General features: G+C 47.0%; 29 protein-coding genes. 7 read left to right on the forward strand and 22 right to left on the reverse strand.

Annotated features, from left to right (window positions below):
• Positions 1 to 15: 15 nt before the first annotated feature.
• The 4 genes from QUA80_RS08205 to QUA80_RS08220 all read right to left on the reverse strand — a co-directional run bounded on the left by QUA80_RS08205 (position 16) and on the right by QUA80_RS08220 (position 1,316).
• A complete protein-coding gene (locus tag QUA80_RS08205) occupies positions 16 to 270 on the reverse strand; it encodes an ester cyclase (protein ID WP_333423089.1) in 255 nt (84 codons plus the stop codon).
• The gene (locus QUA80_RS08210; RefSeq protein WP_333423091.1) at positions 263 to 472 is read right to left on the reverse strand and encodes a hypothetical protein; all 210 of its coding nucleotides are present in this window, start codon (positions 470 to 472) and stop codon (positions 263 to 265) included. Before QUA80_RS08210 ends, QUA80_RS08205 begins: the two co-directional genes overlap by 8 nt.
• 115 nt (positions 473 to 587) lie before the next feature.
• Entirely contained in the window at positions 588 to 947 is a 360-nt protein-coding gene (locus tag QUA80_RS08215) for a group 1 truncated hemoglobin (protein ID WP_333423093.1), read from the reverse strand.
• Positions 948 to 1,181: 234 nt separating this feature from the next.
• Positions 1,182 to 1,316 (reverse strand): hypothetical protein, encoded by a 135-nt coding sequence (locus QUA80_RS08220; RefSeq protein ID WP_333423095.1) that lies wholly within the window; start codon positions 1,314 to 1,316, stop codon positions 1,182 to 1,184.
• 271 nt (positions 1,317 to 1,587) lie between these two features.
• Here QUA80_RS08220 and QUA80_RS08225 point away from each other — a divergent pair, with 271 nt between their 5' ends.
• A complete protein-coding gene (locus tag QUA80_RS08225) occupies positions 1,588 to 2,199 on the forward strand; it encodes a 2OG-Fe(II) oxygenase (protein ID WP_333423097.1) in 612 nt (203 codons plus the stop codon).
• An 800-nt stretch (positions 2,200 to 2,999) separates the two neighbouring features.
• On the opposite strand, the gene QUA80_RS08230 is transcribed toward QUA80_RS08225, so the two are convergent.
• Positions 3,000 to 3,401, reverse strand: a complete 402-nt coding sequence (locus QUA80_RS08230; protein WP_333423099.1) for a biopolymer transporter ExbD — start codon at positions 3,399 to 3,401, stop codon at positions 3,000 to 3,002.
• The gene (locus tag QUA80_RS08235; RefSeq protein WP_333423100.1) at positions 3,385 to 4,044 is read right to left on the reverse strand and encodes a MotA/TolQ/ExbB proton channel family protein; all 660 of its coding nucleotides are present in this window, start codon (positions 4,042 to 4,044) and stop codon (positions 3,385 to 3,387) included. Before QUA80_RS08235 ends, QUA80_RS08230 begins: the two co-directional genes overlap by 17 nt.
• 750 nt (positions 4,045 to 4,794) lie before the next feature.
• Here QUA80_RS08235 and QUA80_RS08240 point away from each other — a divergent pair.
• Together QUA80_RS08240 and QUA80_RS08245 are read left to right on the forward strand one after the other, a co-directional pair.
• On the forward strand, positions 4,795 to 6,423 hold the full coding sequence (locus tag QUA80_RS08240) for a TonB family protein (protein ID WP_333423102.1): 1,629 nt from the start codon (positions 4,795 to 4,797) through the stop codon (positions 6,421 to 6,423).
• A 168-nt stretch (positions 6,424 to 6,591) separates the two neighbouring features.
• Complete coding sequence (locus QUA80_RS08245; protein ID WP_333423105.1) at positions 6,592 to 7,596, forward strand: hypothetical protein; 1,005 nt, start codon at positions 6,592 to 6,594, stop codon at positions 7,594 to 7,596.
• 532 nt (positions 7,597 to 8,128) lie between these two features.
• Here QUA80_RS08245 and QUA80_RS08250 read toward each other — a convergent pair.
• The 16 genes from QUA80_RS08250 to QUA80_RS08325 form a co-directional block, all read right to left on the reverse strand.
• Positions 8,129 to 9,271, reverse strand: coding sequence for an aldo/keto reductase (locus QUA80_RS08250; protein WP_333423107.1), 1,143 nt, complete (start codon positions 9,269 to 9,271; stop codon positions 8,129 to 8,131).
• A gap of 73 nt (positions 9,272 to 9,344) precedes the next feature.
• Entirely contained in the window at positions 9,345 to 13,751 is a 4,407-nt protein-coding gene (locus QUA80_RS08255; RefSeq protein WP_333423109.1) for an amino acid adenylation domain-containing protein, read from the reverse strand.
• A gap of 129 nt (positions 13,752 to 13,880) precedes the next feature.
• Positions 13,881 to 19,508, reverse strand: coding sequence for an amino acid adenylation domain-containing protein (locus QUA80_RS08260; RefSeq protein ID WP_333423110.1), 5,628 nt, complete (start codon positions 19,506 to 19,508; stop codon positions 13,881 to 13,883).
• Positions 19,508 to 25,546 carry an SDR family oxidoreductase gene (locus tag QUA80_RS08265; protein WP_333423112.1) on the reverse strand — a complete coding sequence of 2,013 codons (6,039 nt, stop codon included), beginning with the start codon at positions 25,544 to 25,546 and terminating at the stop codon, positions 19,508 to 19,510. Before QUA80_RS08265 ends, QUA80_RS08260 begins: the two co-directional genes overlap by 1 nt.
• 21 nt (positions 25,547 to 25,567) lie before the next feature.
• Positions 25,568 to 28,819, reverse strand: a complete 3,252-nt coding sequence (locus QUA80_RS08270; RefSeq protein ID WP_333423114.1) for an amino acid adenylation domain-containing protein — start codon at positions 28,817 to 28,819, stop codon at positions 25,568 to 25,570.
• Positions 28,820 to 28,848: 29 nt separating this feature from the next.
• Positions 28,849 to 29,892: a TauD/TfdA family dioxygenase gene (locus QUA80_RS08275; protein ID WP_333423116.1), complete on the reverse strand. Its 1,044-nt coding sequence runs from the start codon at positions 29,890 to 29,892 to the stop codon at positions 28,849 to 28,851.
• 11 nt (positions 29,893 to 29,903) lie between these two features.
• Complete coding sequence (locus QUA80_RS08280; RefSeq protein ID WP_333423118.1) at positions 29,904 to 31,481, reverse strand: condensation domain-containing protein; 1,578 nt, start codon at positions 31,479 to 31,481, stop codon at positions 29,904 to 29,906.
• 60 nt (positions 31,482 to 31,541) lie between these two features.
• On the reverse strand, positions 31,542 to 32,612 hold the full coding sequence (locus QUA80_RS08285; RefSeq protein ID WP_333423120.1) for an HAD-IIIC family phosphatase: 1,071 nt from the start codon (positions 32,610 to 32,612) through the stop codon (positions 31,542 to 31,544).
• 4 nt (positions 32,613 to 32,616) lie between these two features.
• Complete coding sequence (locus QUA80_RS08290; RefSeq protein WP_333423122.1) at positions 32,617 to 33,801, reverse strand: acyl-CoA dehydrogenase family protein; 1,185 nt, start codon at positions 33,799 to 33,801, stop codon at positions 32,617 to 32,619.
• Positions 33,802 to 33,814: 13 nt separating this feature from the next.
• Complete coding sequence (locus QUA80_RS08295) at positions 33,815 to 34,066, reverse strand: acyl carrier protein (RefSeq protein WP_333423124.1); 252 nt, start codon at positions 34,064 to 34,066, stop codon at positions 33,815 to 33,817.
• A gap of 10 nt (positions 34,067 to 34,076) precedes the next feature.
• On the reverse strand, positions 34,077 to 34,931 hold the full coding sequence (locus QUA80_RS08300) for a 3-hydroxyacyl-CoA dehydrogenase NAD-binding domain-containing protein (protein ID WP_333423126.1): 855 nt from the start codon (positions 34,929 to 34,931) through the stop codon (positions 34,077 to 34,079).
• A 36-nt stretch (positions 34,932 to 34,967) separates the two neighbouring features.
• Entirely contained in the window at positions 34,968 to 38,123 is a 3,156-nt protein-coding gene (locus QUA80_RS08305) for a beta-ketoacyl synthase N-terminal-like domain-containing protein (RefSeq protein WP_333423128.1), read from the reverse strand.
• A gap of 14 nt (positions 38,124 to 38,137) precedes the next feature.
• Positions 38,138 to 39,442 (reverse strand): class I SAM-dependent methyltransferase, encoded by a 1,305-nt coding sequence (locus QUA80_RS08310; protein WP_333423130.1) that lies wholly within the window; start codon positions 39,440 to 39,442, stop codon positions 38,138 to 38,140.
• A gap of 155 nt (positions 39,443 to 39,597) precedes the next feature.
• Complete coding sequence (locus tag QUA80_RS08315) at positions 39,598 to 42,834, reverse strand: amino acid adenylation domain-containing protein (RefSeq protein ID WP_333423132.1); 3,237 nt, start codon at positions 42,832 to 42,834, stop codon at positions 39,598 to 39,600.
• A 300-nt stretch (positions 42,835 to 43,134) separates the two neighbouring features.
• Positions 43,135 to 44,238 (reverse strand): TauD/TfdA family dioxygenase, encoded by a 1,104-nt coding sequence (locus QUA80_RS08320; RefSeq protein ID WP_333423134.1) that lies wholly within the window; start codon positions 44,236 to 44,238, stop codon positions 43,135 to 43,137.
• Entirely contained in the window at positions 44,235 to 47,756 is a 3,522-nt protein-coding gene (locus tag QUA80_RS08325) for a condensation domain-containing protein (RefSeq protein ID WP_333423136.1), read from the reverse strand. The genes QUA80_RS08320 and QUA80_RS08325 overlap by 4 nt, the downstream gene beginning before the upstream one ends.
• A gap of 671 nt (positions 47,757 to 48,427) precedes the next feature.
• Here QUA80_RS08325 and QUA80_RS08330 point away from each other — a divergent pair.
• From QUA80_RS08330 to QUA80_RS08345, 4 genes are all read left to right on the forward strand, one after another.
• Complete coding sequence (locus QUA80_RS08330) at positions 48,428 to 51,382, forward strand: TonB-dependent receptor domain-containing protein (RefSeq protein WP_333423138.1); 2,955 nt, start codon at positions 48,428 to 48,430, stop codon at positions 51,380 to 51,382.
• A gap of 93 nt (positions 51,383 to 51,475) precedes the next feature.
• Positions 51,476 to 53,761, forward strand: coding sequence for an acylase (locus QUA80_RS08335; RefSeq protein ID WP_333423140.1), 2,286 nt, complete (start codon positions 51,476 to 51,478; stop codon positions 53,759 to 53,761).
• Positions 53,762 to 53,768: 7 nt separating this feature from the next.
• Positions 53,769 to 54,932 (forward strand): PepSY-associated TM helix domain-containing protein, encoded by a 1,164-nt coding sequence (locus tag QUA80_RS08340; protein ID WP_333423142.1) that lies wholly within the window; start codon positions 53,769 to 53,771, stop codon positions 54,930 to 54,932.
• A gap of 291 nt (positions 54,933 to 55,223) precedes the next feature.
• Positions 55,224 to 56,549, forward strand: coding sequence for an MFS transporter (locus QUA80_RS08345; protein ID WP_333423144.1), 1,326 nt, complete (start codon positions 55,224 to 55,226; stop codon positions 56,547 to 56,549).
• Positions 56,550 to 56,852: the final 303 nt, after the last annotated feature.

Consider the following 56,852-nt stretch of genomic DNA (forward strand, 5'->3'; position numbering starts at 1 on the left):
GTTTTGACAGCGCCTTCAAGAATTACCTTTTGGTAGTTTCTTTAGAATCCCTGCTGCTTCAGCACAGGGAGTGTCAACTACAACGTGGAAGAACCCGCACCCACGCAGAGTATAACTCTTGCCAGTCGGAGTAACACCAGCAAATTCGCCGACAAATGTACCGGTGCCACTCCACTCCAAAATCGCCCAGTCACCGTCTTCAAACAGATTCTCAATATGGGTGCAGTTGTCTGGAAATGCCTGAAAGAATGAGATAAAACTCTCAAGCATCAATTCGCGCCCATGAAGCGGATGGATCGCCAAGTGCTACCTGGATGTTCGTCGCATCTTCGTGGTAGAGGGCGGCTAGGATATATGGATCTGGTGCATTGTATGCTGCTACCCACTCTGTCAGAACTTGTTTGGGTGTTTTCATGAGAAATTGATGTTCAACAACGATGCAGCAGCATTCACTAGATAAAAACTTACGCATCAATACCTTCACCAACTTAGTTTTTTAAGGCGATTAAAAATCATTAATTTTTATGCAGTATTTTCGGAAAAAAAACTCGGTTATGAAGGTATCCATGCGTCCGGGACTCTAGATATTACTTGTACAAAACAGCCTCTTTCAAAGTAGCTATCTTACCTAGCGCTGCTTCGAGATCCTCTTGGGACGCGCCGTGGGCAATGATGGCATCGGTCAAATGCTTCACAATTGCATCAAAGTGTTCAGGCTGTAAATTCAAACCTGCGTGTGCCTTCTCCATTGAACGACCTGAGTATTGCTTGGGGCCGCCGAGGGCATAAGAGATAAAAGCAGTTTGATGGCGGCGCTGCTTTTCCATATCTGTATGCTCGAAGAAGTGGCTCACTGTCTCGTCCGCCAAAACATCGCGGTAAAAATCATCCACCATCTCTTTAATGGCTGACTCTCCGCCCATTTTCTCGTACAATGTTGTTTCCATATCGTTTGAGCGACTTGATTTTTTGCACTTACGATTTAATTATAGCTGGCAGCTTTGCTTTTTTAGACTCGGGAAAATATTAATTTAATCTAAAATAATTACTTAGCAACTGTTGCAACTGCGGGTATTTTTTAGACTACCCTCTATTTGTAAACTTTATTAACGTTCTATCGCCAGTTAGAGATTGCCGATCGCCCTCCCAGCATTTTGACCTAATGCACGGATTGCTTTTTTTTAGCAAGATGTTTCGGACACAGCCCCAACACGCATCTGTTTTCCAGCTAGCAAACTCAAGAAATCGGTGAAAAAATAGCGACCGGATGCGATCGCAATTTCCGCGATCGCCCCTGCAATTGGACAAGTTAACATAAATGGGCGATCGGCTGCCCAGCGGCATCATCATGTATAATCGAATTGCAAATACAATCTTCTCACCACAACGATCGCCTGTATAGTAATATTTGGCAGTTGCTAGTCGATTGCAACACTTCCGCGCGATCGCCCGCAGTTAAAAAAAAACCTTTAACTTAAGTACGCAGACACAAATAAACATTATTATCTCATTGCGCGGAACGAAGCAATCGCAAGTCTGAGCGATTGGTGCATTCCTATCTGCTGTTTCCTTAAACTTTGACGATCTTTGAGTGCCTTGAAATACTACAGCCAACATCCTAACGCTTTCTCGATAGACTACCTCAACGACTTGCGAGGAGCAATTTTAGCCTCCCCTTATCTAGCAATCAACAACCTCAACCGCGATTTCATTGGCACAAAAGGGTTTTCCGTGGTGTTTCAACGTGCGGAAATCGCCGAAGTAGAACGGCGGTTTCCTTTGTTTAAACCCTATCTAGACCAAGCATTACAGCATGAATGCAATGCTTTTTACCTCAACCCTTTGTTGCTGGGTGAAGGTTCCCGCGTCGATCCGCACATCGATCGATCTTTGCGATCGTACTGCAAAACGGTTGAACCTCCCGCAGCCGTCAGCGTTTTGTACGTACAAGTGCCGCCGAACTTGCAAGGGGGAGAGTTGATACTGCGGCGCAACAAACAGCAAGTCGGGCAGATTAAGCCGCAAGCGAACTCGCTGGTTTATTTTCAAGGAGATTTGACTCACTCTGTCAACGCTGTTAAAAGTACCGGAACTCGTTTGAGTTTGGTGTGCGAACAGTACAGTTTGAGCGAAACAGAATTGCAAGATATTCCAGGATTCACAGTGGAATCTAGGGCCGTGAAATCCAAAAATAAGTAAGGTATTTCCGATAAAAAGAATACCCTTATTTCAAGGTCAATATAGTAGTAAAAAATACAGATGTTTGCCAAACATATAATTGATTAATTGTGTAGATATCAACCGGGCTATAACCAATTCAGGGTAAGAAATTACCGAATTTAGGCTGCACTATTAGGACGGTAACAGCAAGCAATAACACGTTACTCATCAAATCAAATATGTGAGTCATATCCTTTCCGGTTCCACTAATTATGATATATAGGACACAGCAGATCCGTGTCTTTACCGCGATGAATTGTAGGGACACTCTTGCTCTCGCGGTGTCGAAAGCTGTGGGTAATATTAATTCGGACGCTACCGGATTTGATATCAATTGTAAACACCTCCCTTTTTCCAGTCCTGGACGCAAAAACCCGGTTTCTTCACGTAATAACGAGAAACCGGGTTTTTTGGTTAGCGTGCGTCCAGAACTGATAATCTGAAATTAAGCTGTTCTACATTTAAATTGTCTGTTAAAAAACAATTCCCCGTCTTGTGGGGTGTAGGGGTTGGGCGTCCCGCCCGCCCTGAATATACAATAGACCTCTTGCAAAAATAGGTTGGAACGGGCCGGAGAGCCCGTTCCAACATTTGACTAAAAGGACTTTTGCAAGATATCTAATTTAAATGCGCGACAGCTTACAGAGGTACAAAAATCCGGGTAGTAAAGCCTGTATTGATTTTTGAATCAGGCTTACAGGATTTTTTAGTACCTCTGCACGAGGTAATTTCAGTTTAAAGGTATGAGGGAATTAAACATGAGTAATTATAGGCGATCTCTACTTGGTGGTAGCAATCCCTAACTTAGCTCCCTTAATTCGGCGTAATCTATCCATAACTTCCACAACATTTCCGTGATTGACGCTTGTATCAGCATTCAACACAATTAATGAGGTCTGACTTGAACCCATCACCTGTCGCACCGTACTCTCAATCTGCTCTAAGTTGACTAACTTTTTATCAACCATTAACTTTCCATTAGCATCAATGGTGACGGTAATTTTAGCAGGCGAGTCCTGAACTTGAGACGTTGATGCTTTCGGTAAATTTACGGGCAGACCCTCGGATTTGGATAAAGACAAAGAGGAAACAATTAGAAATGTCAATATGGCGAAGACTACATCAATCATTGGCACGATGTTGATCTGGGGAATATTATCAGGTTCATCGGGTAGGCGCATAATTAGATTCTCTTAGTAGTTGTTCGTAGCGGTGACGGTACAGTAACTCTAGCTGACCGGATGCTTCCTGAATAAAAGCTATCTGCTGTAAGTAAAACCCGCGAAACATATTGGCAAAGAAAAGCGTAAAAATTGCCACCACTAACCCTATTGCGGTAGAGACGAGGGCTTCGCTAATCCCAGCGGTAACGCCTGCGGCATTGGTGCCCGTGGCATCCCCCAGTTTGAGGGAACCAAAGGTAGTAATTAATCCTAAAACTGTTCCGAGCAAACCAAATAACGGGGAAAGGCTGATAATGCTGTCAAATATTGTATTGAATCGCTTCAGGATGGGGATTTCTGCCTGAGCCCCACTCTCTAGGGCCAAACGAAATTCTTCGATGTTGGGCGAGTCTAATTCTAAAGCTTCTAAAAAAATCCGGGCTAGGGGCAAATCGCCGTTTACTTGTAACTTTTTGATGGCTGAATCGGGGTTTTGACTGTATACCTGTAGCACTTCTCGCACGACTCGCCGCTGCCGCCGATTTACCTTAAACCAAAAGGCAAGACGCTCTATGATCAGCGCTACTGCTGCGATTGACGAGGCAAAGAGCGGCCAAGCAACAATGCCTGCGGCGCGAAAAATGTAAATGAGACTATCCATTGGTTTGTACTCTCGCTAGCTCTGTTGAATGATCGCAAGCTGCCTAATGCTGCAATTAGCCCGATAGAAAGCTGGTAGAGTTTCTGCGTCAAGTCGGCATAAGTGATTCAGACTGCGAATTGTTTCACTCAAGCGCGATCGCGATCGCACAAACGCACTACCTGTATGTGACTATCTTCGTCTGTACCCAAAATGCTGCTACTGTTATCCCGACCGATTTTTCTGCCAGTGCTTCCTTGCTAACTATTGGCGTTAGGACTTGAAAATAATCTTCAATAATTTAAAAGATTCTCAACTAGGTTTCCACAAAATTCCATCCTTGTCAAGCCATGACCCGCAATTTTTAATAAAAAAGAGTGATTGTTTAACAAAATTAAATCAAAAAATGTTATTAAATTATTCTCGAAAAAGCTTGAGAATGTTGAAATTTGTTGGTAAATTACGGGCTAGAATATAGCATTTAAGGCATTTTGGAAGCTTGCCCTGCCAGAATCAGAACATTGACAGCGCCCATGAGAGCAACGTCGGCCCACCCAAAGGAAATGCTGCATGGTGGCGTCTACTCGCTCTATCAAAATTAAATAAATGAAAATTAATAGCAAGAGTCTTGAACAGGTGACAGTCTTCTTATAGGATGGGTAGGTTCATCATTGATAGCAAGCTCAACCCGCAGTTGGTCAGTTGTTTCGGGTTATGTGGGGGAGCCAGCAAGGATGTTGCCAACCCATCCATAAAGGAGTTTCATAAGGCATGAGTTTTTCAAATGTTTCGGCGACGCAAAGACAACAACAAGAAGAAGCTCTCAAAAAAGTTTTGGCGATCAGTCTATTAGCCTCAACCTTACTGCACGGCGTCGCGCTGCCGTTGAGCCTCAAGTTGGTCAAACCTGCTGAATTTGCAGAGGACCCCATTGAAGTTGTTGTGCTTGATGAGCCCAAAGTAGAGGAAACCCAGCCAGAGCCGGTTGTTCCAGAAAAGGCATCTCCCCCACCTGAGACATTCAAACCAGAACCGCCACCAGAGCCCACTCCCCCAGAGGAGTCACCTGCAGCGGTAACTCCCCCGCCGATTCCAGAGGAGTCACCCGTAGCCGCAACGCCCCCGCCGATTCCAGAGGAGCCACCCGCAGCGGTAACACCACCACCGATTCCAGAGGAGCCACCCGCAGCGGTAACACCCCCGCCGATTCCAGAGGAGCCACCCGTAGCAGTAACGCCACCACCGATTCCCAAGGAGCCACCCGCAGCGGCAGAGCCCCCACCAGAGATTAAGAAAGAGTTGCCCTTAACAGAAACTCCGCCACCAACTCCAGTGGAGCCTTCCCCCCTACCTAAACAGGATTTAAATCCCCCAGAAACTCCTAAAACCCCGATCGCCAACGAACCCAAAAACCCCTTGCCCGCTCCAAAAATTGATAGCCCCAGCACAACGGCGAGCCAGGAATCGCCTCAGAGCGAACCACCCGTTACCGCCTCCCGCCCCAAAAGCGCTGGGAGTTCGGCAGACTTGACAAAAGATGCTGGAAATCCCAATTCCTCTGACAGCCCTGAAAAAAATAACCCGCTCTCGCCATCTGCTTCGGCGGGTAGCGGGGAACCTTCCTCAGAGCCATTAAATCCTTCTTCCGGGCCTATCCAGCGATCGCCCGGGGCTGGGTCGCCAGTCACAGCTACTAGGCCAGGAGGCGGCGGCAATTCTGGAAATGCGATCGGGGATCTCACAAACCCCTCCTCCTCTGATAGCCCCGGAGCAAGTGCGTCGAACTCACCATCCGCTGCCAGCGAAAATGGCGACATACCTTCCTCAGAGCCATTTGCGGCTGGCTCGGGGCGATCGCCCCGAACACCTGCGGCTGGGTCGCCAGTCACGGCCACCAGGCCAGGAGGCGGTGGCAATTCTGGAAATGGGAGCGGAGGTTTAGGAAACCTCGCCTCCTCTGGTAGCCCTGGAGGTGGAGGCCCTGGAGGCGGAAGCCCTGGAGGAAGTGCGTCGAACTCATCACCCGGTGGAAGTGGAAATGGCGGCGGGGGTTCGTCAGGGCCATTTGGCAGCGGTTCGGGCTCGGTGCCAAAACCGACAAATAGAGGAGGAGGGGGAGGTTCTTCGCGCCCTTCGGGCCCGCCTCCAGGTACTTGCATTAGCTGCGGTAAACCTGATTATCCGAGCGCAGCCAGACAAGAAGGGCGGCAAGGCCAAGTGCAAGTCAAGTTTGACGTTGACCCCAACGGTAAGGCATTCAACATCGCAATCTTGGTTTCTAGCAACTACGATGACTTCGATCGCGCAGCGATTAAAACAGTAGAAAAATGGAAATTTGCCTCATCAGAAACTGGCATTCAAGGAAAAACAGCATCCATTACCTTCCGGCTCAATGATTAGGGAATTGCTGGAAACATCAGTAATTTGCCGGGTAATTCAGTACCGGGAACCGAAGTGCAAACTTAAAAATTTAATTTTTTGTGAATTATGAATTTGGGAATATCGTCAGCCAAATTAAGTAAACTTCAGCGACTTGGACTCGCTTTATTACTTGGTTGCAACTTGGGAATGATTCACTTATTTGCCAACCCTCACAGCGCAATGGCAGGAGTGATTACTTTACCCGATGGCGGACGTTGCGAGGGAGAATTGAGTGACGGAAAACTCAGCGGCCCCGCCACCTGTCAATATGCCAACGGCGATCGCTACGAAGGTCAATTTCTCAACGGCCAACCTCACGGTCGAGGCGTCTATACCTTTAAAGAAGAAGGTCGATACCAAGGAGAATTTGCCTCTGGTGAATTCAACGGTCAAGGTGTCCGCGAATTTGCTAACGGCAACCGCTACGAAGGGAGTTTTAAAAACGGTGAGTTCGACGGTACAGGAACTTTTACCTCAACTAACGGCATTCGTTATGAAGGCACTTTTACGAGTGGTTCTCCCAGCGGTAGAGGGGCTTTTACGTTCAGTAATGGCACTCGTTGCGAAGGAGATATTAAAGAAGGAAAAATTAACGGCAAAGGCGTTTGTCAATATGCTAATAAGAACCGCTATGAAGGAGAGTTGCTCAATAACGCGCCTCACGGGCAGGGAATCTATACCTTTGCAGAAGAAGGCCGTTACGAGGGGCAATTTAGTGAAGGACAATTTCACGGTAAAGGGGTTCGCGAATATCAGAACGGGAACCGCTATGAAGGAGAGTTTGTGAAGGGCAACCTTCAAGGTCAGGGGTTGTTTACTTTTAAAGAAGGGGGACGTTATCAAGGGCCGTTTGAAAATGGAGAATTTAGCGGTGAAGGTGTCCGTGAGTTCGCCAATGGAAATATCTATAAAGGCACTTTTGTCAATGGTAAGATGAGCGGGAAAGGAGTTTACGTTTTTGCGAATGGCGATCGCTGCGAAGGCGAATTTAGGGAGGGTCAGTTTAACGGGAAAGGTACCTGCATTTACGCCAATGGCGATCGCTATCAAGGTGAATTCCTCAACGGCAAGAAACACGGTCAAGGTTCCTACATTTATCAAGATGGAACTAAGCTAGAAGGAAATTGGCAACAAGGTCAACTTCAAAAATAATCGTTTTTCCTTTTCCGCGCCTTCTAAAAAAGCAGCCAACAAATTTTAACACAATTGGGCTGGGTTTTTATGCAATTTGGGTCTCAGGCGGAGTTAGATACTCCGCTATTCCTTGGACTGAGATTCAACGAAGTTCTGATACCAACTGCGGTAGCATCAGAATTAATATTACCCACAGTCAGGACACGGCGCCGTGCCGTCTCCCTACCCCGATTAATTGCAGTCCAAGGGCAGTGCCGTGTCCTCGGTATCATTCCGATGCAACCGGAAACGATATGATATCATGTCCGGTCGATTACCCTGATTCCTGTAGGGGCGGGTTCACCAATAATATTTGCCAAAAACAGACAATCTCACAAACCCGCCCCGGCAATTGTATTATGGGCGATCGATCGGACATGATATGATACCAAATTGGTGATAAAACCCCGATATAAAGTTACGGTGCGTGACTCAAAAAGCCTTCAACCAAAGCCAAAATCTATTCACAGTCACGCACCCTACTACATCGCTAAATTTGATGAGGTGTACTTCAGTTTCGCTTTAACTCTTTCGCAATTAAATGAGTAAGTTTATGAAAGTTTGCCTTTTCAAGCTGCGGGATAGCAGCAATAGCTAGATTTTCTCTAATATGTTTTGGTGTTTTCATCCCGACTAGAGCACTCAGAAGGCCAGGGGCGCTGCGGGTATATTGGAGAGCCCGCTGGCAGTCTGTCTGCAGGCGATCGTCCGCAAATGCAGAAGCAATGTTTTCTGGGATCTTACCAGCAACCTGTGCTTGACAGATCGACTTGCTGGCGATCGCAGCAATGCCTAAGCGATCGGCTGCTTCCACCGTCGAAATTTGTTCTCCTTCAAGCGTCTGAGTAGGAGACAGCAGCGCTTCTGGCATCGCCATATTCAAAGGAAACTGAATGAACCGGAAGCGATCGTCTCTATTGCCAGCCACTTCACGGGCAATCGATTTCGCCCGCGACAGATCGATACGGTCACTTTGAGTCGGAGGTACGCGAAAAGCATTCCAAGTTGCTAAACCGTAATTGGCAATTTTTCCAGCTAAAACGGCGTCTTCCATTACCTCAAAAATTGTTCGCAACTGCTTGTAAAAAATATCAGGCTCGACTTTGGCAAGTTGCTTTTCTGGATTGTGAATATAGTAAACATCGATTGTTTGAATACCGAGATTAGCGAGGCTTTTGTTAAGCTGATCTTGAATGTATTCTGGGTGGATGCAGTAACGTTCCTCAGCCAAATCATCCATGCTGATACTAGAGTTATTTGGCTCGACATAATGCCGATAGAACCAGTCTGCCGGGTTCGGATTTGGGCAAGGCAGAACCCCTCCTTTCGTACAGATAATTAATTCATCTCTTGAAACATCTCCCGATGCCACGAGTTGCCGAATAGCCTTTCCTACACTTATCTCTCCATGCTGATATCGATAGTTGATTGCTGAGTCGATTAGGTTTGCACCCTGCTGAACGGATTCAATTACCGCTGCCGTGACCAGGGTGTCAGTACACTCATCCGGTTCGCCAAGATAAGTGCCAATTCCAATAGAACTGGCTACAAGTGAATTTGCTTCACGAAAATAATCGGCTGCACAGTTTTGATGGTGCCTTTGCTTGTAACGCTGTGTTCCTTCTGCGGTAGCTCTACCTGCGATCGCGATCATCGTACTTTACCTATATCAAAATATGCTGGTTTTTTCTCAATTCAATTTCTGGTTTCCCCGACTAACGACCGATCTAACTCGATTCCAAAGCATCTAGAAAACCACTCCGAATCAAATACGAGAAATAGGTACTAAACAATTGCCTATCTACAGGCGGACAAGCGATCGAAGTTCCTGCGAGTCCAGTCAGCGTGTTTTGGCAGTCAAAATGTTGCGCGGCTAAGTTAGATATGGGTTTTGGCGATTCAGTTTGATTGGCGCTAGTAGATGCCTGTTGAGTAAAAATTGGCACAAGTGGGGTCAATGCGTTTTCTTGCGATCGCCCAGCAGCATCAAGGAGTTTTGCTCGCCAAATATCGTAGGGAACTGGTTCTAGCGGGTAGCCAAATGAGTGAATCCAGGTGATAATTTCACTCCAATGAGCCGGGTGCGAATTAACTAAGTGAAACACCTTTCCTAGAGATTCTTTTTGCCTGGATAAATGAACGATCGCTTGGCTAGTATAGTCCACAGGGATGAGATTCACCATCGAGTTGCGATCGGGAACGCTTTTGAGTTGGATACAGCCTCGAATCGTTCTGAATGTATGGTCGTCTGGGTTGCAAACTCCCGTCTTACTGTCTCCTGATATGCGTCCCGGCCTGTAAATAGCGATCGGAAAACCGCGATCGCGAGCAATTGTTACTAGCTTTTCGGCAACCCATTTACTCTGAGTATAGCCACTGGAGAGTTGGTCGGCGCGAGGCAGGCTATCCTGTTCTTTAATGATTTTAACTTCAGAACCATCCACAGATTCGATAACGCCAGTCGTCGATCCGACAACACCAATTGTGGAAATGAAATGTATCGGCTTTAGTTTTATTTGACTGGCCAACCTCAAGACTTCTTGAGTGCCCAAAACGTTAGCTGCCTTGAGGGCAGCGTATGGATAAGTAAAGTTAACCAGTGCACCATTGTGATAAATAGTGTCAATCTTACTAGCAAGCGATCCAAACTCTTCCTCAGAAAGCCCTAAAAGAGGCATTGACAAATCTCCTAAAACCGGAATAATCCTAGCGGTAAAAGATTCATTCCACAGTAAATAAGCTTCAAGAGTATTTTGCAGCTTCTTTTTGCCTAGTTCAATATTTGGCGATCGCACTAAGCAGTAAATATCAGCAGCAGTTTTTTGCAAGAGTTCATCAAGTAAAAAAGCTCCTAAAAATCCAGTTGCTCCCGTCAACAAAATAGCATTTTCTGCAACCGGGAAATTACAAGTAACAGCATTAGGGGTAATTTCTGGATCTAAGACAGCTTCAGCATTTAGATCGAAAGTTTCTACGCCAGTTTTTACAGAAGAAATTTTGGTTCCCAAAGCAGTCTCAATGGTTTCAGCTAAGCCGGCGACAGTGGGCATTTCAAATAAGCTCCGCAAAGGTAAATCCACCTCAAAAGCACTTCGCACTAAGGCAAGAAGCTGAGTTACGAGCAAGGAATGACCGCCCAATTCAAAAAAGTTGTCATGAATGCCTACCTGTTCAATATCAAGGACTTTTCTCCAAATCTCAGCCAGTTTTTCCTCTATCGGGGTACGCGCTGCTACATAGACAGCTTCGAGTTCCGGGCGAGATTGATCGGGGGCTGGTAGTGACTGGCGATCGACCTTTCCATTGGGAGTTAGAGGCAGAGATTTCAAGATCGTAAAAGCTGAAGGAATCATATATTCAGGCAGCTTTTCTTTCAAGAAAATTCGGAGTTCATTGGAGTTGAGTGCTAGTTTGTTGTTGGGAACAACATAGGCGACTAAGCGTTTGTTTCCTGGCTCATTTTCCCAAGCTGAAACCGCAGACTGCCACACTCCCGGATGTTGATTTAGTAATGCTTCAATTTCTCCCAGTTCAATGCGAAAACCTCTAATTTTTACCTGATTGTCGGTGCGTCCTAAAAACTCAAGGTTTCCATCCGGTAAATAGCAGGCTAAATCCCCGGTTTTGTACAGCATTGTTCCGGGAATAAAAGGGTTGTTAATAAAACGCTCTCTTTGTTCTTCGGGTCGGTTTAAATAGCCCCTAGTTAACCCCGCTCCGCCGATATATAATTCCCCTGGTATATTTATTGGTACTGGTTGCAGTTGTTCATCTAGTACGTATATTTGCGTATTAGGTAGAGGTAGTCCGAGGGGTACAGTTTTGGAAACAGAGGCTAACTTTTTAATTGGATAAGTGAGTACACCTACAGTTGTTTCTGTCGGACCGTAATGATTGAAAATCTGGCACTTAGGTACTTGCTGGTGGATAGTTTCAATTAAGTCCCAGGTAGCAGCTTCACCACCAAGGATGAGGTGAGTCTGGGGCAAGATAAACTGAGTTGGGGAAGATGCTAAAAGAGCGGCGAGGTGAGAGGGAACAATCTTGAGACAGTCAATAGGATGGCGGCTAAAGTAGTTTGCTAATGCCACTGGATCGGATGCCCGCTCCTGAGATATTATATGCAAGCATCCCCCTGTACATAAAGCTGGGAAAATTACAGTGTTTCCCAAGTCAGCAGCGAAGGTAGAAACGGTAGCGAAACTGTTAGCAATATGCAAGTCTAATCTGTCTAAAATACCGTACAAATAATTGAGGAGTTGTCGGTGTTCAACCGCTACACCTTTTGGTTTGCCTGTAGATCCAGAGGTGAACAGTAAATAGACTAAGTTTTCGCATTTTACCTCGCTAGCTGGAGTGGCGTTGCTTTCTCGATCGATTACGTGCCAATCTGTATCTAAGCAGATTACTTGGGCGGGGCAATTGGGTAGAGTCTGAACAAGCGAATGCTGTGTTAAGAGTATCGAGGCACGGGCATCTTGCAACCGACTTGCTAAACTTTCTGCTGGTAATGCTGCATCTAGAGGCAGATAAGATCCACCTGATTTTAGAATACCGAGTAAGGCGACGATCGTATCGAGCGATCGCTCTGCATATATCCCCACTGGCATATCTGGGACAACACCTAATTTTTGTAGGTAATTAGCTAATTGATTGGCGCGTGCATTGAGTTCAGCATAAGTCAACTGTTTGTCTTCAAACACGACAGCAATCTTGTCTGGTGTTTGTTGTACTTGTTCCTCAAAAAGCTGGTGGATGCACTTATCTTGCGGGTAATCGGCCTGAGTATTGTTAAACTCGACAAGTAGTTGATGGCGATCGCGATCGCTCAAAATCTCTAATTCGCTGACTTTAGCTTCTGGGTTACTCACAGCACTTTCTACCAAAGTCTGAAAGTGTCCTGCTAAACGTTTGATATCTGCTATCGAGAATAAGTTGGCATCGTAGTGAAATTCTGCGATCGTAAATTGTTCTCTTTGCAAGCAGGTTAGCTTAACTTTGAATGGCTCAAAGCAGGCATACTGTTTATCAATAGAAAACACAATACCGCCAGCCTCATATTTATTTGTGCATTCTTCAAATTCAAAACTAATCGGGAAGTTAACACCACTGATAGTTGTTTCTTGCTCTTCTTCCCCCACGAAATATTCTTCCCATTTGCGGTTATTGGCGAGAGTTTCGGTAATTTGCCCCAAAATTTTAGTGAATTTAAAGTCTCGCTCAAAAGAACAGCGCACAGGCAGGAATTTCGCAAGCAATCCCAGCATCTCATGCAGTTCATCATATTTTCTGCCATTAGAGATAGTGCTAACGATAATGTCTGACTGTTTTGTAAATCGCCATATTAAAGTCTGCCAACAAGCGAACAAAAATTCAGCAACAGTGGCATGATGTAAAGCTGCGATCGCTTTCATATTTGCCACTACATCTGGCTCAATATTCAAAGCAAAAACATTAGGCTCAAAGATAATCTGATCCTTTAGCTTTGCCTCACAAGGAAGAGTCAGCGGTGGAAAATTGCAGACAGCTTGCTGACTCCAATAAGCTTTTCCCTGCTCTGTATCCTCTCCCTCTAGCAATTCATTCTGCCATTCTGAAAACTGCACATACTGTATCGGTTCCTCAGAGAACTCTTTGCCTTCCAAGCAAGCAGCATAGGCATTACCGATTTTGTAAAATAAATTCTTGAGCGTCCAACTATCTGCACAGAGTGATGGCAGAGTCACTAGCAAAATGTGCTTGTTAGCTGACAAATAAATTAGGGTTAAACGTAACAGCGGCCCCGTCTCAAACTTGAAAACAAAATGCCTTTCTTCCTGAAACAATTCTTCTATTCTGATTGATTGTTCATTTGGGGATAAATGGGTGAGATTAACCTCATGCCAGGAAAGGTTACTGCGCTCGGTTACTACTTGAAGAGGAATTTTGATTCCCGGTCGTCTGTAAAAAATCGTGCGGAATATTTCGTGCAAACTAACAACTCTTTGTAAAGCTGTTTTTAGGATTGCGATATTCAGCGAACCCTCAAGCAGGATAGCAGACTGGGCGCGATAAGCACAACTTTCTTTCTGCCACAGCCAAAGACGTTTTTGTTGGGGTGAAATCCGAAATCCTTCGACAATTGTGTTTTGCATTGTTGCTGGTTGAATTTTATAGAATGAACTAGATTATTGAAGAGAAAAAACCAGGTTACAGGCTAGCGATATCCCTAAATTTCCCTGGAAAAAAGGACTTATAGAGTTTCTAGTTTTTTCCATTTGATATTAGATGTTTTGGGTGCCAATCATTTCTCCCATTGCTACTAAAATTTTGCGATCGCCCGCGTAAGGATTCCGACCGTGTGCTGCTAGCATATTGTCCAGCATCAGCACATCTCCTTGCTGCCAAGGAAAACTGATTTTAGCTTTCTCATAAACGGCTCCAACTTCTTCCATGACAGAATCTTCAATCGGAGAACCGTCTCCGTAATAAACATTTCGCGGCAGATTTTGCTCGCCAAATACTGACAGCATTGATTTGCGGATATCTAAGTCTAGACACGAGATGTGGTGTAACTGAAGCTGATTAAAAAATACCCACTCTCCGGTTTTAGGATGCTTAGCGATCGCTGCTCGCAATTTGCGAGTTTTTAAGCTATTATCTTCCCGCCACTCAAAGTCAATGTCTGCTTGCCGACAATAATCTTCAACCTCTTTTTTATCATTGGTACGAAAGAACTCTTGCCAACTGACATCTAAACCTTCTGTGTAGTTGCGGACATACATTAATTGCTTTTGCTCAAATCTTTCTCGCAACTTTGGATCGAGAAGTTGGTACATTTGCCGACAGTCAACAATTGGTGTTTCTCCGCCTTCTTGAGCAGGTTGTACACAGAAAAACCAAATTTTTAGCGGCCATCGGTGTAAGTGGGAACTCTCGTTATGAAACAAAATTGCGCGATCGGACGGATAAGGAGTAGAACCGTAAACTTTACCGCTAGCAACTTGCCGGGGTAAATCGCCATACTCGCTAAACAACTCCGGGCAAATTGCTAAAGCAAGGTTTTCAAAGTCCGCTACTGACTTAATATGAAATCCTCGAAACAGAATTGCTCCGTGTTTTAACAAGTTTGTTTCGATAATTTCCCGCTCGTTTTTTGCCCAGTCAGCTAAGTCCAGTTCAGGGACATCAGGTTGAATGACTAAGGGAAATGTTTGCCCGGGATTGAGGTAATCTGTTTTGATTAATTGTCCTTGGGGCAAACTTGTAGCCTTGGGTTTAGCCTGAAGAAATTTTTTGAACTTACTCTCCTCGCGTTTAACTGTTTCCGCAAGTTGTTTTTCCTTTTCAGCGTTCATAGGTAGTTCCAGCGTATCAATTTTGGCGTCAGGCTGCCCGACAATGCTATTAAGCAGCGCTTCTAAATTGTTTGACAAGTGAGCGATCGCTTGAGAGGAAAAAATCTCGGGATTATACTTCCATTTAGCGACAACTCCTTGCTTTGTTTCCTCCATAAATAAAACCAAATCAAACTTTGCCTTTCCGGTGTCAAACTCTAAGGGAGTCAAGGTTAGGTCGGAAAATTCCCAAGCCGGCATCGGGGTATTTTGGAGGACAAATAATACTTGAAATAGCGGCGTTGTGCTCGCACTGCGATCGGGTCGCACAGCTTCTACTAACTTGGCGAAGGGTAAGTCTTGATGAGCATAAGCATCTAAAGCAACTTGGCGCACCCGTCGCAACAATTCCCGAAAACTAGGGTTGCCAGACAAGCTGGTACGCAAAACTAAGAGGTTGACAAAAAAGCCGATTAGCGGTTCAGTTTCAGCTCGGTTGCGATTAGCAACATCCGTGCCAACTACAATATCATCTTGATTTGTGTAGCGGTACAATAGCGTCTGAAAAGCAGCTAACAGGGTCATAAATAAAGTGACTTCCTCTTGTCTGCTCAAGGTCTTGAGTTTTTCAGATAAGTGGGGGGTAAGTACGAAGGAATCGCCTGTATTTTTTTCGGGCAAAATCGCCAATTTTGTGGCTATCTTTTTGAGGTTCAAAACAGGAGGAGCGCCAGCTAACTGTTGCTGCCAATAAGACAACTGAGTTTGCAATACTTCTCCCTGCAGCCATCGGTGCTGCCAGTCGGCAAAGTCGGCGTACTGGATCGGAAGTTCCGGTAACGGCGAAGGTTTATTGTTAGAAAAGGCTTCATAAAGCGCCGCTATTTCTCGGAGGAGTACGCCCGCAGACCAACCATCGGAAATAATGTGGTGCATTGCGAACAGTACCACATATTCGGCTGCGCTTAATTTCAGCAACGTTGCTCGCAATAGTGGCCCTTGGGCTAAGTCAAAAGGCTGCTGAGCTTCAACTTCTGCTAGTCGCAAAACTTCAGCATTTCGCTGTGTTTCCGGGAGATGTTGCAAGTCGAGTACAGGTAACTTTAAGGTCAAAGTTGGGGCAATAATTGCGATGGGTTTGCCATCTATGGCTGTAAAGGTAGTTCGCAAGATTTCGTGACGCTGCACGATTTCGTTGAGAGATTGTAAGAGTACCGCCACGCTGAGGTTGCCGGCGATCCGCACCGCCGCAGGAATGTTGTAAGCGGCGCTGTTTGGTTCCAATCGATCCAAGAACCACAGCCGTTGTTGAGCAAAGGAGAGGGGTAGAGGACGATCGCGCTTCACCGGTTCAATCGGCAGGATTTTCAAGCCAGCTTTTGCTTTGAGTGCCGCCTCAATCCGATCGCCCAACGAAGCAACGGTCGGCGACTCAAACAGCCACCGCATCGCCACATCCACCTGAAAAGCCGATCGCAGGCGCGAGATCACCTGAGTAGCCAGCAGCGAATGGCCGCCCAACTCAAAAAAGCTATCGTATATGCCAAGTTGGTCTAACCCTAAAATGTCCAGCCAGATAGCCGCTAACACTTCTTCTACAGGGGTGCGAGGCGCAACAAAAGCTTTTTCTAAATCAGGTCTAGCTGTATCGGGCGCTGGTAGAGCACGGCGGTCAACTTTACCGTTGGGTGTCAGGGGTAAGGCAGACAGCATTACGAAAGCCGAGGGTATCGTGTATTCTGGCAGTTTCTGTTTGAGAAAGTTCCGCAGTTCGGTAACAGTAGGCGGACGTTTGCAGTCAGGGACAAAGTAAGCAACTAAGCGCTTGTTGCCGGCTTCGTCTTCTCTCGCTAAAACTGCGATCGCACTTACTCCCGGATGTTGGTTTAAAACTGCTTCAATTTCTGCCAACTCAATGCGGAAGCCTCGGATTTTCACCTGATGGTCAAGTCGGCCGAGATATTCAATGTTGCCGTCGGGTCTGTAGCGAACGAGATCGCCTGTTTTGTAGAGAAAGTTTTGAGTTGCAGCTTCTTTTAATTCAGAATTCAAAGGTGAGAATTCATAACTTTCAGTAAAGGGGTGAGGAATGAATTTTTCAGCAGTTAAATCGGGACGGTTGAGGTAGCCGCGCGCTAGTCCGTCACCACCGATATGCAGTTCGCCAGCAACACCGATGGGGACGGGTTGGAGATGGCGATCGAGAATATAAACTTGGGTATTGGCGATCGGGCGCCCAATAGAAATCGGTTTATCCTCAGAGTCAACCGGTTGAATCATCGACCAAATTGTGGTTTCTGTAGGGCCGTACAAATTCCACACAGCAGAGCCTTTTTGGTACAATTGATCGGCCAATTTCTGAGATAGAGCTTCACCGCCACAGAGGATTTTTAATTGTTTGTTACCTTGCCATCCAGCGTCATGCAACATCTGCCAAGTCGCCGGCGTTGCTTGCATAAATGTAGCGCCAGATTTAACCAGTTGTTCTGCTAAAAGAGTTCCTGAAGCAGCGACTTCCCGGCTGGCTACAACGGTGCAAGCGCCTGTAATAATTGGTAAGAAAAGTTCTAAGGCTGCAATGTCAAAAGACAAAGTAGTGACGGATAGAAGAATATCTCGCTCCGTAACTGCCAAAGAATGGCGCATCGAAGTGAGAAAGTTGACGACTGCGCGGTGCCGAATTTGAACGCCTTTGGGCTTCCCAGTCGAGCCGGAAGTGTAGATTGTATAAGCAAGGTGAGAAGAAGTCGTCTCGCTAAAAGAGTTGCAATCGTTCTCACAAGCGATAGTTTCCCAGTCAGCGTCCAGATAGACGATCGCCAAATGTGAGATTTCAGTCAAATTAGTCAATTCGGCTAACTGCTTCTGAGTCAGCAACACCTTAAGTTGAGCGTCTTCTAGCATGAAAGCCAGGCGTTCTTGGGGATAGGCGGGATCTAAGGGAACGTAAGCACCGCCGGCTTTGAGAACGCCCAGCACTGCTACTAACATTGAGAGCGATCGCTCCACGCAGATGCCGACAAGTACATCGGGGCCAACACCCAATTTTCGCAAGCGGTGCGCTAACTGATTCGATCGCCGATTTAGTTCTTGGTAACTGAGGTGCGTATCCTCAAAGATGACCGCAGTTGCATCGGGCGATTTCTCCACCTGTTCCTCAAACAGTTGGTGGATGCACTGATCTTTCGGGTAATCTTTGCGAGTGTTATTCCATTCCACCAGTTGTTGGTGCAATTCTGCTGCTGTCAACAGCGGAATCTCCGCTAAGCGCTGATTTTGATTGGCCGCCATACCTTCGAGCAAAGTCTGAAAATGCCCTAGCATCCGAGCGATCGCAGCAGCATCAAAACGGCGGGTATCGTAGGCAATCTCCAGCTTTAACTGCGAACCTGGCTCTACCAAAACCGTCAGCGGATAGTTCGTTTTTTCATAAGTTCGATAATTGCTAGCCCCAATGCTGGCGCTCAATTGCCATTTTGAAGCATCCATTGGATAGTTATTAAAGACCAGAATGCTCTCAAATAAAGGCTGACCGCTAGGAATCTCACTCACTTGATGGATTTGTACCAGCGTACTGTATTCGTACTGTCGCGCCTCGACTTGTTGAGATTGAAGTTGCTTCAGCCAAGGCACAACAGAAAGATCGGGAAGCACTTGCACTCGCAGCGGTAGCGCATTCAGAAATAACCCCACCATAGATTCTACCCCCGCCAGTTCCGCCGGCCGGCCAGAGGTAGCCACTCCAAAAACAACATCTTCCTCACCGCTGCAGCGGCTCAAAAGCAGCGCCCAAGCACCCTGGACGACGGCGTTTAAGGTAAGCTGATGCTGTCGCGCGAGGGATTGTAAGGCGGCTGTCGCTGTTGCCGACAGGGAGATCCGCTGTTTATCATCATCTTCGCCCGCATTTGGCAAGCTGCCAGAAGCTCGATCGGCTATCAGCGGCGTGGGTGCAGCGAATCCTTTGAGCTTTTGGCGCCAGAATATCTCAGTTTTAGAGAAGTCTTGCTCCTGCAACCAAGCAATATACTCTCTATAAGGTCGGGGTTGTTCCAAGTTTAAATCCCGATTTTGAGAGAAAGCCTGATAGAAAGCGTGAACTTCTTTCCAAAGCAAAGACCAAGACCAGCCATCAAGCAGGATGTGATGGTGGCTGCGGACAAATTGATAGGTATCGTCAGCCAGCCGGATTAAGGCTAAACGCATTAGCGGTGCTTGGGAAAGTTCAAAACCCCGATCGCGATCGCTTTGCAAGAAAACTTCTAACCGCTGTTGTTGCTCGATCGCCGATTGTTCCCGCCAGTCTTCCTGGGCGATCGGCAAATCAACTTGTCGGTACACTACTTGATACGGGCGATCGAGATCCTGCCAATAAAAAGCAGTCCGCAAAATCGGATGTCTTTCTACAACTTTCTGCCAAGCTCTTTTAAAGGCTGCGACATCAAGATTGCCCTGCAAAGTACAGCTTAGCTGCTCGAAATACACCCCCGAATTTGGGGCAGCCAGCGTGTGGAAAAGCAGGCCGTGCTGCATCGGTGAAAGTTCGTAAATATCTTCAATGTTTTCGCCGTTCATTAATAATTCCTCCGATCGACTTGAGTGACTTGAGCGAGTAACTTACTAAAATCTTTTTGGCTGATTCTGGCTGCGGGAAAATCTGAAGGAGTGTAGCCACCGACATCTTTTGACTGGCAGCCGGCGATGAGTTCCCGTGCAGCTTCCAGAAAAGCCTCAGCCAAGTCCAGGACTGTATCGCGCCGGTGTACGTTCTCGCTGTACGTCCACTCCAGGCGCATTTGACCGCCAGTAACAAAGGCGGATATCTGTAGCAGGTGGGGGCGAGTACCGCGCGGACTGCGATCGCCAACCTTAAACTCGCGGTTAAGCTTAAACAGAGAAGATTGAGGCAAACTATCTTCAAATTGACCGAGATAAAGGAAAACTACTTCCGCTTGGGGAAGCGCTGCCAATTTTGAGGTAATTGCCGAATCCCCGCTTAAGTAGCGCAGCGCCCCGCAGCCAATGCCCTCATTGGGAATCCGCCGCAGTTCCTCCTTAACCGCCTTCAGCGTCTCTCCCGGACTGTCAGATTCCCGTAACTCCAAAACTACCGGAGAAATAGTAGTAAACCAACCCACAGTCCGCGATAAATCAACGCCTTCAAAAATTACCTCCCGCCCGCGCCCTTCCAAATCGAGCAGCAGCGACGGTACGCCTGTCCATCGGGCAAAAGCCTTTACCACAGCAGCAAGCAGCACATCTTGAACCTGAGCGCGGTAAACTGTCGGCACCTCCTGCAAAAGTGCCTGAGTCTCTGCGGTGCCCAGTACAGCCGAAACGGTTTGAGCCGACGCTACAGTATTCGCGCCACCGGCACAGTCCACCGGCAAAGGTAATACCTGAGCGCGGTCTGCCAGCCAGTAGTCCAACTCTCCTTGTAATTTTTCTGACTCAACCCAGTTTTTTAATTGTTGGGCCCATTGTTTGAAGGCAGTTGTCTTAAGTGGAAGCTGAACCGCTTTACCTTGCGCGAGTTGGTGATAAGCCGTCTGGAAGTCTTCGAGCAAAATCCGCCAAGATGCAGCATCCACGGCTAGGTGGTGGATAACTATTAGCAGGAGATGAGGCCGATTCATACCTCGATCGAACAAACCAACCTGCACCAGCGGCCCGGCTGTCAAATTTAAGCTGGCTTGCAATTCTGCTGCCGCTGCCTCCACAGCTAACTTTTGGTCAATTTCTGATAGCGCCGACAGATCCCGCCGCGTCAATTTCACAACTAAATCATCAGCGCCACTGATTTGCTGCCAACCTGATTCAGAGCGAGTAAATCTCAGGCGCAGGGCATCGTGGTGCATCGCCAATTGCTGGAAAGTCTGCTCTAACAAGCTGGGATCGAGAGGTTGCATCACCTCCAACAAAACTGACTGATTCCAGTGATGCGGATCGGGCTGATTTTGTCCGAAGAACCAGTGCTGAATCGGTGTCAGAGGCAGCGATCCAGTCACTAAACCTTGTTCGGCTTGACTGATATTTGTGCCGGCGACTGCTGCTAACTCCGCGATCGTTTGGCGCTCAAAAATTAGTTTGCTGCTCAGTTGAATACCAGCTTTACTCGCTCTAGCAATCAACTGAATGCTGAGAACTGAATCCCCGCCCAACTCAAAAAAGTTATCGTCGATGCCCACTTCTTCAATCCCGAGCAATTGTTGCCAGATTTCCGCAAGTGTTTGCTCAATTTGATTTCTGGGAGCCACATAACTGTTGCTCAGTTGAGGTCGCGGGTGCGTTGGCTGAGAGCGGCGAGAATTCTCTACTTTTTCGAGGAAACTAGATACTGTAGATGCAGCATTTTCGTACTCAATTCGTGCGTGAAAGTCTTCCGGCGATACTATTACTTGAGGCAGAGAGTTGCCAAGTATGCGACTGAAAGCATCAACACCTTCTGTCGATAACATTCCTTCTTTTAATGCTGTTTCTGGTTGAAGATTGAGTCGGCGCAATGTGTCTACTGACATCCCCACTTCTCGCCAAGTCCCCCAGTTAATCGATACGGTGAACGTACCATTTCTGGAATTATTTTTGTGAGCGACAGCATCCAGAAAAGCATTTGCCGCGCAATAGTCTACTCGTCCAGGGCCGCCTAAAAGCGATCGGCACGACGAACAGAGCACAAAAAAATCTAGCTGGCTTTCTTTGAAGATTGCCTCTAGCACTTGCGTTCCTTTGATTTTGGATGCAAAACTATTTGCTACCATTTCTGGTGTTTGGCGTTGAATTAATCCGCCGCCGGCAATTCCTGCTGCATGAATTACACCGTGAATATTGCCAAAATGCTCGATCGCTTGTGCGACCTGTGCCCGCATTTCTCCTTCATTAGCTATATCGGCGCTGCTAACTAAAACTTCGGCACCTAATTCTTCTAATGCCTGAACTTTGCGGATTTTGCAGCTAATCTTATCCTCATCGCTGTGAGCAATCAGCCATTGCTCCCACTCTTCTCGATCGGGAATAGTAGAACGCCCTATCAAGATTAGTTTGGCCCGTACCGCCTCAGCGAGATATTCTGCCAGCGCTCCGCCAATCCCTCCAAGTCCGCCCAATATTAGATAAACTCCTCCTTCCCTCAACCGCGTTTTCCCAACATTTGCTCCCTCTAAGCGGACTGCTTCAAATGTCTGCAGCCAGCGATGTTTGCCCCGGTAAGCAATACATAAATCAGGCGATTTTGCAAGAGATTCCGCGAAAATTTGGTCGATTAGTTTCTCTTCTGGCGCAGTTTTGGGAGTAGGAGGAATAACAATATCAACGGTGCGGCAAGTGATATTAGGATATTCTTGGGGAATAACTTTACACGGCCCTAAAACAGTAACTTGTTCGGGAAATAATTCCTCATCTCCGGTCACGTCGTGTATGTTACTTGTGACGACTAAGAGATCCACAGGATTGCTAATCTCGTGTTTTTCTAAAGCTTGTGCTAGGAATAGCAGGCTGTAAAAACCTATATTTTGATTGGCTTCCGTTCGCGTTTGTTCGTAAGCCGCGATGCTCCAAAAATGGGCAATATGCCAAGAGTGGGCGATCGCATTTGGCATCTGATGCTGCGCCTGGATTTCTGCAACTAAAATGTCGTAGTCATCCCGCTGTTGGGGATTAATGGCGTAGGCGCGATCGCCCAAAATAGCAAACTCTTTGCCAGCAGTTACAGTAATGACATTTTTGCCCTGAAGTTGCAAGCGTTTCACCACTCCGGCCGCGATCGCCCAAACATCAATAAAAACTAGCCAGCATGACTCTTGTTCTGCTTCCGACGCCATAGATAGCCCCTTTTCAGGGAGAGGAGAACGCTTCCAAGAAGGCAGATAAAACCAATCTGCAACATCCGGTTTTTTCTCTAACTTACTTTGAATATCGCTGACATTTCCGCCTTTCAAATGAGGTTCGATCCAGTAACGCTGACGCTCAAATGGATAAGTCGGTAGGGGGATGCGGAAGCGCTGTTCGCGGGTATAGAAACTCGGCCAGTCGATCTCAACTCCTGCTAGCCACAGCCGCCCAAGCGCCTTCAGCAAGAATGCGATATCTGATTGTTGCTCATTCGGGTGGCGCATTGAAGTCACGATCGTGCGATCGCCCTCCGGGCCGTCCGCAGGGCGATCGCGAACCTGATGCCGTTTAGCAAAGGTACTCAAAACCCGCCCCGGGCCGACTTCCAGCAGAATCCGCTCTGACTCTTGCAGCAGTTCGGCAATGCCATCACTAAAGCGCACTGTTTGCCGCAGATGTTTCACCCAGTAATTCGGATCGGTGGCTTCTGCATCTGCGATCCAAGTGCCGGTGACGTTGGAAATAAAAGGAATCTGGGGCGGTGTCAGTTTGACTTTTTTTATTTCCCCTGCAAACAGTTCCAAAATGGGATCGGTCATCTGGGAATGAAAGGCGTGAGAGGTATGCAAGCGCCGATAGTCTAAACCTCGCTCTGCTAAACGATTTTCTAGGGCATTTACAGCGCTGAACGAACCCGACACCACGCAGGAAGACGGTGCATTGCTGGCAGCCAGAGATAGTTCTTCATTGAGTAGCGATCGCACTTCTGCTTCTGGAAGCAAAATGGAGACCATCGCACCAGCGGGTAGCTGCTGCATCAGCCGGCCTCGAATTGCTACCAGTTCCAGTGCTGCTTCCAGGGAAAAAACACCGGCAAGACAGGCCGCTACATACTCGCCGATGCTGTGACCGATCGCAGCCACCGGCCGCACGCCCCACGCCATCCACAATTGAGCCAAGGCGTATTCAATGACAAACAAAGCCGGCTGAGCAAGATAAGTTTGTTTAAGCTGTTCCGCAGCCGTTGCCGCTTCTGCTTCGCTGGGATACAGCAGCGATCGCAAATCGAAATTGAGGTGAGGTTTGAGCAGTTGCGAACACCGATCGACTTGCTCGCGAAATATCGGTTCGGTTTGATACAGTTCCCGACCCATGTTGATATACTGAGATCCTTGACCGGGAAACATAAACGCGATCGCGGGGTTGCACGGTTCTTGGCAGTGCGTCAAAACTTGTTGCGGTTCCAGGGTTTCCAGCGTTTTCACTGCACCGCTGAGGTTCTGGCAAATAGCGATTCGGCGGTGGTTAAAAGTTCGCCTGCCAATTTGTAGGGTGTAAGCGACATCAGCGAGAGCGCGATCGGGCTTTTGTTTGAGGTACAAAGTGAGATTGGCTGTAGCCGCATCCAGTGCCGATTCAGTTTTGGCAGAAAGTACCAACAACTGCCAAGGGCGGGAAACTTCCGACACTTCGACTGTTGGCGCTTCTTTGAGAATAACGTGAGCATTTGTGCCGCCAATGCCGAAGGAACTGACACCGGCGAGGCGCGATCGATCGGCTTTCCACTCGGACAGGGAACTGTTGACGTAGAAGGGGCTGTTGGCGAAATCAATTTCGGGATTGGGCTGCTCGAAATGCAAGCTGGGCGGTATCAGCTTGTGTTTGAGAGCTAGGACTGTTTTAATTAAGCCGGCAACGCCTGCTGCTGCGCCTAGATGCCCGATATTGGTTTTGACTGAACCGATCGCGCAAAAGCCTGTTTTGTTGGTACGAAGTGAGAACGCTTGGGTGAGAGCGGCGATTTCCACCGGATCGCCTAAAGCGGTGCCGGTACCGTGAGCTTCTATGTAACTAATTGTTTCAGGATCGATGCCTGCGATGGCTTGAGCTTCTGCGATCGCTTTCGCTTGACCCTCAACGCTGGGTGCTGTATAACCAATTTTTAAAGAGCCGTCATTATTGATGGCAGAACCGATGATGGTTGCATGAATGCGATCGCCATCTTCTAAGGCATCTTTTAATCGCTTTAAAACTACAATTCCCACACCGCTACCGCCAACAGTTCCCCTAGCTTTAGCATCAAAAGCTCGGCAATGTCCGTCCGGAGATAAAATTCCCCCTTCTTGATATAAATACCCTGCTTTCTGCGGCACCGAAACGGAAACACCGCCGGCCAATACCATATCGCATTCGCCAAACAGCAAGCTTTGACAAGCTAAGTGCACTGCAACTAATGAAGTGGAACAAGCGGTTTGAATGGTGATGCCGGAGCCTTGGAGGTTAAGTTTATAGGCGGCTCGCGTAGTCAGCAAATCTTGATGGTTGCCGAATTTTATTTGGTCGAGTCCGACTGTTGCTAACAAGTCAGGGTTAGCAAAAAGATTGAATAATAAGTAGGTGTTAACGCTTGCACCGGCGTAAATACCAATCCGACCTTGATAAGTGTCAGTATTGTAGCCGGCATTTTCCAGAGCTTCCCAAGCAGACTCTAGGAAAATGCGGGATTGCGGGTCCATAATTTCGGCTTCTCTGGGAGAGTAGCCGAAGAATGAAGCATCAAAGGATTCAATGTCTTCGAGTACGGCTGTTGCTTTAACGTAATTGGGATTGTTCAGCAGATTTTTGTCGATATTTTGCAGTTCTGCATCTGAAAAAAATGAGATCGACTCAACGCCGTTTTGCAGATTTTGCCAATATTCATCGAGATTTTTGGCTTGGGGGAAACGGCCGGCCATGCCAACAATGGCTATTTCATTAATATTGTCAATTGCTTCTAGGTTAGTCATTATTTTTGTTTTAATCGCAGATTAACGCAGGTGTTTTCTAGATTGCATTTGTTGTTTGATTAATTGTCTTCGCAAATCGGCTCGGTCTTGGCTTTGTTCGTCGAAAGCAGGCTGTAAATTTTGGTTTTGATTGAGATATTTAGCTAGAGAGTCGATGGTGGGATATTTGAAAATGTCGGTGATTGAAATAGTGCGGTTAAATACTCCTTGCAATTTGCTGTAAAGTTGGACGATGAGTAATGAATGACCGCCGAGATCGAAGAAGTTGTCGTGGATGCCAACGCGATCGAGGTGAAGCATTTCTTGCCAGATCGTCGCGATCGCGCGTTCTATTTCTGTCTGGGGTGCGACGTAAGCGGCTGCTAGTTCTGGGCGCAGACAATCGGGAACCGGGAGCGATCGCCGATCGATTTTGCCGTTAGCTGTTAGCGGTAAACTTTTCAACAGCACGAAGGCTGATGGCATCATATATTCGGGCAACCGCTGCCGCAGAAAGCTTTGCAGGTCATTCGCAGCGAGGGATGCAGAGCGATCGCTATCGGGGACGGCGTAAGCGACCAGGCGCTGGTTGCCCGGTTCATCCTCTCTAAGTGAGACGATCGCCTGTCTCACTTGTGGATGTTCGCTCAGCACTGTCTCAATTTCTCCTAATTCGATGCGGAAGCCGCGAATTTTGACTTGGTGGTCAACCCGCCCCAAGAATTCTAGATTGCCGTCGGGTAAGTAGCAGGCTAAGTCGCCGGTTTTATACAACCGCTCTCCGCTGACAAAGGGGTTGGCAATGAACCGTTCTGCTTGTTCTGCTGGCCGGTTCAGATAGCCCCGCGCTAACCCGGCCCCGCCGATGTATAACTCACCCGGTATACCGATCGGTACGGGTTGGTGGTGCCGATCTAGCACGTAGGTGTAGCAGTTGGGCAGCGCGCGTCCCAGGGGAACCGTCTGGGAAGTCGGTCGATTCTGGACTGTAAAGGTTGTTGTGCCTACGGTGGCTTCTGTCGGCCCGTAGTGATTGAGGATGCGACAGTTGGGCGCGTGCTGCTGGATCTGCGAAATCAATTCCCAACTGGCTGCCTCACCGCCGAGAACTAAGCACTGGCGGGGCAGAATTTGCTCGGGAGGCGCAGCGGCAAGAAGGGCGGCGAGGTGGGAAGGCACAATTTTGAGGCAGTCGATCGCATGGCGGTTAAAGTATTCTGCGAGGGCGGCGGGGTTAGTTGTGCGATCGGAGGATATTATGTGCAAGCATCCTCCGGTACATAGGGAGGGAAAGATTGCGGTGTTGCCCAAGTCGGCGGCGAAGGTGGAAACAGTGGCGAAACTAGCGTCTGTTGGCAGTTCTAGTTTTTCCCAGATGCCGTTGAGGTAGTTGAGGAGTTGCCGGTGTTCGACGGCTACGCCTTTGGGTTTGCCGGTAGACCCGGAGGTGAACAGCACATATACTAAGTTACTTGTTGTTACCTCGCTGTTGGGATTTTCATGGGGAAGCTTGGCGATCGCATCCCAGTCTGCGTCAAGACAGATTACTTGTGGCGGGCGATCGCTCAAGTTGGCCGCTAGGTGCGTTTGGGTCAGCAGCACTGGCGATCGCGCATCTTGCCACCGGAAAGCTAAGCTGGCGGCTGGTAATGCCGGGTCTAGAGGTAAGTAGGCGCCACCGGCTTTGAGGATGGCCAGCAAGCCGACGATCGCATCTAGGGATCGATCGGTGTACAGCGCTACCACAACTTCTGGCCCTACGCCCAGCTTTTGCAGGTAATGGGCTAAACTATTAGCTTTTTTGTTTAACTCTTGGTAAGTTAGCTGCTGATTTTCAAAGACAATAGCAATGCGATCGGGTGTTTGTTCTGCCTGTTTTTCAAATAGTTGGTGGATGCACGAGTCCTGTGGGAATTTAGGATTGCAGATTGAGGATTGGTTAAACTCGACTAGAAGTTGGTGGCGATCGCGATCGCTCAAAATTGCTAACTCGCCAATGGCAGTTTCTGGTTCTCTAACCGTGCTTTCTAATAAAGTCTGAAATTGTCCTGCCAAGCGCGAAATATCTTCGATACCAAACAAGTTTGAATCGTAGTGGAACTCTGCGGTTAGCGAGTCATTTTGGTGAAGGCAAGACAGTTTCACTTTGAACGGCTCCAAACAAATGTATCGCTTATCAATAGAAAAAGATAAGTTTGCCTCAGTAAAATCTGCCTGCTGTTCCTCAAAATCAAAACAAACTGGAAAGAAGCATCCCCGATTTTTATCGGTTAATTCTGTTACTTGTTCCCAAGTAAAAGACTCTTGCCATTTGAAAGCTTCGCGTACCGACTCGCTAACCTGCTTCAGGTTCTCAGAGAATTTAAGTTTTTCTTCAAAATGACTGTAAACAGGTAAGTATTTGGCAAACAGACCTAAACCTGACTCCAACTGTTCATAATTCCGACCATCGCAATATGTGCCAACAACAATATCTGAGTTGCCAGTAAGCCGCCACAGTAGAACTAGCCAGCAAGTCAGAATAAATACAGAAGTAGAAGTGTTATATTTTTGAGCGATACTTTCAATTTTACCTACAACTTGAGTGTCGAATTTTACTGCAACCAAGTCTGGTTTAAATTCTAAATTTACCTCATTTTTTTTCTCAGATGGCAATGATATATCTACAAAATTTAAAATGTTATTTTTGCGCCAATACTCTTTACCTATTTCAGCATCTGCTCCTTCAAAAAGTTCATTTTGCCATTCTGCAATATCTGCATACTGCAAGGGTTGGTCAGATAATTCTTTGTCCTGCAAATTGGAGGCATAAAAACGGCCGATTTCATGCACAAAATTCTTGACAGTAACCCGATCTGCAACCAAAGCAGGCATCCCAACCAGTAAGAAGTGCAAGTCTTGGGAAATAGCAACCAGACAAATATCTAAAACGTGACCGTATTCTAAGTCAAAAACCAGACTGCTTACTTCAGCAAAAAGTGTCTCAATTTGAACTGTTTGTGCGTCAGAATCTCTACCGCTTAAGTTGTGGTAAACCATCGCCGGCCCGCTGCGATCGTTAATGATTTGCAGCGGCAGCGCCATTCCCTGTAAACATTGAAAGTTTGTGCGAAGAATTTCATAGTTTCTGACCAGGTTTTGCAAAGCTGTTTCTAAGACTTTTAGATTTAGATTACCTGCAATTTTAACAGCGAAAGTAGCGCGATAAGGTTGGTTGGATGCAGATTGTTGCAGCATCCAAAGGCGCTTCTGCTGAGGTGAAATGCGAAATCCTTCTAAAGACTGTTCTTGCATATCTTTTACTCCATCGATCTGGTTTTATTTTATTGATTTATAAAAGGTTCTGCCATGCCAACTACAACCTTCCGCAAGCCGGAAAAGGGCATCCGCCCGTGGGCAGTCAGCATATTATCTAGCATTAATACATCTCCCTCTTGCCAAGGAAAGATAACTGCTTCCTGCTGATACAATTCCCGAATTTCATCTAACACAGACTTTTCAATCTCAGACCCATCACCGTAATACGCATTGCGCGGCAAATATTCCTCTGGAAGGGCTGAAAGCAGTATTTGACTTGTTTCCTGTTCTAAACTCGACACGTGAAATAAATGAGCTTGGTTAAACCACACTTTTTCACCTGTTTTAGGATGTGTAGCAACAGCTTGACAGACTTGGCGAGTTCTTAAATAATTGTTATCTTTCCACTCAAATTCAATGCCAGCTTTTCGGCAATAATTTTCTACTTCTAATTTGTTGTCTGTCTGAAAAACATTTTGCCATGTTAAGTCGAGTTGAGTGTCATAGTTTCGGACATACATAACCTGCTTTTGTATGAATTTTTCTTTGATTTTTGGATTGAGGCGCTGAAAAATTTTCCTGCTGTCGGCAATAGGCGTTTCTCCACCTGTTTCTGCTGACTTAACGCTGAAAAATCCTATCTTCATCGGCCAACTGCGAGAGTAGGCCATTTCGTTGTGCAAAGGAATAGATTGATCTGCTGGATATTCAGTTGAGGTATAGATTTTGCCACTCACTTGACTGCGTGGCGTTGAACGATAGGAATAGTCTAGTAAGTCGCCAGAAATTGCCCTGACTAACTGCTCAAATTCGGTTATTTCTCTGATGTCGAAATTCCGAAACAAAATACCGCCGTTCTGACACAGCCATTTCTCGATTTGTTCTCGATTATTGGTCGCCCAATCGACTAATTTTATACCTTCTACGGCGGGTTGAACTACTAACGGTAGTGGCTGTTCTGCTTGAAGTAAATCAGTTTTTACTAGCTTGGTATCCGATAGCTTGACTGCTTTCCGTCTAATAGTTGTTAGCTGGTTGCTATTTGTTAGTTTTGACTCTACATTGCTCATGTTTTTGCTGTTTAACTGATTTCTTGAATAGAGTTTGTAACTGCCTTGCGCTGGATATTGCCGAGCTTTTGGCGGCGTGCTTCCTGAAACTCTTTTTCTTTAGACAACTGCTGTTGTTTTTCGGCGATCGCCAATGTTTCTGCTAGTACATTTAACGGAATTCCTGGCTGTTCAACAACTCGATTGAGTAGAATTTGAAAGAGCTCTGCCATGCGGGCGATCGTCGCTGCTTCAAACAAGTCTGTTTTGTATTCAAAAAATCCTTTAATTCCCTCCGGTGTTTCCGTTAAATCAAGCTTTAAATCGTTGCGCGCTTCCCCAATATCGAGTTCTGAGAGAGTCAAAGTCACGCCCGGAAGTTTGAGGGCTGGAACGGGTGAATTTTGGAGAACAAACCAGACTGGAAATAAGAGAGGATGACCGAGATTTCGCTCTGGCTGCATTTCTTGCACTAGCTTTTCAAAGGGCAAATCTTGGTGGGCGTAAGCGCCTAAACACAACTCTCGCACCCGCTGCAAAATTTCCCGAAAAGTCGGATTACCTGATAAATTAGTCCGCAAAACCAGCGTATTCACTAAAAATCCAATTAAACCTTCTGTTTCAGCTCGATTCCGATTGGCAATGGGCGAACCGACTACAATATCTTGTTGACCTTTATAGCGAAAAAGCAGGGCTTTAAAAGCCGCTAATAAAGTCATAAACAGCGTGACACCTTCTTGCTGCGAGAGTGTTTTAAGTGCCTCAGTTAAAGCTGGAGATAGTGCTAATAATTGTTTGGCACTGCGTGTTGTTTGGTTAGCAGAACGCGGTCGATCTGTCGGTAATTCTAGAATGGGGGGAGTGCTGCCTAATTGCTGCTTCCAGTAAGCTAGTTGTGTTTCTAAAATTTCTCCTTGCAACCACTGTCGCTGCCAAATTGCAAAATCGGCATATTGGATGGGAAGTTCTGGCAGGGGGGACGGTTGATTTTGAGAAAAAGCATTGTAAAGTGTGGCAATTTCTCGGATCAATACTCCGGCAGACCAACCATCAGAAATAATGTGATGAATCACAAATAGTAGCAGGTGTTCTCGGTCGCCTAATTGTAGCAGCTTCGATCGCATTAAGGGGCCAGCAGCTAAGTCAAAAAGCTGTTGACACTCCTCAGTTACTAAGCGCTGAACTTCGCGATCGCGCGCTGTTTCTGGCAACTTGCCCAGGTTCACTACAGGTAGCGTCATTGCTAGCGCTGGGGCGATGTCTTGAACTGGTTGCCCGTCCACTATTTTGAAAGTAGTACGCAGGATTTCGTGACGGCGCACGATCTCGTTGAATGTTTGCTCGAGGGCTGCTGCATCGATCGCACCTGTGAGGCGCACAGATACGGGTATGTTGTAACAAACGCTGTCGGGATCTAACTGGTGAAGAAACCACAGCCGCTGCTGGGCAAAGGATACTGGTGCTGGGCCGGTGCTGGAACGGCGAGGAATACTTTGCAATGAGTGCGTTTCTATTTTAAATTTACCGCTCAACCGCTGTTGGAGAAGGGCTTTTTTTGCGGGTGAAAGCTGAGACTGTCGATGCAAAATTTCTTCTTTTTTACTATTCATGATGCCGTTTTCTAGTGATGGTTATATGAAAGAAAAGCTGCGATAAAAAAATGTTGTTTTTCAGTCAATTACCTGTACTTTCATATAGTCAGGTGGGGGTTGAATCCGCATGAGATTATTTTCCAAAATCACCAAATCGCCTCTCTTCTCAATTTCCTTAAAACCCGCAAACTTATAAGTGATATACATCATGCGATTTCTTTCAGTTGAAACAAAGTCAGCCAACAAGCGCACGTTACGATCTTTAGCAAGGCTCGTAATATAATTAAGCAAGACTGCACCTACACCTCTGGACATTACACGACAAGACATTAGCAATAGTTTTAGCGTCCACACACTCTCATCGCATTCCACAAGTGCTAACCCGATTTTTCCATAACTTCCATATTTATCATCCAAGCCTGCAATTAGCAGTTTATGCTGGTTGGAGAGCCGAAATTGATTGAGTTCGCTGTAAGAGTAAGTGTAACCAGTGGCATTCAGTTGATTTGTCCGTACTGTTAATTCTTCGGCTCGCTGCAAATCCTCTTCTTTTGCATAGGAAATAGTCAAAGTCATGTTGAGTGTGACCAAAAAATCTTCTTGAGCTCCGACAAATTCTTTCTCGGCATTTTGGCGTTCTATATCGTTGATATACATTAGCCTTCTCAGTTGTGAATCTTCTGTAATAAAACGGGGATTCATTTCCGGCATATCTAGCAAGTCGTCTAACTTTGCTGCATCAATACATAACACTTCTGGCAGTGAAAAGTTGACTTCTTCTAGCTCAAATTGCTGATCGTCAATAAAGGCGATCGCGTCGAGACTGATATTGATCGATTTAGCGATTTCCTTAATTGAAGCCGCCTTGGAGTTCCAGTTGATTTGGGGATACAAAAAATACTCGTCTAATCCCATCTCTCGCAGTTTTGCCATTGCTAAACTGCGTTCATTCTTGCTAGCAATAGATTGTAAAATGCCTCGACTGTCTAAGGTGGTGATGATGCGGGCTGCATGGCTGTGGAGGGAAATTTGGTCATTTTCTAAGAGTATGCCATTCCACAGGGTATTATCCAGATCCCAAACTACACATTTGATAGTTTTTTGCTCTTGTTCTTGGCTCTTTATTCGTTCGGATGTTAGGTCGATCATAGCTTTATGTTCTTACCGCTAAGTTTTGCTGCATAACGTTGCGTTCTGGTAATACTCCGTACTCTTGATAACCAGATTCAGCGATGGTAATTTGTTGAATTTGGGTACTGCCTTCGATAATTTCCATAATTTTTGCGTCTCGGAAATACCGTTCCACAGGGTAGTCGCTACTGCAACCGTTCCCCCCGTGAATCTGTACGGCATCGCTTGCTACTTTAACTGCCATTGTGGATGCAAAGTATTTAGCAATTGAGGTTTCTGAAATCGATCGCGGATCGCCAATTTCTTGGAGATAGCCGGCTTGATAGCATAGCAATCTGGCTGCTTTCACGTTAGCGATCGCTTCTGAAATCATTTGTCTAATTATCTGGTGTTCTTTCAGATAAACGCCAAATTGCTGGCGTTGGCTGGTGTACTGAAGGCAAGCTTCTAAGCAAGCTTGACCGATGCCTACACAGCCCCACGCTACGCTGTACCTGCCGCGATCTAAGGCCGAGGAAGCGACGTGAGAGAAACCAAAACCCTGCCGGCAAACGAGATTTTCCTGGGGAATTTGGCAGTCATCTAGGTGAAGTTCTGCTAGCATGGAAGCTCTCGTTCCCAAGATTCCCACAATGGGTTTGATGGAGAGTCCAGGTCTATTTTTTTCAACCAAAAAAGCAGTAGCTTTTCCTTCGCATTGGGTAAAAACTAAGAATAAATCCGCAATTTGTCCGTAAGTTATCCATTTTTTTTTCCCATTTAATATGTAGAAATTGCCTGAAGGAGTGGCAGTGGTTTCTACACTTTTAGCATCGCTACCGGCGTTGGGTTCGCTGAGTGCAAAAGCTGCGATCGCTTCCCCTGATGCTAGCTTGGGAATCCAATGTTCTTTTTGATATTGACTTCCCCACTTACAGAGAACGTGAGCCACCATACTGTGAACTGTTAGCAAACTCCGCAATGAAGAACACCCCCGCCCAATTTCTTCGTTAAGCAGGCCATAGGCGATCGCCTCCATACCGCTACCGCCGTACTTTTCGGGTATTGCAGCACCCAAAAAGCCTCGCAGAGCTAGCTTTTTAATGAGCTGTGGGGGGGTATGCTCTTCGCGATCGCACTGGCTAGCATAAGGTATTATTTCCTCATTTACAAAAGCTCTGAATTCTGATTGAGCGTCTTTTTGTTGGGCGGTTAATTCGAGTTTCATTGCATTCCCTAACTCAATTGCTTGTAAGTACAGCAGTTTTGCGTTCGACTAGATTAACCAGAGCATTTATGGTATTGAAATTATCAATTTCCAAATCTTCATTTTCAATGGAAATTTTAAACTCTTGCTCCACGAATAAAACCAGTTGCATCGCAAACATTGAATTGACAAAACCCAGACCAAAAATATCTTCATTGTCCTGCAAATCGTAATCGCCGACAACGCGAGCCAAGAATGCTTTGATTTTTTCTCGATTTTCTTTCATCTTAAATAACTCACTGATAAACGTAGAAACCTTGTTTGCTTTTCTGACCGTATAACCCCGCCTCTACCATCTGCTTTAACAGAGGACACGGCCTATATTTGCTATCTTTGAAGCTTTCATACAAAACTTCGATAGACAGTAGAATCGTATCTAGTCCGATCAAATCTGCCGTTTCTAGCGGCCCCATTTTGTGACCGAAGCAGGTTTTGAAAATTTTATCAACGTCTGACGCGGAAGCTACTCGCTCTTGCAATAAGAAAATCGCTTCATTAATTGTCAGCATCAACACGCGGTTAGAAACAAATCCAGGTGAATCGTTGACAATAATACATTCTTTGCCCATTTGGGCTAAAAAACTTTTGGCTATCTCAATTGTTGCGTCAGAGGTATGATACCCGCGAATCACTTCTACCATTGACTTCATGGGCACTGGGTTCATAAAGTGCATCCCGATCACATTTTTAGGTCGCTTGGTCGCTGAAGCAATGCGGGTAATGGGAATGGCAGATGTATTAGCTGCAAAAACTGTTCTCTCCGGGCAAATGGCATCTAACTGCGCGTATACCTCCTTTTTAATATCCCATTTTTCGGTGACATTTTCAACCACAAAGTCTGCATTATTTAGCAATTTGTAATTAGTTGAAAATGTAATTCTTTTTAAAATTTCGTCGGCACTGCCAGCCTTTTTTTCTTTGCTAAAAAGACTTTGAAACCGGATATTTTTTTTGATTTCCTGTTCGGCACTTTCTAGAATCGCTTCCGAAATATCTACAAGAATTACCTGATGACCAGTTTGGGCGAGGTTTTGCGAAACCCCTATTCCCATAACGCCTGCTCCCACAACACCGACTGCTTGAATGTTCATAATTGATGCTTTATCCTTTGCAATTTCAGATGAAGTTTACCTTTCTCCAACTAAGACAAGCGTTTTAGCTTCCTCTTCGGTTAATTCTTCTAACTCTGCTACAATTGCTTCTTCGATCGCTAAGGCGAATTCAGCAACAGTGGGTGCTGCAAATAGGTAGCGGAGAGAGAGTTCAATTTGAAATAGTTTGCGAATCTGGGAAAGTAACTGAATACCGATTAGAGAATTTCCTCCCATTTCAAAAAAGTTGTCATGGATGCCGACTTGCCCAATTCCTAACAGTTCTTGGTAGATATCGGCAATTGTCCGCTCGATTTCACTACTGGGAGCAATGTAGGCGTTTCGCAGGTTGGGGCGGGCAAAGTTCTGGATATTTGACTCTGCAATTTTTGAGTTTTCGTCTGGCTGTGCGGAAACTTGATCGAAAGAGGTCAATACTTGTTTTTGCGGCTCAATCCAGTAACGCTGTCGCTCAAATGGATAGGTGGGTAAAGGGACGCGATGCCGACGTTCACCAGCATAAAAACCTTGCCAATTTATCTGTACTCCTGCTAGCCAAAGTTGACCTAGTGTATTGAGCAAAAATGCTACATCGGATTGCCGATCGCAGGAATTTCGCAGCGTCGGCAGCACAGTCCAATCTACAGTTATATCGCTCGGCTTACATTGCACGGCCAAGCTGCTCAATGTTTGTCCGGGACCAACTTCTAACAGAATTAAATTCTGTTTTTTCCACAACTCTTGCACGCCATTTGCAAACAGCACAGGCTGGCATAAATGCTTTGCCCAATAACTCGGATCGGTGGCTTGACTAGCGGTAATCCAAGTTCCCGTAACGTTGGATAAATAGGGAATTTTGGGTGGCTGAAGATTGAAGGTTTTAACTAATTCGATAAATGGTAGCGCGATCGCATCCATCATCTGAGAATGAAAGGCGTGAGAAGTTGGAATCGGCCGGCAAGCCAAACCGCTTTCAGTTAACTGTTGTTCCAATTCATCCACAGCATCAGGAACACCCGCGATCGCGCACAGGTACGGCCCGTTAACTGCTGACAAAGAAAGACCTTTTCCTAAAAGCGGTCGCACTTCCGCTTCAGAAAGCGGAACAGCAAGCATTTTCCCAGCCGGCAAACTTTGAATCATCAACGCTCTTTTGGCCACGAGAGCGATCGCATCTTCCAGAGAAAACACCCCCGCCAGACACGCAGCCACATATTCGCCGATGCTGTAGCCGATCGCCGCCCCAGGGCGAATTCCCCAGGAGATCAACAATTGAGCCAAAGCGTACTCGATCGCGAAAATAGCCGGCTGAGTGAGAAAGGTTTGATTCAGTTTTTCAGCAGCAGGATCGGGCTGTTCTTGGCTGCGACCGAGCATTTTTCGCAGGTCGAGGCCGGATTTTGGCGCTGCATTTGTCTCAGGCTGACTGGGATACAGCACCGATCGCAAATCTAGATCGAGGTAAGGTTGGAAAAGTTGGCAGCAGCGATCGAGCTGTTCTCGAAATACCGGCTCCACTTGGTACAGTTCGCGAGCCATGTTGGGGTAATGAGTTCCCAGGCCCGGAAACATAAAGGCGACAGTGCGATCGCCGGCCTCGCGGTACAAAGTGAGAACTCGTTTCGGATCGGAAAGCGCGATCGCAGCATCTTGAATGTCTTTGCAAACAACCGCCCGCCTGCGGTCAAAAACTCGCCGGCCAACTTGCAGGGTGTAAGCAACATCCGCGAGATTGAGACCGGGATTTTGCTTGAGGCGATCGCTCAGATTTGCAGCAGCCGCATCCAGTGCCGATGCGGTTTTGGCAGAAAGTACCAACAACTGCCAAGGGCGAGAAGGCCCTGAACTTTCGACTGTTGGCGCTTCTTCCAAAATCGCGTGGGCGTTAGTACCGCCAAGACCAAAAGAACTGACTCCCGCGCGGCGCGGAGTGCCGTTTGCGGGCCATTCCGACAAAGCGGTATTGACGTAGAAAGGGCTGTTGGCCAAATCAATCTCCGGGTTCGGCTGCTGGAAGTGCAAGCTGGGCGGTATCAGCTTGTGTTTGAGAGCCAGAACTGTTTTGAGCAAGCCTGCGATCCCAGAAGCGACATCCAGGTGGCCGATATTGGTCTTGACTGAACCGATCGCACAACGTGCAGGTGGCGCGATCGCAGTTTTTGTCTGAGTGCTAGCGCGAAACGCTTTTGTCAAGGCCTTAAATTCGATCGGATCGCCCAAAGCCGTGGCAGTTCCGTGAGTTTCTACATAAGTCACTGTTTCCGGCTCGATGTCGGCGATGGCAAAGGCTTCTGCGATCGCCTTTGCTTGCCCCTCCAAGCTGGGCGCTGTGTAACCAACTTTGCCAGAACCGTCGTTATTTATAGCCGAACTTTTGATAACAGCGTGAATGCAATCGCCATCGGCGATCGCCTCTTCTAACCGCTTCAAAACTACAATTCCTAAGCCGCCCCCCGGTACAGTGCCTTTCGCACCAGCATCAAAAGCACGGCATTGACCGTTAGGAGATAAAACCCCTCCTTCTTGATACAAATAGCCAGCTTTTTGCAAGGCATTTACCGTCACGCCTCCGGCTAAAGCCATATCGCATTGGTAACTTAACAAACTTTGGCAAGCTAAGTGAACGGCAACTAATGATGTCGAACAATTCGTTTGCACGCTAATGCTCGGCCCTCTTAAATTTAATTTATAAGAAGTGCGCGGAGCTAAATGATCTTTCTCGTTCCCAATCAGAGTTTGGTAATCAATAACAGTACCTAGAAAACCCCGGTTTGAAGCTAAATTGAATAATAAATAGCTATTCCAACCTACACCCGCGTAAACCCCTATCTGACCCCGGTATCTTTCTGAATCATAGCCGGCATTTTCTAGGGCTGACCACGCCTCCTCCAAAAATAAGCGGTGTTGGGGATCTGTAATCGCTGCTTCTCTGGGATTAAAACCGAAGAATGAAGCATCGAACAAATCCATGTCTTCTAATATAGCGCCAGCTTTGACGTGATTGGCACTATGAAACATAGTAGGGTCAATTCCTGAAGAAAGCAATTGTGCTTCGCTAAGAACAGAGATTGATTCCACTCCCTCTCGCAGATTTTGCCAAAATTCATCCAGATTTTTGGCTTGAGGAAAGCGACCGGCCATGCCGATAATCGCAATTCCTTCTATAGACTTGTCTGTTTCTGAATTACTCATTAACCTTTCCCCTTTTATACTGCATGAGTTGCCTTCAAATAAGGGAAGGCTGACGTAGTAAGTTTAAGCCGAAGTTTATTAACTTTCTGAAACTCAGTCTTTATGCCTTGCCGCTGAAAATTTATCCGCATCGACACTTGGCTGTCGAAGGAATCGAGCATTTTTTTGACAGCAGTATCTAAGGGAGATTTGGGAAAATGGGAATTAGGCGCAAGTTTATATTTGCCATTGCTTCCCATCAGATAACTTTGCTGCGTGGTACTGTTTTTTTCAAATTTAGTGTCGAGGAACTCTTCACATATCTGCTGTTCCGATTTAATTGGGCGATGCCTGCGGCTGGCTACGCCTACGCAGTCTTTGCGCTGGACGTAGAACCACAGCATCGGCGATCTTTCAAGCTGCAAAAGGTTTGACAGTTGCCAGCGACACAAATCTGGCAGCGAATCGTAGCGTTCTTGCAAGTCAGGTTCGCTAAATTCCGTGTTCCAATAAAAGGTATCATTCGCCATATCAAATATATTAATGCGGGGCGATACTAACTCTAAGCCACACTCGTTTGTTAATTCAGACAAAGATTCAACTGTATAGCTGTGTTCTACTGGTTGAATCAAAGTATCTGCTAATTTAGATTCCGAGCCATCTTTGTATTCATTTAAGAAACTCGTCATTAAACTTTTTGTAGAAAATCCCCCATTGATTAATTTAAGCGCCAGTGCTAGTTCCGACTCAAAATCTCCCAATGAATTTGTGCTTTTGCTAAAAATTCTCACAGCTTTTTGAAAGCTAGACGTGATGATTCTGTGAAACCGATTGTAAACCATTAATTCCATAATTCCCTGCGGTTTCAGAGCAGTGACTAATTTAGCTAAAGTTTCTTGAGGGTTGGCGTTGTGGTGGATAACCCCGGTACAAATTATATAGTCAAACTGCTCTTTGTAAGAAATTTGATTGAGGCTTTCTTGTTTGAGTTGCAAGTTAGAGATTCCTAGCTCTTCAGCAGTCTGAGAGGCTATTTCTAGCGATTGAGCTGACAAGTCTGAGCCTAATACAGTAGCATTGGGAAATTTCAATGCGGTGAAAACTGCTTGGTTAGTTCCGCATCCCGCCACCCAAATTTTCGGCTGGTTAGGAAGAGTGTTGTGCTGCCAGTTACCGAGGTCTTGATTGAGCATGATGGTTTCAAAATCTGGATCGGATAGCCGATCGAGTTTTAAAGGCCGCCAAGGATAAGGAAATCTGCCGTAGAATTGAGCATTTAAGTCATCTACTGACTCTGTTGATGTTGCGAGAATTAGATTTTCATCATCAGTTTTAATCATGTCATCCTCAAGTTGGTAGTTGGGCTTGATAGCAGAAGGAAGCAGGAAGAGGGATTGATTGAGAGGACTGAGGTACTTTTGAGCAGAAACCGGGTTTGTTTGTAGATATCTAGTTGAGAGTTAGGGAATTTTCTAAGAAACCCGGTTTCTTTGCGTCACCTCTGCATTCGGAGTTGTTTTTGCCGATTGGCAACCGATTTTTGCTTGTCAACTCGATCGCGAACAGACTGAAATTCAAGTTCTGGTTCTTGCTGCTGAGTTAAATGTTTTGCTAGGGAGTAGATTGTTGGATATTCCAACAGTTCAATCAGTGATAAATCTGCCTGCAAAATTTCTTTGAGTTGACTGTGAACTTGGGCAAGCAGTAATGAATGACCGCCAATATCGAAGAAGTTGTCGTGAATGCTTATCCTTTCTAATTGCAGCACCTCTTGCCAAACATTGGCGATCGCGCTTTCGACAGAGTTACTAGGCAAAACCGGCGCAACTTCCGATCGCAGCGAGACGGCTTCCATTGCTAAAAGCGATCGCCGATCGACCTTACCGTTAGCAGTCAGCGGTAGCAGGGGGACTGTCAGGAAAACTGACGGCATCATGTATTCCGGCAATTTTTCTTTCAAAAATTCACTTAGTTCGCCGATCGCAGCCGGTGACTCCTGGTTTAAAACGATGTACGCAACTAAACGGCGATCGCTACCATCTTCTTGAACCAAAACCACAGCCTCCTGCACCCCTGAGTGCTCTAGGAGAACCGCTTCAATTTCCCCGAGTTCGATCCGGTAGCCGCGAATTTTCACCTGATCGTCTAGGCGGCCGAGGAATTCCAGAGTCCCATCCGGCCGATAGCGCGCGCGATCGCCCGTTTTGTACAGTCGGCTTCCAGGCTCGTCGCTGAACGGATTCGCGATAAACTTTTCAGCATTGAGATCCGGTCTGTTCAGATAGCCTCTTGCCACTCCTAAACCGCCGATATGCAGTTCGCCGGCGACACCGATGGGTACTGGTTGCAAGTGCCGATCGAGCACGTAAAGCTGAGTATTCGCGATCGCGCGACCGATCGGAATTGACCCTGACAACCGTTCGCCCCTTGGAACCCGATAAACGCAGCAGCCAACTACCGTTTCCGTTGGCCCGTATTCGTTCACCAGCAAGGTATCGGGGGCATTTTTCTGCCAAAAAGCGACGCTGCTAGCCAGCAGATTTTCGCCACCGATAATGAAAGCGCGAGTCAAACCGGCGGCGGCTTCGGGCGGTATTTGCTGCGCCAGTAACTCCAAGTGCGCGGGGGTAATTTTGACTAAACTCAAGTTAGAACTGCGGCGCAAGGCAGTGCAAAGCGTCTCTATGCCTTGGTTTTCCGGTAGCAGTTCTACTAGACTCCCCACCAGCAAGGGTGAAAACAAGCTGGTCACAGTTAGGTCAAATCCCAGCGGCGAGTGAACTAGCGTTCCCGTTCCTGCCTCGACTGCATAGGCTTGCGTACACCAAGTGAGATAATTTGTGAGTCCTCGGTGCAGAATCAACGTTCCCTTGGGCTTTCCAGTTGAACCGGAAGTATAGATGGCGTATGCCAGATTGTGAGAATTAGCTTCGCAGGTTGGATTTTCTGCCGGTTCAGAGGCGATGATTTCCCAATCCGCATCCAGGCAAATTACTTGAATTCCGCTGGTTGGCAAGTCGGCGGCTAAGTGCTGCTGAGTCAACAGTATCGGCACCTGAGAGTCTGCGAGAATGAAGGCTTGGCGATCGCGCGGTACGGTTGAATCAATGGGAACGTAAGCGCCGCCGGCTTTGAGAATGCCCAAAACTCCGACAAGCATTGAAAGTGATCGCGCTACGCAAATCCCCACCAGCACTTCTGGGCCTACTCCCTGTTGCTGAAGGTAACGGGCGAGTTGATTTGCCTGCGCGTTGAGTTCAGCGTAAGTTAGCTGCTGGCTTTCAAACACAGCGGCGGTGCGATCGGGTGTCCGTTTTACTTGTTCTTCAAATAACTGGTGAACGCATTTATCGATCGCGCCCGCAGTGTTTGTACTGTTGAACTCAAATAACAGTTGTTGGCGATCGCGATCGCTCAAAATCGCTAACTCGCTAATTGCCGCTTTCGGATTATTGGCAGCGCTTGCTAACAAAGTTTGAAATTGCTCCGCCAAGTTGCCGATATCTGCTACTTGGAATAAGTTAGCATCATAGTGAAACTCGCAAATCAAAGCATCATCTTGAAAAAGGCAAGAAAGTTTTACTTTGAATCTACTAATATAGGCGGAACGCTTAGCAATTGACCAGGATAAACCACCAGCCGAATACTTGGGCAGCGGTGGCTCAATCTCGAAACAAAACGGAATGAAAGAGTCAGCCGCGCCCTTGCCAGTTGCGGCTGTAATTTGTTCCGGCGTAAAATACTCCTGCCATTCATAATTATTGCCAATTAATTCGCTAACCTGCTGTAAAAATTCGCTAAATTCTAAGCTATCTGACTGCTGGCAAGCTAGGGGTAAATATTTGGCGAACAGACCCAAGGATGACTCTAATCCTTCATAGGTTCGACCGTCGCAATAAGTGCCGACGATCGCGTTTGATTGTCCTGTCAGCCGGCTGAGGAGAATTTGCCAGCAAGTTAGTAAGAATGTAGGGACAGAAGTGTCAGAGTTTTGAGCGATAGCTTCAATTTTTGTCGCCAAGTCTTGCGGAATTTTAACCGCGAGTTTTTTGGGCGTAAATCCGCTGTTTCTCTCTAACTCTTTTTCCCCTGCTAGCTGGCACACAAACAAGTCAGAAATCTCAAATTTATGCCAATAATCTTTTCCAGCTTTTGTATCCTCAGACTCAATTAAATCATTAAAAATTTCCGAGATATCAGCATATTGAATCTCTGCCTCCCACAGGCTATTATTCTGCCCAATAGCTGCGTAAGCTTCGCTAATTTTACGCACCAAGTTATCTAGCGTTAATGTATCCGCCCCGAGAGCAGACAAACTAACAATTAGCTGGTATTTTTCAAAAGCAAGCTCAATTAAAACTACCTGCAATAGCTGCCCTGACTCATCAAAAGGCTGTTGAGCTATTTCCTCAAAAATCTCCTCAATTTTAGCCTCTTGTGCTGGCGGACTTAGCTCGCTCAAGGAATATTGAGAAATTGATGGAATGGTGCGATCGCTTATTACTTGCAAAGGAAGATCCATTCCCGGCAAGCAGCGAAAAGTAGTCCGCAATATCTCATGGCTGTGCCACACATTCTCCAAAGCTGCCTCGAAAATTTCTCTGTTAAGATTTCCGTGAATTTCTACAGCGCACTGAGCGCGATAAGGCAACTTAGACTCAACTTTTTGCAACAACCACAGATGTTTTTGTTGCGGTGAAAGTCGAAACCCTGTAATAATTTCTTTTTGCATATCTCTACCTCTGTATCTAAGTATGTCAATCAATAGTTATGTACGCTGAACCTTGAATTTTCTACTTACTAAATCCGGCTTCAATACCCCCTTTATATCAAGTGCGATTAATTGCTTATAAGAACCTGCCGGGCGGGTTTATGAGATTGTCTGTTTTCGGCAATTATTATTAGTGAACCCGCCCCTACAGGAATTATATCTATTGAACCGAACCTGATATTATTCTTTAGTCAGCGTAGGCTGACTTTGTTTGTGTAGTTGCGGTTTTAACCGCCGAAAGACAAAGGGTATAGCTATCTTTTAGTCGGTTTTAACCGAATGCCAGCTATGAGGCAGGGGTTTCAACCCCTGTCGGACTGTCGGACTATCGCTGTAAGTTTCAGACATTCCTACCGCAATTTTGCGAGAACCAACAAAAGGCGATCGCCCGTGAGCTACTAACATATTATCCAGCATTAAAATATCCCCTTCCTGCCAGGGAAAAGTTACAGTTTCCTGCCGATATGCTTCGCGCACTTCATCTAAAACAGAAAGCTCGATCGGAGTACCATCTCCGTAATAAGTATTGTTAGGAAGATCGGATTCTTTAAACTCTGCCAGCAAAGAATCGCGGAGCGCCGGATCTAAAGTCGATATGTGAAAAAAAGCAGCGTGGTTAAACCAAACTTTTTCACCCGTTTTAGGGTGCTTGAGAATAGCGTGGCGAACTTGTCTAGTCCTCAAGCAATTGCCATTTTTCCATTCTACCTCTATGTCGCGATTTTGACAATACTCTTCTACCTTTAATTTATCAGTTGTTTGAAAAACATCATGCCAGTGCAGCCCCAAACCGCTGCCAAAATTGCGGACATACATCACCTGTTTTTGCGCGAAGATATCGCGAATTTTAGGGTCAATGCGCTGCAATACTTTTCTGACATCAGCCAGTGGCGTTTCTCCTCCTGCCGCCGCACTTTTCAGGCAAAAAAAGAAAATTTTCATCGGCCATGCGTGTTGGTAGGAATTCTCATTGTGCAGGAAAATACTTTGCTCCGCCGGATAATCAGTGGAAGTATAAATATTGCCCTTGACGCGACTGCGCGGCGAGGAACGTTCTCGATACTCCAACAATTCCCCGGAAACAGCCGCTATAAATTGCTCAAACTGGGCTGGATCGCTGACTTGAAAATTCCGAAAAAGTAGACCTCCCCATTTCCCTAACTCTGTTGCTATAAAATCCCGATTTTGCGCCGCCCAACCTACAAGATTTACTTCCTCTAAAGTGGGGCTGATGACTAGAGGTAGAAATTGGTCTGACTTAAGAAACTTAGCCTCAACCAACTCTTCTGAAGACGCGCTAATAGTTCGGCGCGATCGCAGCGGGGGCAGTTGACTCTTCAATTTATCTGATGCAAAAGTTTTCATCGTGCTAATTGTTCAATTGCTTTGCGTTTAACATTTTTAAACTTGAGAAGGCGAGCTTCTTTAAGTTCTTGTTCTTTAGCAATTTGCCACTCTTTGTCAGCAGTATTTAGCATTTCTTTGAGAACGCTCAGCTTCACCTCAGATTGAACCGCGATCGCATTCAAAAGCGTTTCAAAAAGCGACAGCATCCGCGCGATGCTAGCAGTTGCGAACAAATCCGTGCTGTACTCCATCCACCCAGTCAAACCGATCTCGCTGTCCGTCAGATTTAGCAGCAAGTCATACTTGGCGGTTTGGCTGTCCACCTCGCAGACGGTCGCACTCACACCCGAAAGCGCCAAAGGCGGCAGCGGTGCTTGCAGCACCAGCTTGACCTGAAACAAAGGTGTACGGCTTAAAGTCCGTTCCGGGTTCAAAACCTCCACCAACTTGTCGAAAGGCAGATCCTGATGCGCGTAGGCTGCCAAGGTGCGATCGCGCACGCGGTGCAGTAACTCATCAAATGTGGGATTCCCAGATAAATTAGTCCGCAATACCAATTGGTTGACAAAAAATCCAATCAGTTGCCGAGTCTCCGCTTGGTTGCGGTTAGCAATATCCGTGCCTACAGTAATGTCGTCTTGAGCGCTGTACCAGTTCAGCAAAGTTGTAAAACTTGCCAGCAGTGTCATAAACAGCGATACTTCCTGCTGCTGCGATCGCACTTTCAGCGCATCCGTTAAAGCTTTCGACAGCGAGAACGGCAGCCGCAAACCTCGGAACGTCTGAATAGCTGGGATCGCGTTGTCTGTAGGCAGTTGCAGTACGGGCAGGTTGCTTAATTCTTGTTTCCAGTACGCGAGTTGAGACTCTAGCACTTCTGCCTGCAACCATTGGCGCTGCCAGATCCCAAAGTCAGCATACTGAACCGGCAGAGGGGTTAACGGGGAAGGCTGACCGCTGGAAAAGGCGCTGTACAGTGCTGTCAGTTCTTGAATGAAGACTCCCATAGACCAGCCATCAGCGACAATGTGGTGTACTGTCAGCAGCATGGTGTATTCAGCTTCGGCTAGCTGTAGCAGCGTGACTCGCAGCAGCGGCCCTGCTGTCAAGTCGAAAGGTTGCTGAGCTTCTTGAATGGCAAGGCGTTGCGCTTCCGCTTCCCGGCTGGTTTCTGGGAACGATCGCAAATCTATGACTGGCAGCGCTAAAGTTAAAGTTGGGGCGATCGCTTGCACCGGTTGACCCGACACAGCGGTAAAGGTTGTTCGCAAAGCGGCCTGTCGCTGCAAGATTTCGTTAAAGCTTCGATCGAGTGCAGTTACATTCAGCGGCCCTTTGAGCTTGACAGCGACAGCAATATTGTAAAAGGGGTTTCCAGGCTGCAAGCTATTGAGAAACCACAGCCTTTGCTGGGCAAAGGATAGGGGCAATTCTGCTTGTTTGGGTGCAGGCAGCAGCGGCGGCACGCTAGGGGTAGCGGTGGCGAGGCGATCGCACAATAGCGCTGCTAAGCCAGACAGGCTGGAACTCTCGAAGAGTTCGGCTGCAGACACTGTTGTAGCGAGATCGGTTTCAATTCGGTTTTGTAATTCAAAGACTTTTAAGGAATCGAGTCCTAGTGCGATCGCCGACTGCTGCGGATTTACCTGCGATCGGGGAACTCTCAGCACCTGAGCGATCTGCTGCTGGAGGTAAGATGTTAGCAGCGGTACTCTGTCAGCCGGCGGTGTGGCGATCGCCTGTTCGCGAGTTAGACGCACCTCGTTTTCAACTGCCTGACAATCCTCTAAAATGCTGCTGCCAATAACTTTCAGGTTGCCTGAGAGAAAATCTGCACGGCAAGCGCGGCGCTGAATCTTACCGCTGGAAGTTTTGGGAATGCTGCCGGCGGCGATCGTCACGACAGCATAAACTTGGATACCGTGGATTTGGGCGATCGCACTTCTGATGGCTGCGGTGACTTCCTCCACATTCGGTTTCTGCCGAAATTCCACCTCTTGAACGACTACTAACTGTTCCTCATCCCCTACATCCACCGAAAATGCTGCACCGCCACCGGATCTCAGTGCCGGATGGCTGCGTTCTGCCGTTAGTTCAATGTCTTGAGGGTAAAGATTTCGACCTCTAATGATAATTAAATCCTTAGCCCTACCCGCGATAAAGACTTCTCCATCTTGCAAGAAGCCTAAGTCGCCTGTTCGCAAAAACGGCCCTTCACCTGTGTCTGACAGATAGGCGCGAAATGTCCGTTCTGTTTCCTCGGGGCGATTCCAGTAACCGACACCCACACTCGGTCCTGATACCCAAATTTCGCCAACTTCGTCGGGTTGACAGCGGGTTAAGGTTTCAGGGTTCGCGATCGCAATTTTTTGGTCTGGCAAAGTTTGACCGCAACCTACTAATGTGCGATCGTTCTCACTTTGTGTACTCGCGGCGATCGCGCGATCGCTCTCAAGTGCTTCTCCCTGAAATGTTTGGATGACCGGCGGTGCTGCGTGCAGGCCCCCAGAAATCATCAAAGCTGCTTCTGCCATCCCGTAACAGGGATAAAATGCCTCCCAGCGGAAGCCGCAGGGTGCAAAGGCTGCGGCAAAGCGCTCTAAGGTATCGCGCCGAATCGGTTCAGCCCCGTTAAATGCAACGTTCCAACTGCTTAAATCGAGGGTTTCTCGCTGCTGCTGGGTGATTTTCTGAACGCAAAATTCGTAAGCAAAGTTAGGGCCGCCGCTGGTAGTGGCTTGGTAGCGAGAAATAGCTTTCAGCCAGCGGTAGGGACTTTGTAAAAAAGATGCGGGGGGCATCATGATACAAGGAAAGCCGCCGTACATGGGTTGCAGTACGCCGCCAATCAGTCCCATGTCGTGGTAAATCGGCAGCCAGGAAACAAATTTGCTGGTGTGGGAATGTCCCATCAGGCGTTGGGTCATGCCGGCGTTGTGCAGCAAGTTGCGGTGGCTGAGCATTGCGCCTTTGGGTGTGCCTGTGGAACCCGATGTATATTGCAGAAATGCTAAGGTTTCTGCGTTAATTGAGGGTTTTTGCCAAGCGTCTTCGATTCCGGGGGGGATTGTATCGGTAGTGAGCCAGTGTATAGTTCCGATTTTGTCTGCCAGCAAGGATTGCACTTGGGGCAAAATTGCTTTTGTGGTGAGGGCGATCGCGGCTTGGGAATCGGTTGCAACTGATACGGCCGTTTGAAGTCGGGCTGCGTGGCGCTGATTGCGTGGCGGGTAAGCCGGGACTGCGATCGCCCCAGCGTACAAGCATCCGAAAAACGCCGCAATATACTCTAGTCCTGGCGGATAAAGCAATAAGGCGCGTTCGCCGCTGGCACCTAAAGCCTGAAGTTGAGCTGCGATCGCTCGGCTGCGGCGATCTAATTCGCTGTAAGTCAGGCGATCGCTTTCTGTTTCTCCGTCTTCTAGAAAGGTAAAAGCTAGTTGGTCAGGCTGGTGCAGACACCTGTAGCGCAACAAGTCTACACCTGTCGAACTGTTACTGGAGATTTCTCGAAAGTCCTTGAAAAGTTGATCCATTCTACTTTTTGCACCCCTTGCAACCCGAAAATCTTGAGTTTTGCGATCGCAAAGCCGATGACCGCGATCTTCTCTCAAAAGGTTATTCTTTAGCTACTGCTCGAACTTATTGACATTAGTTCTTGATTAGCTTCCACACTGTAAGTCTAAAATATCCATTTTGCAAGTAGTAATTGATAATTATTTTTAAAGTAATCCCTCAACAGTCATAAGTTACCTGACAGTACCCAAAGCGGAACCATGCAGTCAATCGGCCAATTTTAGGTTATTCGCAGCTTGGGGTCAGGCACGCAGACGGCAGTGCGCCCAAAATCGCCAGCACAGGCCAGCGTGCAGCTTGATAAAACTTGATAAAAATTAGCAATAAACAAATTTAATTTATTGCTTGACATTAGCAGCACCCTTATTTTATTTTGATGAGGCTACTGCAAATGATTAGTGATAAATCGCTGGGTTGTTGACCGCGATCCGAGTGCACCGCCGCTCGTGTCAAGAAACTGGATTCAAACTGCGACCACAGATAGCTGCGCCTGTTACTGACAGGCTTAGTTTTCGTGTTTGCTTGGGTAGATTTTCAGCAGAGTACAAGTCGGGAGTGCATCTCCATCGGTGCATTCACTCTTACAGATGGTGTAGCAGCTCAAGTTTTTAAGTGTGTGGTGTGAATGAAAATGAAACTGCGTGTACCTTTTTTATGTGTTGCACTGCTGAGCGTCGGTATCATGCCAGTAGCAGCGGCAGGGCCAAGAAGTTTCTCTGACAGCGCTAACTCCGACTCTGCTGAAGCTGCGCCCGCGATCGCTCCCGATCCGAGTTCGGTAAATCCCTCAACAGCGGACGATCGCACTCAATGGTGGGCGATGGCTTCTGCCATCCCGTCCCAAAAACCGATCGCAGAAAAGCCCTCATCCCAAAGCGAGGAGTTAGAAGTCAAGCACAATACAGAAAACCGATCCCAAAAACTCAATTCAGACTTGACAGTTGCTTCAGAAGACAATAAAAATATCCAAACAAGCTATTCAAAAGCAGGCAGGATGCCCGATCCACAAGGTTTATTGGAGATATCTAATAGCGATCGCGCTTCTCGCAATCCTGATATTGAACCAATCGCAGACATACCAAAACTCAACGACATCGATCGTCCTAGCACCAGTGTTGAGGGATTACTTCAGCAATCGCCGTCAAGTTTTATTGTTTCTGATGCTGTGCAAATCTCTCAATCAGTCGTACAAGTAACAGGTGTAAGGCTAAACCCTACTGGGGCTGGTTTGGAAGTCATCTTAGAAACTGAAGCGGGTCAATTGCTGCAAGCTATTACCAGAACAGAAGGCAAAAGTGCGATCGCCGACATCGAAAATGCTCAACTAGCTTTACCGTCGGGTGAGGAATTTCGCGCTCAAAATCCCGATCGAGGAATTGCTGAGGTGACAGTAACTCAGCTTGAAGGTTCGCGCATCCGAGTCACCGTTACCGGACAGACAGCAGCACCGCCCGCGCAAGTAGTAAAAAGCGATAGCGGTTTAGTTCTGGGCGTAACTCCTGAAAATACTGACCAACTTGAAATCGTCGTTACCGCCACGCGCACCGCAGAAGTTATACAAAATATACCGCGGTCGGTGACAGTAATTACCCGTTCGGAGCTCGCTCAACAAAATTCCTTGTCGCGGAACTTGCAAGATATTATCGGTCGGGAGGTTCCAGGCTTAGGAGCTTCGAGTCAATCTCGAGCTCAAGGAGGGCAAAACTTGCGCGGTCGCAATATTTCTTTCTTAGTTGACGGCGTACCCCTGAGCCCAAATACTCAAGGTCGTGCGCTGCAAACCATTGCTCCCGATGCGATCGAGCGAATTGAGGTTGTTCGCGGCCCCAACGCTATCTACGGAAGTCAGGCCACAGGCGGGACGATCAACATCATTACCCGCAGGCCGAGCGAAAATCGGCTGGATCAACAGTCAGAAGTAGGTCTGACTGCTGCCGCCGGCAACCGACGCTTCCTAGAAAGCGGCAGTTTTGGCAACTACATCGCGCATTCCATATCGGGTACAGAGGGCGCTTACAACTACGCCTTTTCCTTCTCGCGAGAAAGCACCGGCACTTTTTATGATGCTGAAGGCGATCGCATTTTTAACAATCGCCCCTTAGATCAAAGCGTTACCTTCAATGTATTAGCTAAGGCAGGAGTAAACCTAGATTCTCAACAGCGCTTGCAACTAACATTCAATCACTACCGTTCTAGCCAAGTCGATAACGAGTATATCAACGATTTGAGCGTCAATACCCGCCCGGCCGGAACAGAAAAAGCCCGAGCTTTGAAAGTAGGAGAACTGGAAATTATTGACTCTAACCCCCCAAGAGATATAAATACTCTCTTTAACTTGACCTACACTCACGATCGGATTTTTGGCAGCCAGCTTCAGGCTCAAGCTTACTATCGATCCAACTCTCTAAACTTTTTTCCTACCGATTTTCGAGATGCTTTTTTCAAAAATATTGCTTTTGGACAGGTAGAACATCAAAATTGGGGCGGTCGCTTGCAGATTGAGACTCCTGTATTTACTGCAGCTAATTTACTGTGGGGAGTTGATTACAACAACGAATACAACACCATTGTGCAAGATATTTTCGATCCTGTGGCTTACGATGAAAGCGGCGGTCGAGTTTACCGTAAAATTGACGAACGCGTCGAGGTTCCGCGTTATGACCTCAGCCAGCTAGGTTTGTTTGCTCAGTTGCAATGGGAGATTAGCGATAACTTTTTAGTCAGCGGCGGATTGCGCCACCAGCGCATCGGCTTCAGTGTTGACGACTACACTACCTTCCCAGCCAATGCAGATATTGAAGGTGGAGATTTGGACTTTAACAGCACCGTCTTTAATGTCGGTGCTGTCTATAAAATCACAGACACATTTAATGTGTTTGGTAACTTTGCTCAAGGTTTTAGCATACCAGATTTTGGCAATCTCCTGCGCCGTCCGCCAGCCGGATTTTCGATTGCGGGCGATTTTAAACAGTTAGAAGCGGTAAGAGTTGACAACTACGAAATCGGGGTTCGCGGCAACTGGCAGCAAGTGCAAGCGTCTATTTCTGGTTTTTACAATACCTCCAAATTGGGTGAAAGTTTCCTCTTAGACAATCGCGGTTTTCCAATCGGAATTAACCGCGCGCCGCAACGGATATACGGTGTTGAGGGAACTCTTGACTGGCAGCCGGGAGGGGGATGGCAACTCGGCGGTACTGCAACTTGGCAAGAAGGTGAAGATGATGTTGACGGAGATGGAGACTATTTGCCTCTCAATAGCAGCATTATCTCACCGCTGAAGCTGACGAGTTATATTCAACACCAAACTACCCCAGGCTGGCGCAACCGACTGCAACTGGTATATATCGGAAATCGCGATCGGGCTTTTGATAAAAAAGTTGATCTCCAAGATATAGACAACTATTTGGTGGTGGATTACATTAGCAGCATCCAGGTTGGGCCGGGAACGCTAAACATTGGCGTTGAGAACGTGTTGGACACCCAATATTTCCCAGTCAGGATTCAACGTGCCGGCGGTTTTAATAATTCCGAAAGGTTTGCCGCTAGAGGCAGAAGCCTTAATGTCCGCTACGTTATCAATTGGTAAAACAAATGAAAGGAGTCGTAATGTCATATTAAGTCTCGTTCAACTGTTCTCAAAAAATGGTTTGTATTTCTTTCAGTAATTGCCCAAGTAAAAATGTTTTCTAAGGCCTCTGAACAAGCTCATTTTAAAAGTAGGTCTTTCCTACTTTTACCGTTTATTCTCGGTTTCATCCTTGTCTTGTTCGCAAGTCAATATAGTTTTGCCGCCGCTCCTACTCGTGCTGAAATCCTCTGGGACACTTATGGAATTCCTCATGTTTATGCCAAAGATACCAAAAGCCTTTTCCGCGCCTTTGGTTGGGCACAGATGCAAAGTCACGGCAACCTGATTTTGCGCCTCTACGGACAGGCCAGAGGAAGAGCAGCAGAATACTGGGGAGAAAAATATTTAGAATCAGATCGGTGGGTACGAACTATGGGAATTCCTATTCGCGCTCGCTCTTGGTACGATGCACAAAATCCAACTTTTCGCAGCTATCTCGATGCTTTTGCTGCTGGAATTAATAGTTATGCCGAAGCACATGGCGATGCGATCGACGATGAACTTAAAGCCGTGCTGCCAATTAATGGGGTAGACTTGCTGGCTCACACTCAGCGGGTGCTGAACTTCACGTTTGTGGTTAATCCTCAGCAAGTCAAGGGCGTTATGTCAAATCCGGTAGCATCGGAATTAATATTACCCACAGCAAAGATAGGGCAGTGCCGCGTCCCTACAATTAATCCGGGTAGAGACGCGGCACTGCCGTGTCCTCTAGATAATTCGGGTGCAACCGGAAACGATATTAATGATAGTTTTCTCGGATCTAATGGCTGGGCGATCGCACCTTCCCATTCTGCCACTGGCAACGCGATGCTGCTGGCTAATCCGCACCTCCCCTGGTCAGACTTATTTCTCTGGTTTGAATCACAGCTAACAGCACCGGGCATCAACGCTTATGGGGCCTCGCTGGTTGGCATCCCGGTACTGACAATTGCTTTCAATGACTCCCTCGGCTGGACTCACACTGTGAACCGGCATGATGGCTGGGATGCCTACGAACTGACGCTGGCAGATGGTGGCTACCGCTTAGACGGTAAAATCCAAGCCTTTGAAACAGAACAACAAATCGTTGAAGTCAAGCAGGATGGCGGTTCTCGGCGATCGGAACCCTTGACGGTGCGAAGTTCTATTTACGGGCCGGTTGTTGCCCAGAAAGACGGTAAGGCTGTGGCGCTGCGCGTTGTTGGCCTCGATCGACCCTTAGCACTCGAGCAGTGGTGGAATATGGCGCGATCGCACAATTTAACTCAATTTGAAGCCGCGATCGCACCTTTGCAGATTCCCATGTTCACGGTGCTGTACGCAGATGGAGACGGACACATTATGCACCTGTTCAACGGTCAAGTTCCGATGCGGCCCGGTGGAGACTTTAAATACTGGCAGGGCAAGATCCCTGGCGACACGTCAAGTACCCTGTGGACGAAAATTCATCCCTATCAAGATTTGCCGCGCGCGATCGATCCCCCCAGCGGCTGGTTGCAAAATGCGAACGATCCACCTTGGACAACCACATTTCCGCAGGCGATCGATCCCGATGATTACCCACCCTATATGTCGTCTCGCGGAGAAATGTCTTTTCGAGCTCAGCGTTCTGCCAGGATGCTGATGGCAGATGAAAAAATCTCGTTTGCAGAAATGATTGAGTACAAGCACTCAACGCACATGGAATTAGCCGATCGCTTGCTTGACGATCTGATCGCGGCTACCCAGCAGCAGGACAATAAATTAGCCCGCCGTGCGGCTGACGTGCTGGCTGTCTGGGATCGCAAGGCGGACGCGGACAGTCGCGGCGCGGTACTTTTTGCTGCTTGGGTTCAAGAGATAGGTTCCCCGATCTCGTTTGCTGTTCCTTGGAATGAAGACTTGCCAATGACTACGCCCGACGGTTTGGCAGATCCCGCTGCTGCTGCGGGGGCCCTTGCTGCTGCTGCCACCAAGGTAGAAGCTGCTTATGGAGCGCTGGACGTGCCTTGGGGAGATGTTTTTCGGTTGCGCGACGGCGCTGCGGATTTACCCGCAAGTGGAGGGCCTAACAACTTGGGTATTTTTCGGGTACTCAGTTTTGCTCCCACCCAAGATAGCCGGTTTCGAGCTGTTGAAGGCGATAGTTACGTGGCGGCGGTGGAGTTTTCCAATCCTGTACGGGCAATGGTACTCACCAGCTACGGCAACTCGACGATGGTTGGTTCACCGCAAGGTGGCGATCGGTTGCAGCTATTGGCGAGTCAACGTTTGCGACCGGTTTGGCGATCGCGCACAGAAATTGAATCTCACTTAGCAAAACGCGAGGTGTTTTCTGGGCCGGATCGAGCCGTTCAAAGTATCAATAATGCACCGTGAGGTACTTATGAAATTGCGCCAGATCGCATTAGTTTTGCACCGCTATATAGGTGTGACGGTGGGAATACTGCTAGCGATCGTCAGCTTAACTGGCAGTTCGCTGATCTTTTGGAAAGAAATCAACGCTTTCCTCAATCCCCAGATGTTCCAAGTTGTCCCGCAGGGCGATCGAGTATCTGTACAGTTTGTAGTTGATACAGTCCGCTCAGCTTATCCCGATTGGCAGCTTAATTTCATGGATCTGCCTCGCACGTTAAATAGCGTGTATACAGTGCAGATGCTGTTAAATAACGGCGGGCGTACCTCCATCTATCTCGATCCTTACACGGGATCTGTTCTCGGCTCTCAGGAGTGGGGCCGGACTTTAATGAGTTTCATTTATGAGATCCACATCAGCCTTCTGGGAGGCAAAGCCGGCGAGACGGTTGTTGGTATCTGCGGACTGCTGTTGCTGCTGCTGAGTGTAACTGGAATCATTTTGTGGCCTGGTTGGAAAAAGCTGGTGGCCGGCTTTGCGATCCGGTGGCATTCCTTGCCTCAACTAATTAACTACGATCTTCACAAAGTCGGGGGGATTTTATCTTGTGTATTTCTGATCGCGATCGCCTCCACCGGCACAGCCATGACTTTTGAAACTCAGTTTAAAAGCGCAGTTTACTCGCTCGCCGGTACGCCAAAACCCCCACCATTAACATCAACTATTGTGGCAAATTCGCCGACAATCGAAGCAGATATTGTTTTACAAAAAGCTGACTTGGCGTTACCTTCGGGCAAAAGCATTTCCATTACCTTTCCCCGCGAACCGCAGGGGACATTCCTAGTGCGTAAAAGACTGGCCGGAGACATCCACCCCAACGGTAGCAGCTACGTCTATCTCGATCGGTATAGCGGAGAAGTTTTGCGGGTGGAAAATTCTTTTACAACAAATGCGGCATTCCGGATTATAATTTCGTGGTTCCCGATACATATCGGTGCTTTTGGCGGGTTGACAACACGCATTCTCTACGTTTTCATCGGGTTGACGCCGACATTGCTGTCGCTCACGGGCCTCGCACTTTGGCGCCGGCGACAGTGGAGATTAGCTCAGCGGCGGGAAGCAAGCCGACAAATTTCCGCCACAGTAGCTGAACCTCAAAAATTTTATCCGATCGCAGAATGGCCTTGGTTTTGAGAAGAGTTTCTGAGGATTAAAGTGAAAAGTATAATTTTCACATGACTTACGCGAGTAAACCGGGTTTATTAGAAAAATTGTTAGTCTCTCAACTAAAAATCTACGAAAAACCCCAGTTTATAGCCTAGACCTGCGTAAGTCATATTTCAGTTCGCAGTTACTATTTTTATAGCGAATAAATAGTAGTTCTGTGAAACAAAGTGAAACCAAACATCATAAATGTAACACTCTTTTTATTAATTACCAATTACCAAGCATCAAATTTAGTTGCCTCAATATAACTAAAAAATAATGTTCCAAAAATTTCGTTCAAATAGCCTCCGAACTTTCCTGCTGATCTGGAGCGGTCAAACCGTTTCTCTAATTGGCTCTAGCATGACAGGCTTCGCTTTTACTATTTGGGTATGGGAACTCACGGGTCAGGCAACAGCATTAGCCTTATTTGGTTTCTTTGCACAAATGCCACAATTATTGACGACTCCCTTTATGGGGGTAATTGTAGATCGCTGGAATCGTAAATTATTGATGGCAGTTGGTGACACGGTGGCTGGTATATTAACTATTACTATCTTACTGCTTTATCTAGGGAGCAATCTGCAAGTATGGCATTTATATCTGGCTGTAGCTGTCAACGGTATTTTTCAGCAACTCCAAGAGCTTGCCTACAAAGCATCGATATCAATGATAGTGCCAGAGTTGCAGTACAGTCGTGCTAGTAGTATGGGATCTCTAGCAATTTACAGCTCTAAAATTGTGGCGCCGGCACTGGCCGGTACTCTCTACTATGTAATGGGTTTGAGAGGGATTTTAATTGTCGATATCGCTACTTTTGCGATCGCGATCGGCACGTTACTTCTCGCACACATTCCGCAACCCACCCTCACAGAAACGCCCCCTTTTAGTTTCAAAAATATCCAACAGGAAATCGGTTTTGGCTTCCGCTACATTGCCGCGCACCCAAGTCTGCTGGCGCTGTTAGTATTAACATCGCTGTTCTGGCTAGTTCACGATTTGAGCGCTACACTCCATTCGCCGATGATTTTGGCACGTACTGGTAACGATGCCAGAATATTGGGTATGGTCGTCTCGGCTGCCGGCTTGGGCGGTATTGTTGGGGCGTTAGCTGTGAGTGCTTGGGGCGGCCCTAAGCGCCGGATACACGGCTTTTTGCTCGGTATGGCAGGTGCGGGCTTGAGCAAAACTGTGTTTGGCCTAGGAGTAACGCCGTTAGTTTGGACTTTGGCTCAGTTTTGTTCGTCTCTCAATTTCCCGCTGCTAGGCAGTTCTGCTGACGTTATCTGGCTTGTTAAAGTTAAACCGGAGGTGCAAGGGCGGGTTTTTGCCACTCGTTCTGTAAGCTTACTGGTTGCTTCAACTTTTGGTTACTTAATCGCAGGCCCGTTGGTCGATCGTGTTTTTGAGCCGGCGATGATGCCAAAAGGCAGTCTTGCACCTGTTTTTGGCGGGCTGTTCGGGACTGGGACAGGGGCAGGTATCGCGCTGCTTTACGCTAGCTGCGGACTCTGTATGTTCATACTTGGCTTAGGCGGGTATGCCTTCCGGGTGTTGCGCGATGTTGAGGATATTGGGAGCGATCTCATATCGAAGTTCGATTGATTAAATCATCTCGGTCTTCTGTATTTATAGCCTTTTTCAGATAGATGAGGTACAAGTTTAGATTTGAGATTTGAGATTTTAGATTTGAGATTTGAGATTGGGGGATTGAGGAATTGTTAATTAATTAGTCAATACCTCATCTTTATGAGAAGCGCTATAACTAGGGTTTGCTGAATAAGTAAACGAAGTTCAAAAAGAGAGAGAGCGCTTTTAGATTTGAGATTTGAGATTTGAGATTTGAGATTGGGGGATTGAGGAATTGTTAATTAATTAGTCAATACCTCATCTTTATGAGAAGCGCTA

Source organism: Microcoleus sp. F4-D5 (assembly GCF_036704885.1).
Lineage (GTDB): Bacteria > Cyanobacteriota > Cyanobacteriia > Cyanobacteriales > Microcoleaceae > Microcoleus.

Excerpts from the sequence above, each read along its gene's own strand:
- QUA80_RS08205 (WP_333423089.1), bottom strand. The coding sequence starts at position 270 with ATGCTTGAGAGTTTTATCTCATTCTTTCAGGCATTTCCAGACAACTGC.
- QUA80_RS08210 (WP_333423091.1), bottom strand. The coding sequence starts at position 472 with ATGCGTAAGTTTTTATCTAGTGAATGCTGCTGCATCGTTGTTGAACAT.
- QUA80_RS08215 (WP_333423093.1), bottom strand. The coding sequence starts at position 947 with ATGGAAACAACATTGTACGAGAAAATGGGCGGAGAGTCAGCCATTAAA.
- QUA80_RS08220 (WP_333423095.1), bottom strand. The coding sequence starts at position 1,316 with ATGTTAACTTGTCCAATTGCAGGGGCGATCGCGGAAATTGCGATCGCA.
- QUA80_RS08230 (WP_333423099.1), bottom strand. The coding sequence starts at position 3,401 with ATGCGCCTACCCGATGAACCTGATAATATTCCCCAGATCAACATCGTG.
- QUA80_RS08235 (WP_333423100.1), bottom strand. The coding sequence starts at position 4,044 with ATGGATAGTCTCATTTACATTTTTCGCGCCGCAGGCATTGTTGCTTGG.
- QUA80_RS08240 (WP_333423102.1), top strand. The coding sequence starts at position 4,795 with ATGAGTTTTTCAAATGTTTCGGCGACGCAAAGACAACAACAAGAAGAA.
- QUA80_RS08245 (WP_333423105.1), top strand. The coding sequence starts at position 6,592 with ATGATTCACTTATTTGCCAACCCTCACAGCGCAATGGCAGGAGTGATT.
- QUA80_RS08250 (WP_333423107.1), bottom strand. The coding sequence starts at position 9,271 with ATGATCGCGATCGCAGGTAGAGCTACCGCAGAAGGAACACAGCGTTAC.
- QUA80_RS08255 (WP_333423109.1), bottom strand. The coding sequence starts at position 13,751 with ATGCAAAACACAATTGTCGAAGGATTTCGGATTTCACCCCAACAAAAA.
- QUA80_RS08260 (WP_333423110.1), bottom strand. The coding sequence starts at position 19,508 with ATGAACGGCGAAAACATTGAAGATATTTACGAACTTTCACCGATGCAG.
- QUA80_RS08265 (WP_333423112.1), bottom strand. The coding sequence starts at position 25,546 with ATGACTAACCTAGAAGCAATTGACAATATTAATGAAATAGCCATTGTT.
- QUA80_RS08270 (WP_333423114.1), bottom strand. The coding sequence starts at position 28,819 with ATGCAAGAACAGTCTTTAGAAGGATTTCGCATTTCACCTCAGCAGAAG.
- QUA80_RS08275 (WP_333423116.1), bottom strand. The coding sequence starts at position 29,892 with ATGAGCAATGTAGAGTCAAAACTAACAAATAGCAACCAGCTAACAACT.
- QUA80_RS08280 (WP_333423118.1), bottom strand. The coding sequence starts at position 31,481 with ATGAATAGTAAAAAAGAAGAAATTTTGCATCGACAGTCTCAGCTTTCA.
- QUA80_RS08285 (WP_333423120.1), bottom strand. The coding sequence starts at position 32,612 with ATGATCGACCTAACATCCGAACGAATAAAGAGCCAAGAACAAGAGCAA.
- QUA80_RS08290 (WP_333423122.1), bottom strand. The coding sequence starts at position 33,801 with ATGAAACTCGAATTAACCGCCCAACAAAAAGACGCTCAATCAGAATTC.
- QUA80_RS08295 (WP_333423124.1), bottom strand. The coding sequence starts at position 34,066 with ATGAAAGAAAATCGAGAAAAAATCAAAGCATTCTTGGCTCGCGTTGTC.
- QUA80_RS08300 (WP_333423126.1), bottom strand. The coding sequence starts at position 34,931 with ATGAACATTCAAGCAGTCGGTGTTGTGGGAGCAGGCGTTATGGGAATA.
- QUA80_RS08305 (WP_333423128.1), bottom strand. The coding sequence starts at position 38,123 with ATGAGTAATTCAGAAACAGACAAGTCTATAGAAGGAATTGCGATTATC.
- QUA80_RS08310 (WP_333423130.1), bottom strand. The coding sequence starts at position 39,442 with ATGATTAAAACTGATGATGAAAATCTAATTCTCGCAACATCAACAGAG.
- QUA80_RS08315 (WP_333423132.1), bottom strand. The coding sequence starts at position 42,834 with ATGCAAAAAGAAATTATTACAGGGTTTCGACTTTCACCGCAACAAAAA.
- QUA80_RS08320 (WP_333423134.1), bottom strand. The coding sequence starts at position 44,238 with ATGAAAACTTTTGCATCAGATAAATTGAAGAGTCAACTGCCCCCGCTG.
- QUA80_RS08325 (WP_333423136.1), bottom strand. The coding sequence starts at position 47,756 with ATGGATCAACTTTTCAAGGACTTTCGAGAAATCTCCAGTAACAGTTCG.
- QUA80_RS08330 (WP_333423138.1), top strand. The coding sequence starts at position 48,428 with ATGAAACTGCGTGTACCTTTTTTATGTGTTGCACTGCTGAGCGTCGGT.
- QUA80_RS08335 (WP_333423140.1), top strand. The coding sequence starts at position 51,476 with ATGTTTTCTAAGGCCTCTGAACAAGCTCATTTTAAAAGTAGGTCTTTC.
- QUA80_RS08340 (WP_333423142.1), top strand. The coding sequence starts at position 53,769 with ATGAAATTGCGCCAGATCGCATTAGTTTTGCACCGCTATATAGGTGTG.
- QUA80_RS08345 (WP_333423144.1), top strand. The coding sequence starts at position 55,224 with ATGTTCCAAAAATTTCGTTCAAATAGCCTCCGAACTTTCCTGCTGATC.